At 69.1% G+C, this 57,142-nt stretch carries 45 protein-coding genes and 5 pseudogenes (1 of these 50 cut by a window edge); 31 read left to right on the top strand and 19 right to left on the bottom strand.

Translation table 11 applies throughout. The features are described from left to right. Both ACIBK0_RS39435 and ACIBK0_RS39430 read right to left on the bottom strand, forming a co-directional pair. A protein-coding gene (locus tag ACIBK0_RS39435; RefSeq protein ID WP_399091054.1) for a CoA transferase subunit B crosses the window boundary here: on the bottom strand, positions 1-558 show its 5' portion. It extends 87 nt beyond the left edge of the window; only the first 558 of its 645 coding nucleotides appear in the window; the start codon lies at positions 556-558; its stop codon lies off the left edge, out of view. Continuing rightward, the gene (locus tag ACIBK0_RS39430) at positions 558-1,340 is read right to left on the bottom strand and encodes a CoA transferase subunit A (protein WP_399091051.1); all 783 of its coding nucleotides are present in this window, start codon (positions 1,338-1,340) and stop codon (positions 558-560) included. The genes ACIBK0_RS39435 and ACIBK0_RS39430 overlap by 1 nt, the downstream gene beginning before the upstream one ends. A gap of 383 nt (positions 1,341-1,723) precedes the next feature. Here ACIBK0_RS39430 and ACIBK0_RS39425 point away from each other — a divergent pair, with 383 nt between their 5' ends. From ACIBK0_RS39425 to ACIBK0_RS39405, 5 genes are all read left to right on the top strand, one after another. Beyond that, positions 1,724-2,857 carry a maleylacetate reductase gene (locus tag ACIBK0_RS39425; RefSeq protein WP_399091048.1) on the top strand — a complete coding sequence of 378 codons (1,134 nt, stop codon included), beginning with the start codon at positions 1,724-1,726 and terminating at the stop codon, positions 2,855-2,857. Next, a complete protein-coding gene (locus tag ACIBK0_RS39420) occupies positions 2,850-3,719 on the top strand; it encodes a dioxygenase (RefSeq protein WP_399091045.1) in 870 nt (289 codons plus the stop codon). The genes ACIBK0_RS39425 and ACIBK0_RS39420 overlap by 8 nt, the downstream gene beginning before the upstream one ends. Before the next feature lie 137 nt (positions 3,720-3,856). After that, positions 3,857-6,781, top strand: a complete 2,925-nt coding sequence (locus ACIBK0_RS39415; protein ID WP_399091042.1) for a BTAD domain-containing putative transcriptional regulator — start codon at positions 3,857-3,859, stop codon at positions 6,779-6,781. A 127-nt stretch (positions 6,782-6,908) separates the two neighbouring features. Continuing rightward, positions 6,909-7,397 (top strand): flavin reductase family protein, encoded by a 489-nt coding sequence (locus ACIBK0_RS39410; protein WP_399091039.1) that lies wholly within the window; start codon positions 6,909-6,911, stop codon positions 7,395-7,397. 137 nt (positions 7,398-7,534) lie between these two features. Next, complete coding sequence (locus ACIBK0_RS39405; protein WP_399091037.1) at positions 7,535-9,754, top strand: LuxR C-terminal-related transcriptional regulator; 2,220 nt, start codon at positions 7,535-7,537, stop codon at positions 9,752-9,754. Positions 9,755-9,772: 18 nt separating this feature from the next. Here the strand turns inward: ACIBK0_RS39405 and ACIBK0_RS39400 are convergent, their stop codons facing one another. Further along, a complete protein-coding gene (locus ACIBK0_RS39400) occupies positions 9,773-11,308 on the bottom strand; it encodes a 4-hydroxyphenylacetate 3-hydroxylase family protein (RefSeq protein ID WP_399091034.1) in 1,536 nt (511 codons plus the stop codon). Between the two features lie 158 nt (positions 11,309-11,466). On the opposite strand from ACIBK0_RS39400, the gene ACIBK0_RS39395 reads away from it, so the two are divergent. From ACIBK0_RS39395 to ACIBK0_RS39375, 5 genes are all read left to right on the top strand, one after another. After that, positions 11,467-14,325, top strand: coding sequence for an AAA family ATPase (locus ACIBK0_RS39395; RefSeq protein ID WP_399091031.1), 2,859 nt, complete (start codon positions 11,467-11,469; stop codon positions 14,323-14,325). A 148-nt stretch (positions 14,326-14,473) separates the two neighbouring features. Continuing rightward, entirely contained in the window at positions 14,474-14,884 is a 411-nt protein-coding gene (locus tag ACIBK0_RS39390; RefSeq protein ID WP_399091200.1) for a zinc-binding dehydrogenase, read from the top strand. 493 nt (positions 14,885-15,377) lie between these two features. After that, entirely contained in the window at positions 15,378-15,968 is a 591-nt protein-coding gene (locus ACIBK0_RS39385; protein ID WP_399091197.1) for a malonic semialdehyde reductase, read from the top strand. 628 nt (positions 15,969-16,596) lie between these two features. Further along, entirely contained in the window at positions 16,597-17,220 is a 624-nt protein-coding gene (locus ACIBK0_RS39380) for a DUF6230 family protein (RefSeq protein WP_399091028.1), read from the top strand. 152 nt (positions 17,221-17,372) lie between these two features. Continuing rightward, complete coding sequence (locus ACIBK0_RS39375) at positions 17,373-17,855, top strand: DUF6114 domain-containing protein (RefSeq protein ID WP_399091025.1); 483 nt, start codon at positions 17,373-17,375, stop codon at positions 17,853-17,855. 159 nt (positions 17,856-18,014) lie between these two features. Here ACIBK0_RS39375 and ACIBK0_RS39370 read toward each other — a convergent pair whose 3' ends face one another. Further along, entirely contained in the window at positions 18,015-19,181 is a 1,167-nt protein-coding gene (locus ACIBK0_RS39370; protein WP_399091022.1) for an alanine--tRNA ligase-related protein, read from the bottom strand. Between the two features lie 393 nt (positions 19,182-19,574). Between ACIBK0_RS39370 and ACIBK0_RS39365 the strand changes: the two are divergent. Continuing rightward, positions 19,575-19,904: pseudogene (locus tag ACIBK0_RS39365) on the top strand (hypothetical protein); the annotation flags it as partial. A 214-nt stretch (positions 19,905-20,118) separates the two neighbouring features. Here ACIBK0_RS39365 and ACIBK0_RS39360 read toward each other — a convergent pair. Continuing rightward, entirely contained in the window at positions 20,119-20,598 is a 480-nt protein-coding gene (locus ACIBK0_RS39360; RefSeq protein WP_399091019.1) for a hypothetical protein, read from the bottom strand. A 100-nt stretch (positions 20,599-20,698) separates the two neighbouring features. On the opposite strand from ACIBK0_RS39360, the gene ACIBK0_RS39355 reads away from it, so the two are divergent. The 3 genes from ACIBK0_RS39355 (at position 20,699) to ACIBK0_RS39345 (ending at position 23,993) form a co-directional block, all read left to right on the top strand. After that, the gene (locus tag ACIBK0_RS39355; protein WP_399091016.1) at positions 20,699-21,049 is read left to right on the top strand and encodes a MerR family transcriptional regulator; all 351 of its coding nucleotides are present in this window, start codon (positions 20,699-20,701) and stop codon (positions 21,047-21,049) included. Positions 21,050-21,583: 534 nt separating this feature from the next. After that, positions 21,584-23,212, top strand: a complete 1,629-nt coding sequence (locus tag ACIBK0_RS39350; protein ID WP_399091013.1) for a sigma-70 family RNA polymerase sigma factor — start codon at positions 21,584-21,586, stop codon at positions 23,210-23,212. Positions 23,213-23,351: 139 nt separating this feature from the next. Then, the gene (locus tag ACIBK0_RS39345; protein WP_399091010.1) at positions 23,352-23,993 is read left to right on the top strand and encodes a recombinase family protein; all 642 of its coding nucleotides are present in this window, start codon (positions 23,352-23,354) and stop codon (positions 23,991-23,993) included. Positions 23,994-24,103: 110 nt separating this feature from the next. Here the strand turns inward: ACIBK0_RS39345 and ACIBK0_RS39340 are convergent, their stop codons facing one another. Beyond that, positions 24,104-24,256 carry a hypothetical protein gene (locus ACIBK0_RS39340; protein ID WP_399091007.1) on the bottom strand — a complete coding sequence of 51 codons (153 nt, stop codon included), beginning with the start codon at positions 24,254-24,256 and terminating at the stop codon, positions 24,104-24,106. A gap of 33 nt (positions 24,257-24,289) precedes the next feature. Here ACIBK0_RS39340 and ACIBK0_RS39335 point away from each other — a divergent pair, with 33 nt between their 5' ends. Further along, the gene (locus tag ACIBK0_RS39335; RefSeq protein ID WP_399091004.1) at positions 24,290-24,739 is read left to right on the top strand and encodes a nuclear transport factor 2 family protein; all 450 of its coding nucleotides are present in this window, start codon (positions 24,290-24,292) and stop codon (positions 24,737-24,739) included. 222 nt (positions 24,740-24,961) lie between these two features. On the opposite strand, the gene ACIBK0_RS39330 is transcribed toward ACIBK0_RS39335, so the two are convergent. Next, positions 24,962-25,627, bottom strand: coding sequence for a TetR/AcrR family transcriptional regulator (locus ACIBK0_RS39330; RefSeq protein WP_399091001.1), 666 nt, complete (start codon positions 25,625-25,627; stop codon positions 24,962-24,964). After that, on the bottom strand, positions 25,624-26,937 hold the full coding sequence (locus ACIBK0_RS39325) for a PucR family transcriptional regulator (protein ID WP_399090998.1): 1,314 nt from the start codon (positions 26,935-26,937) through the stop codon (positions 25,624-25,626). The genes ACIBK0_RS39330 and ACIBK0_RS39325 overlap by 4 nt, the downstream gene beginning before the upstream one ends. A 169-nt stretch (positions 26,938-27,106) precedes the next feature. Here ACIBK0_RS39325 and ACIBK0_RS39320 point away from each other — a divergent pair, with 169 nt between their 5' ends. Genes ACIBK0_RS39320 through ACIBK0_RS39300 form a run of 5 tightly spaced genes read left to right on the top strand, consistent with a single transcriptional unit; the run spans position 27,107 to position 31,974 of the window. Further along, positions 27,107-27,865 (top strand): ABC transporter ATP-binding protein, encoded by a 759-nt coding sequence (locus ACIBK0_RS39320; RefSeq protein ID WP_399090995.1) that lies wholly within the window; start codon positions 27,107-27,109, stop codon positions 27,863-27,865. Continuing rightward, positions 27,862-28,668: an ABC transporter ATP-binding protein gene (locus tag ACIBK0_RS39315; protein WP_399090992.1), complete on the top strand. Its 807-nt coding sequence runs from the start codon at positions 27,862-27,864 to the stop codon at positions 28,666-28,668. The genes ACIBK0_RS39320 and ACIBK0_RS39315 overlap by 4 nt, the downstream gene beginning before the upstream one ends. Positions 28,669-28,673: 5 nt before the next feature. After that, positions 28,674-29,555, top strand: a complete 882-nt coding sequence (locus tag ACIBK0_RS39310) for a branched-chain amino acid ABC transporter permease (protein ID WP_399091194.1) — start codon at positions 28,674-28,676, stop codon at positions 29,553-29,555. Further along, a complete protein-coding gene (locus ACIBK0_RS39305; RefSeq protein ID WP_399090989.1) occupies positions 29,552-30,691 on the top strand; it encodes a branched-chain amino acid ABC transporter permease in 1,140 nt (379 codons plus the stop codon). Before ACIBK0_RS39310 ends, ACIBK0_RS39305 begins: the two co-directional genes overlap by 4 nt. Before the next feature lie 5 nt (positions 30,692-30,696). Beyond that, on the top strand, positions 30,697-31,974 hold the full coding sequence (locus ACIBK0_RS39300) for an ABC transporter substrate-binding protein (protein WP_399090986.1): 1,278 nt from the start codon (positions 30,697-30,699) through the stop codon (positions 31,972-31,974). A gap of 515 nt (positions 31,975-32,489) precedes the next feature. Here the strand turns inward: ACIBK0_RS39300 and ACIBK0_RS39295 are convergent. The 3 genes and pseudogenes from ACIBK0_RS39295 to ACIBK0_RS39285 all read right to left on the bottom strand — a co-directional run bounded on the left by ACIBK0_RS39295 (position 32,490) and on the right by ACIBK0_RS39285 (position 34,671). After that, positions 32,490-32,657: a hypothetical protein gene (locus ACIBK0_RS39295; protein ID WP_399090983.1), complete on the bottom strand. Its 168-nt coding sequence runs from the start codon at positions 32,655-32,657 to the stop codon at positions 32,490-32,492. Positions 32,658-33,215: 558 nt separating this feature from the next. Further along, positions 33,216-34,244 (bottom strand): annotated as a pseudogene (locus ACIBK0_RS39290) (zinc-binding dehydrogenase). Next, a complete protein-coding gene (locus ACIBK0_RS39285) occupies positions 34,237-34,671 on the bottom strand; it encodes a 4-oxalocrotonate tautomerase family protein (protein WP_399090980.1) in 435 nt (144 codons plus the stop codon). Before ACIBK0_RS39285 ends, ACIBK0_RS39290 begins: the two are co-directional and overlap by 8 nt. An 80-nt stretch (positions 34,672-34,751) precedes the next feature. Here ACIBK0_RS39285 and ACIBK0_RS39280 point away from each other — a divergent pair, with 80 nt between their 5' ends. Next, entirely contained in the window at positions 34,752-35,336 is a 585-nt protein-coding gene (locus ACIBK0_RS39280) for a TetR/AcrR family transcriptional regulator (protein WP_399090977.1), read from the top strand. Positions 35,337-35,792: 456 nt separating this feature from the next. On the opposite strand, the gene ACIBK0_RS39275 is transcribed toward ACIBK0_RS39280, so the two are convergent. After that, the gene (locus ACIBK0_RS39275) at positions 35,793-36,050 is read right to left on the bottom strand and encodes a hypothetical protein (protein WP_399090974.1); all 258 of its coding nucleotides are present in this window, start codon (positions 36,048-36,050) and stop codon (positions 35,793-35,795) included. Positions 36,051-36,212: 162 nt separating this feature from the next. Here ACIBK0_RS39275 and ACIBK0_RS39270 point away from each other — a divergent pair, with 162 nt between their 5' ends. Further along, positions 36,213-37,517, top strand: a complete 1,305-nt coding sequence (locus tag ACIBK0_RS39270; protein WP_399090971.1) for an MFS transporter — start codon at positions 36,213-36,215, stop codon at positions 37,515-37,517. A gap of 208 nt (positions 37,518-37,725) precedes the next feature. After that, positions 37,726-39,135 carry an ISL3 family transposase gene (locus tag ACIBK0_RS39265; RefSeq protein ID WP_399090968.1) on the top strand — a complete coding sequence of 470 codons (1,410 nt, stop codon included), beginning with the start codon at positions 37,726-37,728 and terminating at the stop codon, positions 39,133-39,135. Positions 39,136-39,282: 147 nt separating this feature from the next. Here the strand turns inward: ACIBK0_RS39265 and ACIBK0_RS39260 are convergent. The 5 genes and pseudogenes from ACIBK0_RS39260 to ACIBK0_RS39240 all read right to left on the bottom strand — a co-directional run. Continuing rightward, positions 39,283-39,502, bottom strand: a pseudogene (locus ACIBK0_RS39260) (site-specific integrase); the annotation flags it as partial. A gap of 237 nt (positions 39,503-39,739) precedes the next feature. Continuing rightward, positions 39,740-41,236 (bottom strand): IMP dehydrogenase, encoded by a 1,497-nt coding sequence (locus ACIBK0_RS39255; RefSeq protein WP_399090965.1) that lies wholly within the window; start codon positions 41,234-41,236, stop codon positions 39,740-39,742. A 1,170-nt stretch (positions 41,237-42,406) separates the two neighbouring features. Continuing rightward, positions 42,407-43,336 (bottom strand): annotated as a pseudogene (locus tag ACIBK0_RS39250) (ADP-ribosylglycohydrolase family protein); the annotation flags it as partial. Positions 43,337-43,535: 199 nt separating this feature from the next. Beyond that, positions 43,536-44,357: a hypothetical protein gene (locus ACIBK0_RS39245; protein ID WP_399090962.1), complete on the bottom strand. Its 822-nt coding sequence runs from the start codon at positions 44,355-44,357 to the stop codon at positions 43,536-43,538. 4 nt (positions 44,358-44,361) lie between these two features. Continuing rightward, positions 44,362-45,234 (bottom strand): alpha/beta fold hydrolase, encoded by an 873-nt coding sequence (locus tag ACIBK0_RS39240; RefSeq protein ID WP_399091191.1) that lies wholly within the window; start codon positions 45,232-45,234, stop codon positions 44,362-44,364. 499 nt (positions 45,235-45,733) lie between these two features. Between ACIBK0_RS39240 and ACIBK0_RS39235 the strand changes: the two genes are divergently transcribed. The 8 genes from ACIBK0_RS39235 (at position 45,734) to ACIBK0_RS39200 (ending at position 55,997) form a co-directional block, all read left to right on the top strand. After that, positions 45,734-46,933 carry an acetyl-CoA C-acyltransferase gene (locus ACIBK0_RS39235; RefSeq protein WP_399090959.1) on the top strand — a complete coding sequence of 400 codons (1,200 nt, stop codon included), beginning with the start codon at positions 45,734-45,736 and terminating at the stop codon, positions 46,931-46,933. 201 nt (positions 46,934-47,134) lie between these two features. After that, positions 47,135-47,773 carry an HAD family hydrolase gene (locus ACIBK0_RS39230; protein WP_399090956.1) on the top strand — a complete coding sequence of 213 codons (639 nt, stop codon included), beginning with the start codon at positions 47,135-47,137 and terminating at the stop codon, positions 47,771-47,773. A 96-nt stretch (positions 47,774-47,869) separates the two neighbouring features. After that, a complete protein-coding gene (locus ACIBK0_RS39225; protein WP_399090953.1) occupies positions 47,870-48,562 on the top strand; it encodes a TetR/AcrR family transcriptional regulator in 693 nt (230 codons plus the stop codon). 609 nt (positions 48,563-49,171) lie between these two features. After that, the gene (locus ACIBK0_RS39220) at positions 49,172-49,990 is read left to right on the top strand and encodes an SDR family oxidoreductase (RefSeq protein WP_399090949.1); all 819 of its coding nucleotides are present in this window, start codon (positions 49,172-49,174) and stop codon (positions 49,988-49,990) included. Next, positions 49,987-50,799, top strand: a complete 813-nt coding sequence (locus ACIBK0_RS39215) for an enoyl-CoA hydratase-related protein (RefSeq protein WP_399090946.1) — start codon at positions 49,987-49,989, stop codon at positions 50,797-50,799. The genes ACIBK0_RS39220 and ACIBK0_RS39215 overlap by 4 nt, the downstream gene beginning before the upstream one ends. After that, positions 50,786-52,015 (top strand): acyl-CoA dehydrogenase family protein, encoded by a 1,230-nt coding sequence (locus tag ACIBK0_RS39210; protein WP_399090943.1) that lies wholly within the window; start codon positions 50,786-50,788, stop codon positions 52,013-52,015. Before ACIBK0_RS39215 ends, ACIBK0_RS39210 begins: the two co-directional genes overlap by 14 nt. 1 nt (position 52,016) lies before the next feature. After that, on the top strand, positions 52,017-52,799 hold the full coding sequence (locus ACIBK0_RS39205) for an SDR family oxidoreductase (RefSeq protein ID WP_399090940.1): 783 nt from the start codon (positions 52,017-52,019) through the stop codon (positions 52,797-52,799). A gap of 783 nt (positions 52,800-53,582) precedes the next feature. Next, complete coding sequence (locus tag ACIBK0_RS39200) at positions 53,583-55,997, top strand: SpoIIE family protein phosphatase (protein ID WP_399091188.1); 2,415 nt, start codon at positions 53,583-53,585, stop codon at positions 55,995-55,997. A 451-nt stretch (positions 55,998-56,448) separates the two neighbouring features. Here the strand turns inward: ACIBK0_RS39200 and ACIBK0_RS39195 are convergent, their stop codons facing one another. Both ACIBK0_RS39195 and ACIBK0_RS39190 read right to left on the bottom strand, forming a co-directional pair. Then, positions 56,449-56,739 carry a zinc-ribbon domain-containing protein gene (locus ACIBK0_RS39195; protein WP_399090937.1) on the bottom strand — a complete coding sequence of 97 codons (291 nt, stop codon included), beginning with the start codon at positions 56,737-56,739 and terminating at the stop codon, positions 56,449-56,451. A gap of 192 nt (positions 56,740-56,931) precedes the next feature. After that, positions 56,932-57,142: pseudogene (locus ACIBK0_RS39190) on the bottom strand (zinc ribbon domain-containing protein); the annotation flags it as partial.

Here is a 57,142-nt window from a genome sequence, read left to right as displayed (position 1 = left end):
CACCAGGCCCTCGTCGGTGATGTCGAGGACGCCGAGGTCGGTGATGATCCTGTTCACGCAACGCTTCCCGGTCAGCGGCAGCACGCACTCGGTGAGGATCTTCGGCGAGCCGTCCTTGGCGGTGTGTGTCATGACGACGATGACCGTGCGGGCGCCGTGCACCAGGTCCATCGCCCCGCCGATCCCCGTGATCATCTTCCCGGGGATCGCCCAGTTCGCCAGGTCCCCCTCCTCGGAGACCTGCATCGCACCGAGCACCGCCACGTCGATGTGGCCGCCGCGGATCATCGAGAACGACAGTGCCGAGTCGAAGAAGGAGGCGCCGGGCAGCACCGTGACGGTCTCCTTGCCCGCGTTGATCAGGTCGGGGTCGACCTGCTCCTCGGTGGGGTAGGGGCCGGTGCCCAGGATTCCGTTCTCCGACTCCAGGAGCACTTCCACGCCCTGGGGCAGGTAGTTGGCGATCAGCGTCGGCAGCCCTATGCCGAGATTGACGTACTGGCCGTCCTCCAGCTCATGGGAGGCCCGGGCGGCCATCTCCTCACGACTCCAGGCCATCAGCCGCTCACCGGCCCTCGTGCCGCAGGCACGGACACCGTGCGCTGCTCGATCTTCTTGTCCGCCGCCTGCTCCGCCGTGAGGGCCACCACCCGCTGTACGAAGATCCCCGGCAGATGCACCGCATCCGGATCGATCGCGCCCGGCTCCACCAGCTCCTCCACCTCCGCGACCGTCACCCTTCCGGCCATCGCGGCCAGCGGGTTGAAGTTGCGGGCCGACTTGCTGAAGACCAGGTTGCCGTGCCGGTCGCCCTTCGCCGCCCGTACCAGCGCGAAGTCGGTACGGATCCCGCGCTCCAGCACATACGCGACCTCGTCGAAGAGCCGCACCTCCTTGGCCGGCGAGGCCAGCGCCACCCCGCCCGAGCCGTCATACCGCCAGGGCAGCCCGCCCTCCGCGACCTGAGTGCCCACCCCGGCCGGGGTGTAGAAAGCGGGGATCCCCGCCCCGCCGGCCCGCAGCCGCTCGGCCAGCGTGCCCTGCGGGATCATCTCCACCTCCAGCTCCCCGGCCAGATACTGCCGCGCGAACTCCTTGTTCGCCCCGATATATGAGCCCGTCACCCGCCCGATCCGGCGCGCCGCCAGCAGCACCGCCAGGCCCGACTCCATCGCCCCGCAGTTGTTCGAGACTACCGACAGCCTGGACACCCCTCGCTCGAACAGCGCCTGGATCAACACGTTCGGCACACCACTCAACCCGAACCCGCCCACCGCCAACGATGCGCCCTCCGGCACATCCGCCACCGCCTCCAGGGCCGTGGCGACCACTTTGTCCATCTGCTCCGCCTCTCGCCCATGCGGACCCATCGGATGCTGTTTCCGTAAGGCAAGGTCAAGTATTCGGTCGGGTCTGTAGGTATTTGTGCAGGGTCTGTAGGTATTGCAGGGGCGGTTCCGCGCCGCCGCAGGCACGTCCCTTTAATTCGCATCTCGCCTGACTGAGACCTGCTTCCACGGTCCAGCGCCTTGGCATCCCTCGGTATCCCGCAGATGAGTGATATCGGTCGCGATCCCGAGGTCACGGTGTCGGTGCCTGTCGCGCGAACAAGGTATTTCCACACCGGTTCTCGTTATCACTCGCGGATTCCGTTGACGCATATCATCCGAGTGTCGACGCTTTATTTCATAAATAGAGGATCGGCGAGACCGAGGAAATTCTCATGAAGACATTTGTGCATCGGGGACAGATCACCAAGGTGGTCTTCGGCAGCGGTACGCGCAGCCGTATCCCCGAAGAGGCTGATGCTCTCGGACGCCGTCGGGTGCTCATCCTGTGCACACCTGGTCAAGTGGACCAGGCAGCGGAGACGCGCGACCTGCTGGGTGCGGCAGCCGTGGGAACTTTCACCGAAGCGGCCCCGCATACCCCTGTCGAGGTCACGGAGAAGGCGGTCGCGTACGCCAGAACCGTGGGAGCGGACTCGGTGCTCGCCATCGGCGGTGGATCGACCATCGGCCTCGGCAAGGCGATCGCCGTGCGGACCGGTTTTCCGCAGCTGGCGCTGCCCACCACTTATGCCGGCTCGGAGATGACGCCGATCCTCGGAGAGACCGAGGGCCGCAGGAAGACGACCCGGCGCCTGCCGGAGGTGCTGCTCAACACGGTGGTGTACGACGTCGACCTGACGCTCACGTTTCCCGCGGCGACATCGGTGGTCAGCGGCATCAACGCGATGGCGCACGCCGTGGAGGCCCTCTACGCACAGGACCAGGACCCGGTCGCCTTCCTGATGGCCGGTGAAGCGCTCGATTCCCTCACCCGATCCCTTCCCGTCATCGCGCGGCGCCCGGACGACGGCGAGGCGCGGGCGGATGCGTTGTACGGGGCGTGGCTGGCGGGCACCTGCCTCGGCACAGTGGGCATGGCACTGCATCACAAGGTGTGTCACGTGCTGGGCGGCACCTTCGGGCTTCCGCACGCCGAAACCCACGCGGTCGTCCTGCCGCACGTCGTCGCCTACAACGGGCCGTCGGCCCCCGAGGCCATGGCGCGCATCACGCAGGCGCTGCCGGGGGACGACGCCGCGGGCGGTCTCTTCGACTTCGCCGGCCGGCTCGGCGCCCCCAGGGCGCTGCGGGACCTCGGCATGCCGGAATCGGGGATCGAGCAGGCGGCCGAACTCATCGTGCGGGACGGCTACTGGAATCCACGACCAGTGGATCGGACCGCTGCCCGCGCCCTGCTGACCCGCGCCTGGGCCGGGGAGACGCCGCGGACGTCACCCGGCAGCGAACACCCCCAGTCCGACTCCGTCATCGAACACTCGACCACCACGGGAGTACGCCATGCGTGATCTGACCAGCGACACCATCACCGAGGCGGTGATCTCGACCATGCGGGACACCAAGGACTCCCGCCTCGCGGAGATCCTGGAATCTCTGGTGCGGCACCTCCACTCCTTCGTCAGCGATGTCGCACTGACGGAGGAGGAGTGGGCCCAGGGAGTGGACTTCCTGACTCGCACCGGGCAGCTGTGCACGCCGACGCGCCAGGAGTTCATCCTGCTGTCCGACGTGCTGGGCGTCACCATGCTGGTCGACGCCCTGAGCAATCGACGCCCCGCCGAAACCACGCAGAACAGTGTCCTGGGCCCCTACTTCAGGGAGGACAGGCCGCAGCACGACGACGCCGCCGACATCTCCGGAGGTCTGCCCGGCACTCCGCTGTTCTTCGAGGGACGGGTCGTGAACCGTGCGGGAGCGCCGGTGGCCGACGCGGCGGTGGACGTCTGGCACAGCGACGCGGATGGCCATTACGACATGGAGGTGCCCGGCCAGGTCGACCCAGCCATGCGCGCGCTGTTCCGCACCGACGAGACGGGACACTTCAGTTTCCGTTCCATTCGCCCGTCCAGCTACCCGATACCCGGCGACGGCCCGGTCGGCGAATTCATGAGCGCGACCGGCAGGTCGCTCATGCGTCCCGCCCATGTGCACCTGCTGATCGAGGCTCCGGGATTCCAGCGCGTGACCACCATGCTGTTCCCCTCGGACGACCAGTACTTGGACACTGATCCGGTGTTCGGGGTCAAGGAGTCGCTGGTCGAGTCCTATGACACGTACGCGGCCGACGCCGGGCCCTGCCGCGGGCTGACCGACGTGCCGTACACCCTGCTGCGCCACACCTTCATCCTCGAACCCCGCCCCGCGGACTGATCTCCACGGCCGGCGCACACACCGTCGAGAGGCGGTCATCCATGAGGAGCAGCGATCCCGGTGACACGGGTGGTGTCCTGCCCCGGTTGCCCAGCCATGTCATACCCCGACCGAGACTGGTCCGCAGAATCCATCAGTTGCTGGACCAATACCCGGTACTCGTCATGGCGGCTTCGGCGGGGTCGGGCAAGACGACCGCCGCGGTCCAGGCCGCTCACGCGCTGTCCAGCCCTGTCGCCTGGGTAGCGCTCGCCGGGATACCCGGCAACGTCGATCCCGGTGCCGGTGATCCCGGTACCGACGGGGCGGCGCTGACGCGCCTTCTCAAGGCGTCCGTCGAGCCCCATGTGCCCGCCGCGGCGACCGCACTGACCGGCGCGATGGCGCGAGGGCTTTCACCGTCGGAGACCGGCATCCTGTTCGCCAGGAAGCTCGCCGGCACGGAACTGGTGCTGGTGCTCGACCGCGTAGAGACGATCGGTGGGTGCGCTGGTGCGGAGGAGTTGCTCGACGCACTGGTCGGGAGTCTGCCGGACGGGCCGCGGCTGGTACTGATCTCCCGAGTGGATCTGCCCCAAGGCCTCGGAGGTCTCGGCGATATCCATCGCGTCGCCTTCCTCGAGGACGGGGACCTGGCCTTCGATGTGGCGGAAGCCGCCGAGGCCCTGCGGGGCATCGACCGAGGCGACGATCCGTCCCAACTGGTAGATGCGACGGGCGGTTGGGTCACCGGAGTCCTGTACGACTGGTGGGGAGCCGACCCCTCCGCCTCCGCCGCACAGCACGAGTGCCTCGCGGCCGAACTGCTGGCCCAGCTGACGCCCGCGGAGGTGTCACTGCTCGTCCGCGCGAGCCTGCTCGACGACGGCGTGACGGCTGAACAGGCGAATGCCCTAGGACTGGCATCACCGGACCGCACGATGGCCGCCCTCCGCGGCCGACGGCTGCCGCTCATCTGGTCCCCCGACGGCAGCCGGATGACCGCCCTGCCGCGGTTCCGCCACCATCTCCAACGTGAGATCGAATGCCTGGACGAGAACACTCTGCGTGTGTTGCGTCGGGGGTACGCCACGTTGCTCCAGGGCCGCGGGCGCCATGAGGATGCCGTGGCCGAGCTGCTCATGAGCGGCGACACCGACGCCGCCCGACACGCCGCGGAACGTGCCCTGCCCGACGTACTGGGCCGACTCGACCTGGCGACGGCCGAGAGCTGGCTCGACCGCATGCGGCCGGCGCCCACACCCAGCTTGGCCTCAGCGGCGCTCCGCGTCGCCTTCGGGCTCGAACAGTGCTGGCGGGGCGTGCAGTTGGCCGACCACCACGGTCGCGCGTGGTGGAGCGGTCTCGCCGAACAACCGGGCGGCGAGGAGGACTTGGCCCTGCTGGTGTGGTGCTTCTGGCACGTGGGGAGGATCGACGGGGCGCGCGAGATCCTGGCCGTCATGCCTCCCGGGCACCCTCGCGACATCGCGGCGTCTGTGCTGGCTCTGGCGGACAACAGCACACCCCAGCTTGCCCCGGACGTTCTCGACCGAGTCGCGGGACCCCTCGAGGCCGTGGTGATGCGCGTCGCCTACAGGTCTGGGCAACTGCGCGAAGTGCAGGACAGCCTGTCCGGCGCTTGGCGCAGAGTGGCGGGGACGCCATGGAGGGTCGCCGCACTGCGCGCCGAGGGACGTATCTCCCAGGCGGAGGAGGCGTACGCGGCGGTCGGAAACGGACCGGGGCCCGTCTGGCTGGCGGCGTTCGAGGCCGCGGAGCTGATGGCGGACGTCGGACGCCGTGACGAGGCGTGGGGCGCACTGCTCGCCGGGCGAAAGCGGATCGCATCGACCGGTTCCCGCGTGTACGAGATCCTCAGCCTGCTCCTTGAGGCAAAACTGGCCCTGCGCCTGGATCGTGACCTGCCGCGAGCGGCTCGGGCGCTCGCCGAGGCGGAACGCAGAGGGTGCGCGCGCTATGCGCTCACCGCGGAACTGGCGGGCATTTGGCGAGGTCTGGAGCTGCTGCTGGCCGGCCGGGACCACGACGCCGTGCCTCACCTCACCGCCGCGGTCTCCGCAATGCGGCAGGGCAATAGACGACTGGAACTTCCCACGGCGGCTGTCTACTTGAGCGAGGCGCTGTGGCGCACCGGTGATGAGGACGGTGCGGATGCCGTTGCCGACCTGGCTCTGGAGGTCGCAACGGACCAGGGCCCCCGCAATCTGCTGTTGCAGGCTCTGGAGGACGTGCCTTCGGTCGCCGTGCGCCGAGCCGACGCGGAACCCACGCACTCCTCACGCTGGCACGAGCTCGTGTCCGCTCTCTCGACCGCGAGACCGATGACCGGGTGCGCCGTACCCCGACTGACGCTGGAGGATTTCGGCCCGGTGCGGCTGGTCGTCGACGGGCGGGAGGTCCACCCGCGTCTGGCCAAGAGCGTCGAGTTGCTCGCCTACCTGCTGTCCCGGCCCGCCGCGAGCGCCAGGCGGCAGACCCTTTTGGAGGAGCTGTTCCCTGGGCGGAGCGACGCGACCGGGCGCAGCTACCTTCGGCAGGCCCTCTACCGGCTGCGCGAGGTGCTGCCCGACGGGCTGTCGCTCCTTCAGGACGGTGACGTGTACCGGCTGACCCCGGCATCTGCGGTCGTGAGCGCCTCAGGGACCCTCCGGCGACTGCTGGCGGAAGCCGCACGGCAGGACGGCGAACACCGGTGGGACACGCTCCAGCGCGCCCTGGCCATCGCCGAACGAGGCTCCTACTTCGACTCGCTCTCGACACAATGGCTCGACACCAGGCGCGCCGAACTCGACGCCGCGCTCATGCAGGCCCGTGTGGACGCGGCGACCGTCGCGCTGCACCTCGGCCGCGTCAGGGATGCCCGTCGGCTGGCGCGTGTCGTGCTGGACAGCGATCCGTACCGGGAACAGGCATGGCGGCTCGCCCTGTGCGCCGCGGAAGCGGTCGGCTCCGACGACGAACTGCTCGACTTGTACCGAGGCTACCTGCGCGCCATGAAGGACCTCGGAGTGCCGCCGTCCGCGGACCTGAGACGCCTGGTCGACCGACTGCGTCGATGAGCCGGCAGGCCGTGTGAATGCCGGGTGGTGCCCGGCGTAAGACGCGATTTCTCCGGCATTAACAGCCGGAGTCGCACAGTTCATTTCAGGCACCAGGGCCCAGCCCCACTTTCACGGAGGTCGTCCGATGATTGAGACCCTTGACATGACAGTCGATTTCCGAGCCACGATGAGCCGGCTCGCCACGGGTGTCAGCGTGATCACCACGCGCTCTGGAAGCACGCCCATCGGCATGACGGCGAGCGCCGTGTCCGCCCTGTCCCTGGACCCGCTCCAGCTGCTCGTATGCATCAGCAACCACCTGTACACGCGGGCCGCGATCGCGGAGCACGGCCGCTTCGCTGTCAATGTCCTCGGCGAGGACAGCGAGGCCCTGGCGCGGAACTTCGCCGTTTCCAAGCCGGACAAGTTCGCGGGAGTCGAGACCATCGACGATCACGGTGTGCCGGTGTTGAAGGACGCCATCGCGGCTGTCGTGTGCGACGTCGCCGAGGCGCTCCCCGGCGGCGATCACACCATCTTCGTGGGTGACGTCCGCTATTGCGCACACACGGTGGATTGCCGACCGCTGCTCCACTTCGCGGGAGGCTTCGGCGTGCTCAAGGCTCCGCACTAGCACGGGTGGCAGCGGTCCGAAAGAGGCCGCTGCGGGGCCCGTGACCGGCCCGCTGCCGCCCCCGATGTCCGGCTCTTGCGAGGCGAGCCATGGACGTCGGGGGCTCCGCTCGTCTCGACGACTCGACTGAAGGTGCCATGACCAGCTCCGTGCCGACCTTCAAACTGCATCCTCCGGCCCAGCCACCGCATCTGCTGACACGCCCGCGTCTGCTGCGTCGGCTTGACGCGGCGACCGAGCCGGTGGTGGTGGTCTCCGCCCCGGCCGGTGCCGGGAAGACGGTGCTCCTGACCGAGTGGTCGCGAGGCCCGGCGGCTCGCCAAGAGTGCGCCTGGCTCAGCCTGGACGCGTACGACAACGCCCCGGGCCGGCTCTGGGCCGGCATCCTGCGGGCGTTGCACCAGGTACGACCGAAGCTGCCCGCCCGCCTCGACAGCGACGAGTGGGCGCTCGACGCATGGCTCGAGGAGATCCTGCCAAGTCTGGTGACCGGCCTGAACGGAGAGGGACCGCTCACGCTGATCCTCGACGGACTGGAATGCATCTCGGACGCCGACGCGGTCCGTAGCCTGGCGGACTTTCTGACCAGGCTTCCCCAGGGCTTCCGCATCATTCTGTCGACCCGGCACATTCCCGGCAGGCCCCTTCCGACCCTGCGCGCCCAGGGTCTGATCGCCGAACTCGACCAGCACGACCTGGCTTTCACCCCCGAGGAAGCACAGGCACTACTCACCGGTCTGCTCGGCTCCGCTCCGACCGCGGACGCTTCGAGCACGGTGTACGAGGCCACCGAGGGATGGGCGGCGGGGCTGTGCATCATGGGGCGCTCCCTCGCCCGCTCGGCGAACGAGGCTGACACGGAAGGGAACCTGGCCCGCGGCAGGCAGGCGGTCACCGAGTATCTGGCCGCCGAGGTGCTCGACCGGCTCACCACCGAACAGCGCGAGTTCCTGCTGCGCACCAGTGTGCTCGACGAGCTGAGCGCCGGGCCGTGCCAGGCCCTCGCCGGGGACCGGGCGGGCATACTGCTGCGCGGGCTCGCACGGACCGTGCAACTGCTCGTGCCCGTCGCCGCTGATCCGTCGGCGTACCGGCATCACCGAGCACTGTCTCCGCTGCTGTCCGACGTCCTTGAGTCCGAAGGGCCGGCAACCGTTGTGTCCCTGCACGAGGCCGCGGCTCAGTGGTACTCCCGGCAGGGGGAGACGACGGCGGCCGTACGGCACTGGGTGCTGGGCGGCGATGAGTCCGCGGCCGTCGCGTCGGTCCTCGACGGCTGGGAGGAGGCGATCTCGGCAGGCCGTAGTGCGGAGGTCTCGCATTGGCTGGACCTCCTGCCGCCCCGCACGGTCGCCGCCGACGCGAGATTGTGCGTCGTGGCGGCGATGGCGGCTCTCTCGGGAGGCGCCCCGGAAACGGCCCGGCGCTGGCTGGACGTGGCCCAGCTCAGACAGACAGGACTGGAGATGGTCGGCGAGGGCAGCACGGTCTCCGACGCCGCAGCCGTTGCCGAGGCCGTCGCCTGCTATCTGAAGGGGGAGATCCTGACCGCCGACCGCCTTGGCGAATCCGCCGTTGCCGGCACCATGCCGTTGACTTCCTGGCGTGCCCTGGTCTGTACGGCCCGCGGTACCGCACTGCTGTGGACGCGCCGGTACGAGGAGGCTGAGGCGCTGCTCGGCGAGGCGACCCGTGATGCGCATGCCGCCGGGCACGGCCTGGTGCTCGTCCGCGCACTGGGTTTGCGGGCGGTGTGCGCGCTGCTGGCCGGACGGCACGAGCAGGCGCGCATACAGAGTGACGAGGCCCTCGGGGCGGCCGCGACGGCCGGCCTGGGTGGGCATTTCGTCGCCGTGTCCGCCTACATCGGCCGAGCCGGTGTACTCCTCGAAGAGGGCGAGATCGAGGAGGCCGCACAGGTTCTGGCCGGCGCGGAGGCAGCGTTGGTGGGCTCGCCCCAGACCGGAAGCGAACCCCATGTACGCGCCCTGTGCCACTTCACGCGGGCGCGACTTGAGAGTGCGCGGCACAACGCGGACGCGGCCCGCGAGGCCCGTGAGGCGGCGGAGCGGGCAGCCGCCCGGTGCGAGTCGCCAGGGGTACTGACGGACCTGCTCGGGCGCACCGGTGAGGGCACGGCCGTGACCCCTGCCATCCCCAGTTTCCAGGACCTGTCGCTGGGGGAGCGCCGAGTGCTCCGCGCCCTGTGCGGTCCGCTGACGCTGCGTGAGATCGCCTCTGAACTCTATGTGTCCCACAACACCGTCAAGACACAGGTACGCGCGATCTTCCGCAAACTCGACGCGCACGACAGGAGCGGAGCGGTCGCAAGGGCCCGGGAGTGCGGCGTGCTCTGACCGGGCCCTTGCATCCTGTTACGAGGCGTTCTGGCGTGAGGCGTCCTGGCGTCGGGCGTAGTCCGCCTGAGCCTTGTACGCGGTCTCCTTGTCCTCGTCGTCGCTCACGCTCTCGATGCCGCAGACCTTGCGCGCGAGGTCTGCCATGCTGCCGCTCGGGGACATCTCGGCGCGCTTCATGGTGAGGCTGCGGATGGCCAGCAGGGGCGTGCCGTTGAAGTTCTCGAAAGTGCTGATGCGGTCGCCCCAGTCGGACAGGAACATGTCGCGGATCACTCGGCTGATCTTCAGCCGGTCGTGCGGCCTTCCGACCGGACCCGTCTGCAGCGCCTCCAGCCACGGCCGCAGTTCCGGCTGCTGCCACTGCCCCTCGGTGGGGTAGATGAGCGCGGCGCGACCGGACAGGTCGATGAGCTCGTGGACCAGCTCGGTGATGTGCTCGATGTAGTACGCCCGCCCGAAGTCGAACATCAGGACGTTCGGCTTGTAGATGCCGCCGGGAGTGAAGAACCCTTCGTCCTCCGAAGCGATCACATGCGCCTTGAGTGTCTGGAGGAAGCCGGCGAACCGGGCGATCCGGGCCTGCACCGGCGGCAACTGGTAGGTGCCGATGTGCTCGGTGATCAGCAGGGCCAGACCGAGCATCAGCTCGGCCTTCACCATCGCACGCACCAGCGAGTGGTAGTGCAGCCAGTCGAAGACGCGCTGCGGGTACAGCGCTGCGTGCTGGGGGTTACCGATGTGGAACACCCGGTTCCAGGGGATGAGCACGTCCTCGAACACGATGATGCTGTCCAGCTCGTCACCCTGCGAGGCGAGCGGGTGCTCCACCTCCTCGCCGTCCCGGACGTTGCTCTCCCGGCAGATGATGGTGACCCCGGGGGTGTTGGCCTTCACCGCCCCGTAGATGATCTGTTCCGCAATAATGCCGGGGCGGTAGAAGACGCCGATGTGGATCACGTCGCCGAAGGCCGCGCCGGTGCTGATCGACTTCACACCCCGCACGGTGATGCCCTCGTCCGAGGTGCCGACCACCCGCAGGGCGGGGGACTCAGCCTGTGCGGAATCGCGCGAGCGGTCCGCCTGCGGGTCGACGAACGCCGGCGTCGCGTTGAGGTCACCGTCCCGCACCTCGTTCCAGAAGTCGCGGATCCCCTCGGTGAGGTCCCGCCCGTCGGTCCCGACGGACTGGCTGCTCCAGGGCTCCGGGTCGTCGACGTAGGTCAGCAGGACGTAGTTGTTGACATCCGGTGTGCGCGGGATCGCCCCGCCGCCGAGTTCCCGCTGCACTGTCTCCAGGTAGCGCCGCTTGCGCAGCAGGTCCTCCTTGGAGCGGTGCTGGAACCACGTCATGGACCGCCGGATGCCCTCCTCGTCCACGAACGTCATGACGTCCTGGAGGTCCGGGCGGTGGTGCAGGTCGTAGAAGTCCGCGAGGCTCCGGGCATACGCCCTGGTCTTGGGGTGCGTGGCCACGTTATCGACGAGTTCGTCACCCACCCATACCGTGCGGCCGTCGTTCAGCGCCGCCAAGTATTCCTTGCCTGTACGCACGTCGTGCTCCTCTCCGGGGGCAAGAGATCTGGACAGTTCGGAGCATGCGTCGCGGCGGGGTGACAGGACGGCGCGGAATCGACAATCACCCGGGTGAAAGCGTCGATCACAGGGGAACCGTCGTTGAGGGCGATGTGGCCGTGCGGCATGCTTGCCCCATGCGCAGCACAGACCCCGCCGGCGACCGGGCCCGCGGGCACGGGCGCGGGAACCAGGCCATGACCGGGCTGCGCCTCAGGGGACGAGACCGCGAGATCGTGGCCATCCGCGAGGCCCTGGAAGCGGTGCGTGGCGGACGGGGCGCCTGCGTCGTCGTGGAAGGCGCGCCCGGCGTCGGCAAGAGCCGCCTACTCGCCGAACTGGACGAGATGGCACGGCGGTTCGGGTTCGATGTGGTGTCCGTACGGGCCGACGAGCTCGACCAGTACGCCGCAGGAGCCGCCCTGCAGTCGGCCCTGCAGTCCTCCGATGGTTCCCACCGATCCGCCGCACCCACCGACGACCAGCGGCTCTGGCTGCTGGACAGCATCACGGACGCTCTGGAGGACCGGGCCCAGCGCGCCCCGGTGGCCGTGGTCGTGGACGACGCGCAGTGGGCGGACCCGGCCACGCTCTTCGCCCTCCGTACCCTGCCTGCACGCATGGCCGCCTCGCGGATCCTGTGGGTGCTGGCGGTACGGTCGGAGACCGAGCGGCCGACCGTGGCCAGGGTACGGGAGGACCTCGAACGCCTCGGAGCCCGATGGCTGACCCTCGGCCCCCTGCCGCAGCAGGAACTGCAGCACATCGCGGCCGATGTGCTCGGGGCGAGACCGTCACCCGGTCTGGCCAGGCTCCTGCGAGGCGTCGCGGGCAATCCGTTCCTGGCGATTGAACTGGTGCGCTCCCTTGCCGACACGGACGCCGTCAAAGTGGACGCGGGCGTGGCCGGCCTCCTGCACGACGGCATCCCTGTCGGTTTCCGGCTGAGTGTCGCCGCGCGTCTGGAACGGCTCCCGCAGGATGCCGTGCACCTGCTCCAGATCGGGTCCGTCCTCGGCCGCGAATTCGACCTCGGCACCGCCGCCCGAATGCTCGGCAGGCAGGTCGGCAGCCTCCTGTCGGGCATCGAGGCCGCCCTGAACGCCGGTCTGCTCTCGGCCGACGGCCCGCGACTCGCCTTCCGCCACGACCTCCTACGGCAGGCTGTCCACGAGAACCTGCCGCTGGCCGTACGGACCGCTCTGCACCGGGAGGCGGCCGACAGTCTGCGCGGCACCGGGGCACGATCGGCGGAGGTGGCCTGGCACGTCGTCATGTCGGGCGGCCCGGTCGACGACGACGCCGTGACCACACTGCACACCGCCGTACGGGAACTGTCGTCGACGGCACCCGACGCGGCCGCGGACTTCGCCCAGCGGGTCGCCGGGCTGCTGCCCCCACACGACCGGCGACGGATCACCCTGCTGACCGACGCCGCCGAGTACCTCGGCCGGACCCGCCGGGTCCACGAGGCGCTCGACCTGGTCGACGCCACCCTGTCGGACGCTCTGGAGCCGCCGCAGGAGGCAAGCCTGCGCCTGGTGGCCGCCGAGATCCACCAGGCCGCGGGCGACGACGCCGCCGCGATGACACATCTCCAACAGGCCCTGGACCTTCCCGCGCTGCCGCCCGACTTGCGCGTCCGGCTGCTCAAGACCAAAGCGACGGGCCACGTGTACCTCGGGGACATCACCGCTGCCGAGCAGACGGACACCGGACTGGTCGAGGCCTCCTACCGGAGCAACGATCCGGCCATCGTCGTCAGCGCCATGGTGTTCCAGTCGCAGACGTTCTTCTACCGCGGGCGCCTTGCCCGCGCCCTCGAGCTTGCCGAGCAGGCCACCCGACGCGCCGGCACGGAGTCCGTCGTGCTCTACCTGCGGCCCCCGCGGATTCCGGCGCTGTGGCTGGCCACGGTGCTGACCGCCACCGACCGGCTCGCGGACACCGAGCGGATTCTGCGGGAGGGACAGCGCGAAGCGGAGGCGCTGGGCCTCGGCTGGTCACTTCCCCACTGGCATGCGAGCCGCGCCTGCGCGCTCCTCGAACAGGGGGCGCTGGACGACGCGGCCGTGGAGGCCGAGGCCAGTCTGACGGTGGCGGACGAACTCGAGATCACTCAGCCGAATCCCCAGGCCCGCTCCGTGCTGGCATTGGTGGAGATCAGACGCGGTGACCTCGCCAAGGCCAATGGCCATCTCCGCGCCGCCGAAGCCGGTTCCGGCACGAACCCGCAACGGTACGGCCTGTGGGTGTCGCTCGCGCGCGCCAGTCTGGCGGACGCGGAGGGCCGGGACGCCACAGCGACAGCGGCACTGACGGGCAGCTTCGGAGACCGCGAGCCGACGCGGCTGCTTGCGGTACCTCCCTCCCACTGGCCCGCGATCGTGCGCATCGCGCTCCGCGGCGAGGACCCGTCGGTCGCGCAGGCCGTGTCCGGCGCACTGCGCAGCCTGACCGCACAGGACAACAGCCAGCAGATCATCGGGGCAGTCCGCGCCCACGTGGACGGCCTGCTCCACAGCGACCCCCATGCACTGGCGTCCGCCATCACCGGTTACCGGAGCGCCGGCAGGCCGCTCGCCCTGGCCGCGGCCTGCGAGGACCTCGGCGAGCTCTTGGCCGCATCGGCCGATACGGCGCCGGCGATCCCGTACTTCGAAGAAGCGGGCGAGCTGTCGTCGGCCTCCGGAGCCCTGCGCGATCACGAACGGATCAGGCGGCGCCTTCGACAGCTCGGCGTGCGCACCGGCGCCCTACGGCACCACCCGACCGGCCCCCCTGAGTGGGGGAACCTGACCGAATCCGAGCGGAAACTGATCCCGCTCGTTGTGGACGGCCTCACCAACCGGGCCATCGCCGACCGGCTCTTCGTGTCCGTGCACACCGTCAACACGCACATGAAGCACATCTTCACCAAGCTCGGTATCAACACGCGAGTCGAACTGACCCGGCTGGCGATCGAACGGGGTGGTGTCGCCGACGGGGCGGACTGAGCGGTGCCCCCGACCGGCAGGGCGCGGCGGCAAGGATCCCTTGAATGGGCGATGCCGGCTCCGGCCGTACCCCATGATGCTGGTCGCGACGGCGTGGCCACCGGCACGGCACCGCCTTTCATCAGGAAGTGACCGCCTCTTGAACACGATGCGCGCGGTACGCGGACACCGACGAGGAAGCCTCGACGCCCGGAAGGTCGTCGATTATGCGGGCAGCCGGTTCGAAGACCATGTGGCCGACGTGGACGTCGTATTCCACACGGTGGGCGGCGACACCCAGACCCGGCCCTGGACCCGTCTGCGCCCAGGCGATGTCGTTGTCAGGATCGTCACGCCTGCCGACGTCGGCACAGTCCGGCACCATGCCGCACGCGGAGTGTCCTTCGTCGTCGAGCCGGCCCGCGACTGGCTCGACTCCATCAGCGAGTTGATCACGAGCGGACGGCTGAGCCCGGAGATCCACCGGGGCGTTCCACTCGCGCAGACCCGCGCCGGGTTCGAGGCGCTCGAGAAGGAGTACCGGCGTGGCAAGTACTTCACCCATGTCTCGGACGGATAGTCAACCGCACCCCAGGGCGGTCGGCCCCGGTGCCCGCGCGGGCCCGGAACGCGGATACCGCGGCCAACTCCGCGCTGCCCTGGCCGCGAGCGCGGCCCCGCACGGATACACCCTGGCGCTGTGGACCGCCACCGCGTTGACGGCCTCCGATCGGGGCGCCCCAAAGGCAGCCGAAGTCCTGGCACTCCTCACTGGTGCGACGCTCACCTTCGTCGCGTTGGGCGCCGTCGCCTACGGCGGCGCCCGCATGACGCCGGACGGGTCCGTCCCGGCCGGCATCGGGATATGGGCCGCCTTCCATCTGCCCACGGCGGCTTTCGCCGCGCTGGTCAGCCTTTTGCTCGCACGGTGTCTTTCAGGCCCCCTCCTGTGGGGGCTCGTCGGGACGACCACGACCGCCGTGTACCTGCTGGGTGTCAGCGCCCAGTTCCTCTGCTTTGCAGTTCGCCCAGTCTCCGAGAAGCCACAGACGCTCACCCGTAAGAGGTTCACCATGCCCCTCGCGCTCGACCCCGCAGCCCAGGACCTTCTGTTCCGGCAGGCACGAACCGCCAACAGCTTCACCGACGAGCCGGTGACGGACGACCAGATCGAGGCCATCTACGACCTGGTCAAGTACGGTCCCACCTCCATGAACCAGCAGCCGCTGCGTATCGTGCTGGTCCGTTCCGCCGAGGCGCGCGAGCGCCTGATCGAGCACCTGTCCGACGGCAACCGCAAGAAGACCGCCGCCGCCCCACTCGTCGCCATCCTCGCCGCGGACAATGAATTCCACGAGGAGCTGCCCAGCCAGTTCCCGCACTTCCCACAGGCCAAGGATCTCTTCGCCGAGCGTGCGGTGCGCGAGCGGTCCGCGAAGCTCAATGCGCTCCTCCAGGTCGGCTACTTCATCGTCGGCGTCCGCGCCGCCGGCCTGGCCGCAGGACCGATGACCGGCTTCGACGCCGAGGGCATCGACAAGGAGTTCTTCAGCGACGGCGAGCACTCGGTTCTCGCCGTCGTCAACATCGGCCGGCCGGGCGAGAACGCCTGGTTCACGCGCTCCCCACGTCTGACGTACACCCAAGTGGTCAGTACCGTCTGATCGAGGGGCACGGCCGGCCCGGCGGCGTACCTGCGTCAGTCCCATGCATGACCGCGTCAGTGCGCCACCGGGTGAGCCACGCGGTCACCACGGCGCCCAGAGCGAACCCCGTCCACGTCACACCTGAACCTTGGCCCCGCCGATTGCCATCCCGAGCAGCGCGAGATGTCCAACGCTCTCCGTCTCGACGCAGTCGGTTCTTCCGCCGGGTCGGGGTCGTCGCGGGACTGGTGCTCACCGCGGGCACACGAACGAAGTGCGCCACTCGCCACTTTCGTACCGATGGAAGTAGTCCGAGTACTGCCCCACCCCGAACATAGGGTCTGGGGAATGAATTGTCCTCCGTATGCCAGCCCTTTGGCGCCTACGGCAAACAGGACGTACGCGGCGGGCGGCGGCGATGCGGTGAATCTGTTTCACCCGTCTGGGCGGGCTGGCGTGCCGACTGGTTTCCTTGTCCGCACTCTAGAGTCCATCCAAGGCGCAGGGCCGTGGTCCGCGCCGGACGGTCGGTACCTGCGAGGCTTGATTCGCGACCGGAATGCCGCCGTCCCGCTTGGCGGACGAGCCTGTCTGAAGGCACGGTGTGTTTGAGGGCGGCTTGCATTTCATACGAGAGAGGCACGGCATGTCGCACGGCTGCGGCAGGACGCGGTGGAAGCGTTTCGCTCTTTTTCTGCTTCCGAGCACGGTGGCCGCCGCGGCCTTGGGTATCGGTATGGCGCAAGGTGCACTGGCCGCGTCGTTCTTCATCTCCGGCAACCGATTCCAGGTCGCTGCAGATACATTTGCCATTCGCGGTCTGAGTATCTACGGCGTGGTGGACGTGACCAGGAAGGGCCGTCATGTGCCAGTCGTGGTCACAGGCGCGAGGCGAGCGACGATCAAGGGCCTGTGTCAGTCCGTGGCGACGGAAGTCCCGGTTCTGGGCCTGTACACCCTGCGACTCACCGGCGGCGACCGTGGTGAGCCGGTCGACGCGCGGGACATGTTCCTCGACATGACATCCTTGGCGGCCGGTGGGTCGACCTTCCATGACATCGACATCGGTGTCGCCGCCGGCTCGGTCACCAAGGGTCCGATCGATCCGGGTGACCGCGCGGGACTCTTCGATCCCAATGGCTTTGCCCAGCAAGCCGAATCGGCCACCCTCACCGACGTGCGCTCCACAGTGGTTGCGGTCTCGGCTGCCACTCTCAATGTTCCTGACCTCGACCTGAGTCTCAAGCAGGGCAGCCATAACTGCTTCTGACTCCGCGCTCGCCGCTGTGGCCCCGGACCCCGTGCCGGTGCCCGGTCGTGGACCGAGCCGGCCGTACCCGGTCGGCTAGGACCGGACACGCACAGACGCGACGTACCGGGCCGTCGCAGGCGACACCCACTCCTTCACCCTGGAAGCCGCACGTGATCAACGAGCCTTTCGGTACTCGCCCAGGACTACGCGACAGGTTCGACGGCAGACGACGCAGATTCAGGACCTGGCGCGGTGGGCGCCCGTTCTGGGCCGGCCTGTTCATGTTCTCGGCCGGGGCGCCCATCATCTACTTCCCTTACGTCCACATCACGCTGGAGGGCGTTCCTGTGGCACTGTCCACCACGGCCGGTGCCGCATCACTGATCATCGGGATCCTGCTCATGACCCTGGGCATCACGCTCTGGTTCCATCAGCAGGTACGCGTCTTCGCCGGGGTCGCGGGCCTGTTGCTCACCCTCGTCTCCTTCCCCCTCGCCAATTTCGCGGGCCTCTTTTTCGGACTGTTCTTCGGTCTTGTCGGCGGCTCCCTGGCTTGCGCCTGGGAGCCCTCCCCGTCGGGGGCCGAGGTGGAGCACACAGCGGCCTCGGCACCTGTGACCTCTCCTGGGAGCGAGGGCCCGCAGGCCGGTTGACAATCTGACCGGTCAAGCCTGGTGCGGCCCAGATGCCCAGCTCCGTCGTCCGGGCGAGAACTCGCTCAAGGCGCCTGTGATCACCGTCGGGAACCTCGCGGTGGTCAGTAGAGCCCGTTTTGGAAGGTGCTGTTTCTGACCCCGCTTTCACTCCCGCCATCACTCTTGCCGCAGGCTCATGACCAGATCGCGAGGCAGGCCGTGGGTGTCGTGGAGGTAGTGGAAGTCCTCATCCCTCAGCGGGCCTTGGAACCGGGATCGGGCAAGCACCTGTCGGCCACGCTCCAGGAGCCGACTGAACCGGCACTCCTCCTCCAGTAGCAGTCGGCGCACGTCGCTGGGATCCACTTCCTGCCGGAAGTGGTCCAGGGTGTGCGAGACCAACTCGTCCGGCAGGTCTCCGATGCCGCGCGACGGATCGTCCCGCCACAGAACGGTGAGCACCCTTCGTACCAGGCGGCGGAGCACATAGCCACGTCCGGTGTTGGCCGGACGCACCCCGTCGCCGAGTACCACGATGGCTGAGCGCAGGTGGTCATAGACCAGGCGCAGCGACGGTTCGTCCAGTGGCCACAAGGCCGGCACGAGACGGCGCCAGGGGTCGAAGACGTCGCACTCGAACACTGACGACCTGCCCTGCAGCAGAGAGGCCAGCCGCTCCACGCCGAGCCCGGTGTCGATGTTGGGTTGGGGCAGCGGTTCGAGGGAACCGTCCTCCAGTCGACGATGGCGCATCATCACGTGGTTCCACACCTCCACCCAGCGGTCGTCGCGGGTGGGCGTCGACTGGGGTGGGGTATCACCGCTCCACAGGAAGATCTCCGAGTCGGGGCCGCACGGGCCGACCGGTCCGTTGGACCACCAGTTGTCCTCCACGGTGAGCTCAACGGGAACGCCGTGGTCCTGCCACAACTGCAGGGAAGCGATGTCCGGCCCGGTCTGGTCGTCGCCGCCGAAGACGGTGGCATGCAGCAGACCCGGATCGACACCCAGTCCCTCTGTGAGCAGCCGGTACCCCCAGTCGAGACTCAGCGAGCCCTCGTAGTCGCCCAGCGACCAGGTGCCGAGCATCTGGAAGACAGTCAGATGGGTGGCATCGCCCACCTCCTCCAGGTCCGTGGTGCGCAGACAGCGCTGCACATTGACCAGCCGCCGACCCAGCGGATGGGGGCGTCCTTCCAGATACGGGGTGAGCGGATGCATGCCGGAGGTGGTGAACAGCACCGAGTCGCCAGGCGGTGGTAGCAGGGTCGAGCCGGTGATCCGCCGATGACCACGCTCCTCGAAGTACTCGACGAATGTACGGACAATCTGATCCGTGTTCATGAGGGTGGCTCCTTTGCATCACAGCAGGGGAGGCACCGGACAACGGACCGTGCAGTCATCACACCGGGGCAAGAAGCCAAGAACGCCACGGAAGCACCGACGGGCCGTTTCCGGTCGCCGGTGGGAAAGGGGGAAGGTCAGGCGGCGGCAACCGGCGAGCTGGTCGCTCGCGCGGTCGCGATGATGCTTCGGCCGGTGACGTTCATGCGGGCGACCATAACGCGCCCAGCCCTTCGAGGCACACGAATTTTCCGTCAGAACTGCCGGGCCCCGCGCGGGTCTCGCCAGGCAGGCGCGGCCGGGAACTCGACAGTGCCTGAAGCTGCTGATCGAGGCAGCCCCCCATCAGCGCCGCCTCCCCCTCCTCGACCTGCCCCCAGGCCAGGAGCAAGGGGTTGGATGCAGCCCACCCGGCACGCATGCGGTGCCTTGCTCCTGGAACGGGGGCGCGTCGCGGAGGCCGAGGCGGTCTACCGGGCCGATCTGGGGCTCGGCGACACGCTTCCGCGCGCGCTGCAGCATCCGGGCAACGTATGGGCCCTGCATGGGCTGCACGAGTGTCTGGGCCGGCTGGACAGAGCGGGAGAGGCGCAGCTCGTGGCTCAGCAGTTGAAGATCGCCGTCGCGATGGCGGACGTACCGATCGAGGCGTCGTGCTTCTGCCGTCTCGAAGCTGTGTCGGGCACGGCCGACGCGAGCGGTTGCTGCGCCACGGGAGACTGAGCCGTCAACTCTCACCCTGGGGCGGAAGGGGCGGGTGCCGTCCGGGTCCAGGCCGTGGCACCACAGGACCGTGGCGGTGCCAGCTGTTCCCGATTCGCCCGCATCCAGGTGAACGGCGCCCAGACCGAGGCGTGGCCGACGACGGGGGAGAGGCGTGCGAAGTGTTCGGCGCCCTCTTTGTGTTCGGCCACCTCTCACATCCATGGCAGGTGGGTCAGAGCCTCGGCGCCGCGGGCGTCGGCACATCGCCTGGGCCGGCCTGGCGGTCGATCAGGTTGGTGTGACGGTTCCGCCGCCAGGGCAAAAGCTGGACGACTCCGAAAGCTGCCTCGACGCCGAAGAACAGCCAGAGCAGCCGCGTGGCCCCGTGGGCCAGGGCGTATGCCTGCCACGCCGCGAACAGTGTGCGCGCGATGCCGTCGAGCAGTCCGTGCACGGGCAGTGGCCGGATGATGCGCAGGACGGCCCAGATGACGACCACTGAACCCATCAGATTCGCGTACAGGGTCTGCATCGGGTCGAGTTCGGGCAGGACGCCCAGGCCCAGAGATCTCCCCAACGATGACGGCGCGTCGTGTACGAGCTCGTACGTCCACGGCGTCGCGAATCCCGCCGTGACGACGAGGTCGTACCAGGCGCTCACGCGCACGACGCGTAGGTAGGTGGGGAGGGAGGGCGTGAAGAGACGGATCACTGTGAGTCTCCTGCTGGTCTCGTGACAGCGACGTCTCACGCTAAACAGTGGAGTACGGTCCAAGGTCAAGCTCATCGACCGGAGGGGGCGGCGCGGAGGCATGCGTATCGGAGAGCTGGCCGAGCGGACGGGCATGACCAGAGACACCATCCGGTTCTATGAGAAGGTCGGGCTCGTCGAGGGGGAGCGACTGGCCAATGGCTACCGGGACTTCGCGCCCGAGGCGGTGCCCTGGCTGGACTATGTCCGCACCGCGCAGACCCTGGGATTCTCACTCGCGGAGATCGCGCGGCATGGTGAAGAACTGCGTGACGCTCCGGACGTGGCGGAGGCGTTGTCGGAGCTGTTGGGGGAGAAGATCTCGATCGTGGACGCGCGCATGGCCGAACTCGCTGCCCTGCGCGCCGAACTGGATGTCCGTTGCGCGAAGCCGGCCAACCCGGCTGAGTAAGAGGGTGAGCGTGTCACGGGCCTGTCCGGTGCCTGCCCCTGGACGAGGCCGTCCGCGCCCCTTCCCGATAGGCCGGCGCTGATCGGTCGAGCAGACCCTACGGGGCAGCGCTTTCCTGATCGGCCGAGCAGATGTTTCCCGCGCTCAGCACTGCCTCGGCTACCTCGGTAGGCAGTTCCTGCCGGATGCAGGACACGGCCCGCACCAGTTGAGGGCCCCTCTGGTACGGGAAGTCTGTGGCGAGCATGCGCCGGTCGGCACCGAAGGATGCGGCCTCAGCGCGCAGCTTCGGGGTGTGACCCCGCGCCACGGTGTCGTAGTTGACGTCGTACCTGCAGGCTCAGTTCGCCGTCGGCAGCACCACCGTCACCGTGCTGTCCGTCCCCCGATGTGACGTCCTTCATTGCGATCGCCGGGCGCAGCGGTGAGTCTCTCCCGCAACGAGTCTTCGAAGAACTGTTATCCGAGGCTCGCCCAGCGGTCTCCCATATATCGGACAGCAACCGTTCGGCGTCGAGGACAGGGAAGCTTTTGATGAGCACATGGGACACGGTGGACGCGGCGGCACTGGTGACCGCTGCCCGAGGGGGCGACCCGGAGGCTCAGGACGCTCTGGTCAGTGCCTACCTCCCGCTGGTCTACAACGTCGTGGGGCGGGCTCTGAATGGCTCGGTCGATGTCGACGACGTGGTGCAGGAGACCATGCTCCGTGCCCTGGACGCGTTGGGAAGTCTGCGTACCCCCGAGACCTTCCGCTCCTGGCTCGTGGCGATCGCGATGAATCGGGTACGGGCGCACTGGCATGACCGGCAGTTCGTCCCGGGCTCCGTGGAGGACGCCAAGGACTTCGCCGATCCGGGCGCCGACTTCGTGGATCTGACGATGGTGCAGCTCCAGTTGTCCGGCCAGCGCGAGGAGACCGCGCGCGCGACACGCTGGCTGGAGCCGGACGACCGAGCACTGCTGTCGCTGTGGTGGCTGGAGTGCGCCGGCGAGCTGACCCGGACCGAGGTCGCTGCGGCCCTGGAGCTGTCGGCTCAGCACACGGCCGTCCGGGTGCAACGCATGAAGGCGCAACTGGAGGCGGCGCGCGTGGTGGTGCGGGCACTCGACGCGCAGCCGCCGTGCGAGGAACTGCGTGGCGTGCTGGCCTCCTGGGACGGTCGGCCCTCGGCGCTCTGGCGCAAGCGAATAGCCCGGCACGCCCGCGGCTGCGCGCGCTGCTCCGGCCTGTGGAGCGAGCTGATGCCCGCGGAGGGGCTGCTGGCCGGCCTGGCGCTGGTGGCGGCGTCGCCCGCGCTGCTGGAGCGAGTGCGTTCCGCCACCGGCGGGATGACCCCGGTGGGCTGGGCGTCCCCGCTCGACGCGTCTGCAGGCGCGGGAGCCCGCCACCGTGCCGCACACGGCCGGACGACGTCCCGCGGCGAGGCCCGTCGACGACGGCGTATCCGGCGCCGGGCCGTCGGCGGTGCCGTCGTGGTGGCCTGCCTGGCCGGCGGCGGCCTCTGGTACTTCGGCTCGGACTCCGGGACCGGGAACCGGACCGACGGGGGAACCGCCGCGCCGACCCCCGACGACCACGTCGTGGACCTCTCGGCTCCCAGCGCCGCCGAGACCCCGCCGGCGGCCTCCACCTCCGCGCCGCCGTCCGCGTCGGCATCGAAGAAGGCGACCCCTTCCAAGTCCCCGTCCCCCGTCAAGAAGAGCGTGCCGACGCCCCGGCAGTCCGCCCGGCCGACCCAGACTGCGACCAGTACGCCACAGGTGCAGTCGGCCCCGACAAGTACCGTCGCACAGGTGGTCGCGCTGGTGAACAAGGAACGGGCGGCGGCCGGCTGCGGTCCGCTCACCGAGGACGCGCAGCTGGAGAAGGCCGCGCAGGGCCACTCCGACGACATGGCCGCCCGTAACTTCTTCGATCACACCAACCCGGACGGTACCGACCCCGGCCAGCGCATCACCGCCGCGGGCTACCGCTGGTCCACGTACGGGGAAAACATCGCTCAGGGCCAGCAGACCCCGCAGGCGGTGATGGAGTCCTGGATGAACAGCGCCGGCCACCGCGCCAACATCCTCAACTGCTCGTTCAAGGACATCGGCGTGGGCGTCCACAAGGGGTCGGGCGGCCCGTGGTGGACGCAGGACTTCGGCGCCAAGCAGTGAGGTGACCGGCGTCTGTGCGGACCCCGTCCGGCTGTGTCACTCTCCGGGGATGTCGTTTCGAGGTGAGTTCGGGAGTCACTCACCTGTCGTGATCAATGTCGGTGAGAATTGATGTCACCGGGTCGCTGCGGCAGCACGATTGCGCGACCATATCCACGTCGAGGCCGCGAGCGGCGCGAAGGCCTCCCGCCCGAAGCTCGACCTCGTCTTCCCATTGCTGTGCGAGGGCGACAGGTTGAACGTCACCCGGCTCGCCCGCTCCGCCCTGCACCTGGTCACCCTCGGCGCCGACCTGCGCCACTGCGGAATCCCCCTGCACGTCATCGGGCAGGGCGTCGACACCGCAACCTTGGAGGGCCGGGCGATGTCCGGCATACTGTCCGTCCTCGCCGGACTCCAGCGCGAGCTGACCGGGGCGGACACAAAAGGCGGGCTTGCCGCCGCACGCACCGCGGCCGCGTCGGCGGGGGGGGGGGCGCGGCGCCCCCCCCCCCCCCCCGCGCCCCCCCCCCCCCCCCCCCACCCCCCCCCCCCCACCCCCCACCCACTCCACCCGGGCGGCCCCCCCCCCCCCCCCCGGGGGGCGGGGGGGGGGGGCGCCCCCCCCCCCCCCCCCCCGACCAGGCTGCCCTCGCCCAACCGCCCTACGACGCCAGCGAGAAGACCGTCCAACAGATCCCCGCTCTCTTCGGCGTGCCCCAGGTCGACGGTGTACGGGCACCTCGACAAGGCCACGACCATCCTCCGCCGGCCCAAGAAGACCACGGTGAAGAAGCCCTGATGCTCCCGCTAGTGTCCGTTCCGATCCACCCCATGGCCCGAAAACCGCTGTACCGATGTTCCACCCGAGACCATGAATCGCCGAGACCGACTTGGCCACAGGCCGGCGAGTCAGCCCATCATCCAGGTCCGGAGCTTGTCCGGGTTGCGTACCTCCCAGATGTGCTTGATCCGGTCGTCTGCGACCTCGAATGCGTACACCGCCGTGGTGAAGCCAACATTACGGCGGCGTGTGTCGTCGTACTGCTCGAAGGAGCACACCATCCAGGAATCTCAAGCGAGACACGAGGGAGACCGATGAGCGACCTTGAGACCACTGCCGACCGGATTGAGATCGAGACGCTGCGCGGTGAGTTCACCGATGCCGTGATGATGCGCGATTACGACCGTCTTGCGTCTCTGTTCGCCAACGACGGCGTGTGGCGAATCCCCGAAGCCGATGCGGAGTTCACCGGTCCGCAGGAGATTCGTGCCGGGATCGAGCGGCTGCAGAATGCGTGGGAGTACTTCGTGCAGACCGCGCACCCTGGCGCGATCCAGCTGGAGGGCGACACGGCGTCGGGCCGTGCCTACATCCAAGAGCTCGGGCGCATGCGTGACGGCAGGTCCGGGCTGAACTATTCCCTCTGCCGCGACCGCTACCGGCGCACCCAGGATGGCTGGAAGTTCGCGGAGCGCGTCTATGAGGTCCGCTATCTCGACACCACACCGCTGGCAGGGGCAGGTTCGTCGCCGGAGGCGGCTTGACCGTCGATGCCGCGGTCCGCGCCGGGGCCCTTGCCACCGGCGCGGACCGCATCCCACCAAGCCCGACTTCCCCAGGGTGACCGGAAGATCGGCATCGCCCCGCTTTGCAGGCAGCGGGCGCAATGTGTCGCCGCGCCCGATCGGAGCCCAGGGTCCCGGGGATGGCGCAGATGCTGTTGCCGTCCGAAGGGTGAGATGGGGGAGCGCGCCTGCGCCGACCGGTCAGCCGGGCGGCGTCGACAGGTGGGTGAGAATGCCGCACACCTCGTCCACGATCTCCCGGGCCTCCGTCTCGTCCACGCAGTCGCCCAGTTCGCGAGCGGCTCCTCCGATGACCGTGGTCAGTACGGTCACCCGGACCCGGCCTGCGCGTTGCTGCTCGTCGACTTTCAGGAGCCGGGCGTTGCGCCGCACCCACGCGCGGTCCCACTGGCGGCGTACCGCGTCGAAGCCCGCCGGGCCGTCGTCGTCCGCGAAGAGTCTGACGAGTGGCCTGTTGTTCCAGGCACCCTCGAGATATGCCCTCGCTCCGGCCATGAAGACGGCGACGGGGTCGTCCACGCCGCGGCTGCGCTCGGCCGCCACCGCAGCCGCGGTCCGGCGTTCCTGTTCCTCCCGGAACTCCTCCCAGAGCGCGAAGTACAGTCCTCGCTTGCCGCCGTAGTGCTGAAAGGGGCTGCCCACGGGGATTCCGGCGTGCGCCGAGATCTCGGCGAGGCCGGCACAGGCGTAGCCGCGCTCGGTGAACACCTCCAAGGCCGCGCCGAGGAGCGCGTGTCGGACCGAACGGTCCTGCCCGGTGGGCGCCTCCGGCAGGCCGGTGTTCCCGGTCCTGTCCGGCCGATGACGTGCTGCGTCGGTCTCGGCAGGCTCCACGATGCTGCTCACCGGCAATTCCCACCTTCCTCGGACCCCTCGCGGATGGCGAGGGCGACCAGCAGTTCCAGGAGATCGGCGATCCGGCGCGGGTTGCGTCCGGTGCGCTCTTCGATCCTGCGCAGTCGGTAGTGCGCCGTGTTGTGGTGCACTTGCAGGCGGTCGGCGGCCAGCCGCAGGTTGAGGTCTGCCTCCGCGAACGCCCGTATGGTGGCCGCCAGTGTGTCGCCCCGTCTGCGGTCCTCCTCCAGCAGCGCACGTACGCGGGGGTCGACCAGCCGGCGGCCGAGGTCGTCGGCCCGCAGTGCCAGGTAGTCGAACGGGGACAGCCGTGGCAGCGCTGCCACCCCGCCCCGGCTCGGTACCAGGTCGAGGGCGGCCCGCGCCTCCCGGTAGGCGCGCGGCAGTTCGGACGCGCCCCGTGCGACCGTGCTGATGCCCATGGACAGGACGGTTCCCTGGCGGCCGAGCCGCTGCTGCACGGCCTCGAAGTGGGCGCATATGTCCTCTTCGTCCATGCCGGTGCGTACCACGGGCACGGCCACCACCTCGTCCTGGCGCACGACGACCAGGGTCCTGCTGGCCCACACCCCGGCGACGCTGATTGCCGCGCCGGTGGCGTAGCCGGTCTCGGCCGAGGTGATGTCTCCGGTGCGGTTGTCCTCGGCGCAGACCGCCGCCACTACCATCATGGGCGAGTTCGGTCCGATGCCGTACGCCTGTGCCGCCGTCAGCAGCGGACCGCGTGTCGGTGCTACGCCCTCCAGGAGCTGCTCGAGGACGTCCCGGCGCTCCCGGTCTGCGTCCGCCACAACGTGCTGCTGGTACTCCACATAGGCCTGCGCGGCATGCGTGCTGGCGTAGTCCACGTACCGCATCAGCGGTGTGACCAGGGACAACGCGGCCTGCTGCGCCACGTCCGAGGTGTTCACGCTCTCCAGCAACGCGTTCCAGAAGACCTGCCGGCCGACCCGGAAAGCGCTCATCCAGTCCTCGAGGGCGAACCCTGCTCGCGCTCGGCGCATGGCTGCCGCGCGGCTGAAGCCCAGGTCCTCCGGGGCGATCTCCCGGTCGCCGGCGAGCGCCGCCACCTTGATGCGGTAATGCGTGAGCACCTGGTCGCGTACGTCGTCGAAGAACCGTGCGTCCCCCAGCGCGTACGACGGGATCTCCGCACGCATCACCGCAACGGCGGTCTCTGCCACCTCCTCGATGCGCTCCTCGAGGGCGCGCAGGATCCGCCGCCGCTCCTGGAACAGCGGCTCGGACAGACCTGGGGCGCCCAGGGCGAGACCGCGCGGCATGGCGCCGATCGTCGTCATTTCCTCGTGTCCCGTCAACAGGCTGGGCGAAGAAGTTGCGCGGGGGCTTGTGCGCGGCGCACAGGTCATCGGACGTGAAGTTGGGTGCTTGCACCCAATGTGCGGCCAGAAGGCCCCCACCTACTGTGACGCTCGCCCACCCCCCAGCACGTCGGAAAGGGCGTCACTCATGCTCACGGTCGACGGTATTACCGTGCGTTTCGGCGGGATCACGGCACTTGACGGTGTGGCGTTCACCGTCGAGCCGGGCACCGCCGTAGGGCTCATCGGGCCGAACGGCGCCGGCAAGACCACCTTGTTCAACTGCCTCACCAGGCGCTGCAGCCCCGACGCGGGCGCGGTGCGGTTCGACGGTGAGGACCTGCTCGGCCTGGCGCCGCACGCCGTGGCCGGGCGTGGGATCGCCCGTACCTTTCAGAACCTGGGCCTGTTCCCGCGGCTCACGGTCCGGGAGAACGTCATGATCGGCACCCACGGCCAGGGGCGCACCGGACACTTCGCCGCGGCGCTCCGGCTGCCCCGCGTGCGACGAGAGGAACGGAAACTGCGTGACCAGGCGGACGACTTGCTGCGGAGACTCGGCCTGGCGGATGTCGCCGACCACCCCGCCTCCGGGCTGCCGTTCGGCACCCTCAAGCGCGTCGAACTGGCCCGTGCCCTTGCGGTACGGCCGCGGCTGCTGCTGCTCGACGAACCCGTCAACGGCCTCAGTCACGGCGAGGTCGACCAATTCGCGGATCTGGTCCGGGCGGTGCGCCAGGACTTCGACCTCACGCTCGTCGTGGTCGAACACCACATGGGATTCGTGATGGGCCTGTGCGACAAGGTGGTGTGCCTCGACTTCGGACGCAAGATCGCCGAGGGCCCGCCGGAGGAGATCCAGCGTGACCCGGCCGTCATCGAGGCGTACCTGGGGGTGGCTGCGTGAACGCGCCCACCACCGACCGCGCCGAGGCCGGGGCGAGCTCAGAGCCGGACTTCCTGAAGATCTGCGACCTGCACGCCGGATACGGCCAGGCGCGCGTGCTGCAGGGCCTGGACTTCTCCGTCGGGCGCGGCGAGGTGTGTGCCGTCCTCGGACCCAACGGAGCGGGCAAGACAACAACCCTGCGGGCCCTGTGCGGCATGGTCCGCGGCCGCGGGTCGGTGACCTTGAACGGTACGGAGCTGCTGGGCCGTTCCCCCGAGCAGGCCGCCCGCCTCGGAGTGGCGCACGTGCCCGAGGGCCGGGGCACCTTCAACGACCTGACCGTCGAGGAGAACCTGCGCATCGGCGCGCACCTGCGCACCGGTCACGGGCGGCGGGCCCGTGCCGAGCGCGTGGCCGTGGCGGCCGACCTGGACCGGATCTATGAGTACTTCCCCAAGCTGCGCCAACGGTCCGGGCAGGCCGCGGGCAGTCTCAGCGGCGGCGAGCAGCAGATGCTCGCCATCGGCAGGGCGCTGATGCTGCGGCCCGCGCTGCTGCTCCTGGACGAGCCGTCTCTGGGGCTTGCGCCGCTGGTCACACGGGAGTTGTTCGAGATCGTCAAAACCGTGAACGAGGAGGAACGCACCACTGTGATCGTCGTCGAGCAGAACGCCCGGCTCGCACTGGACATCGCGCACCAGGCCCACGTGCTGGAAGCCGGACGCCTGGTGCTGTCCGGACCGGCCGCGCAGATCCGCGAGGACGGACAGGTCGCCGAGGTCTATCTCGGGGTCTCGGTCCGCTCGGGAAAGGGTGGGTGAGCACCATGACCGAACTGCTCCAGCAAGTGGTGGAAGGAATCGGCTCCGGAGCGGTGTACGCCAGCCTGGCGCTGGCCCTGGTGCTGATCCACCGGTTCACGGGGATCGTCAACTTCGCGCAGGGCGAGCTCGCCATGCTCTCCACGTACGTGGCCTGGCAACTGGTGGCATCCGGAATGCCGTTCTGGCTGGCACTGCCGGTCACCCTGATGGTGTCCTTCGCCGGCGGCATGCTGGTCGAGCGGCTCGTCATCCGTCCCGTGCAGGCGGCGCCCGAGCTGACCGTGGTCATCGTCACGGTGGGCCTGTTCATCTTCGTCAACGCGGCGGCCGGTCTGATCTGGTCGTACACCGTCAAGGACTTCCCACAGCCCTTCCCCGACGGAGGGGTCGACCTGGCTGGTGTCCAACTGGACTGGTCCACCCTCGGGATCATCGGAGTGGTGGCCGCCGTGATGGGGCTGCTGTATCTGCTGTTCCAGCACACCTCGACCGGCCTGATGATGCGGGCGGTCGCCTGCAATCCCGCATCCGCCCGGCTGTCGGGCATCCGCGTCGGCCGGGTGCTGATGCTCGGATGGGGACTGGCCGCGACGGTCGGCGCGGTCTCGGGCGTGCTCGTCGCCCCGCTGCTGTTCCTTGAGCCCAACATGATGGGCGGAGTGCTCATCTACGCGTTCGCCGCGGCCACCCTGGGGGGCTTCGACAGCCCGGTGGGCGCTGTCGTCGGCGGCCTGCTCGTCGGTGTCGCCGAGACGCTGGCCGGGGCATACGTGGACGTCATCGGCGCCGATCTGAAAGTGGGTGTACCGCTGGCGATCATCCTTGCGGTGTTGCTGGTACGGCCCCAGGGCCTCTTCGGACGAGCGGCGGTGGAGCGGGCATGAGCACGATGACCGCAGTTCCCCACCGCACCCGGTACCTGCGGGTCACCCTGACCGCGCTGCTCGTGGCGGCGGTCGCCGTGGCCGCACCGTTCTACTTCGCTCCCTTCCAGGTCTTCCAGCTGACCATGGTGCTGCTGTACGCCGTGGCGCTGGCAGGACTGAACCTGCTGGTCGGATTCGGCGGTCAGATCTCGCTCGGACACGGCGCGTTCTTCGCGGCCGGGGCCTACACAGCGGCAGTCATGCTCGACCGGTTCGACACCGGCCACCTGGCCACCCTGCCGGTCGCGGCCGCCGCATGCTTCCTGCTGGGACTCGGATTCGGAGTGCCCGCACTGCGACTGCGCGGGCTGTACCTGGCGCTGGTCACCCTCTCCTTCGCGGTGTTCCTGCCGCCGCTGCTCAAGCGGCTGGAATGGGTGACAGGCGGCTCCATGGGCCTGACCGTGGACAAGCTGGAGCCGCCTGCCTGGAGCGGGCTGGCCGAGGACCAGTGGACGTACTTCGTCGTCCTCACCGTCACGGCGGCGGCGCTGCTGCTCGCCCGCAACCTGCTGCGGTCCCGGGTCGGTCGTGCGCTGCTCGCGGTGCGCGACAACGAGAGCGCGGCGGAGGTCATGGGCGTGCGGCTGTCGCTGCACAAAACCCTCGCCTTCGCATGGAGCGCCATGTTCGCGGGCGTCGCCGGCTGCCTGTACACCTGGGTGATCGGCTTCGTCTCGCCCGACTCGTTCAGCTTCGTCCTGTCCATCACGCTGCTGGCCGGCCTGGTGGTCGGAGGGCTCGCCTCGCTGTACGGCCCGCTGCTGGGCGCCGCGTTCGTGATGTACGTGCCGAGCGTTGCTCAGGACATCAGCGAGGCCGCACCGGGTGTGGTGTTCGGTCTGCTGATCATCGCGGTGATGTTCGTGGCCCCGACAGGACTCGCCGGCCTGGCGAGCCGTGTCCCCAGCGTCGCAGCCCGTCTCCACGCCCGCCCCTCCGCACTCGACCGGACATCCGCACCCGACCGGACGTCCGCACCCGAGTCCCGGTCGGAGCCCGCCTCCCAACCCTCCGCCATCCCCACCCCCGCGGATCCCGCACCTGTCGACGCCGAACCCGTGGGCGCCCCGCCCCGCACGGAAAAGGAATGATTCACATGCGAAAGACAACCGCTCTGCGGGCGGCCGCGGCCGCGACCGCAGCCCTGCTCACCGCCACTGCCTGTGCCACCCAGCGAGGGCAGGAGGACAAGGGCAGCACCGCCGGCGGCGCGTGCAAGGGCCAGCACACCACCGGCATCACCGACAAGACCATCAAGCTGGGCGGGATCTACCCGCTGTCGGGGCCCGCCTCCGCGTACGGCACGATCAGCAAGGGCGTGGACGCCTACTTCAAGTACGTCAACGAAAAGGGCGGAATCGACGGCCGCAAGGTCGAGTTCATCGTCCGCGACGACGGCTACCAGCCGCCCAAGGCGGTGGAGGAGGCCCGGAGACTGGTCGAGCGGGAGAAGGTCTTCGCCGTCTTCCAGACCCTTGGCACCCCGTCCACGGCAGCCGTGTGGGACTACCTGAACAAGCAGAAGGTGCCGCAGCCCTTCGTCGCCACAGGCGCCTCCATCTGGGGCACGGACGACAAGCACCCCTGGACCACGGGCTGGCAGCCCAACTACGTGGCAGAGGCACGGGTGTACGCCAAGTACCTCAAGAACAACAAGCCGAAGGCGAAGGTCGCGGTCCTCTATCAGAACGACGACTTCGGCAAGGACCTGCTGGGCGGGTTCAAGCAGGCTGTCGCCGGGAGCGGCGTCAAGGTGGTCGCCGCGGAGAGCTACGAAGTCACCGACCCGTCCGTCTCCGCGCAGATGGCAAGCCTCGCCCGCTCCAGGGCGGATGTCCTGCTGAACATCTCCACGCCCAAGTTCGGCAGCCAGGCCCTCGCCGCCGATGCCAAGAACACCAAGTGGAATCCGCTGCACATCGTGAACAATGTGTCCTCGTCCGCCGCCGTACTCAAGCCCGTCGGGTTCAAGAACGTCCAAGGCGTCATATCGGCCACGTACTTCAAGGACCCCGCCGACCAGAAGTGGGCGAAGGACCCGGAGATGAAGGCCTACCAGGAAGCGATGCACAAGTACGCACCGGACGCCGACCCGGCCAACCAGTTCAACGCCTACGGCTGGGCCGTCGCCGCGAGCCTGCACAAGGCCCTGGGTGCCATGAAGTGCCCCACCAGGGAAGGACTGCGGGACGCGGTGCGCAGCATGAAGGACGTCAAGGTAGGCATGCTGCTGCCCGGGGTCACGCTGTCCACCGGGCCTGATGATGCCTTCCCGATCGAGACCATGCAGCTCATGCGGTTCAAGGGCGAACGCTGGCAGCTCTTCGGCAAGCCGGTGGACACCCGCAAGGAGTTCGGCCCGCTCACCAAGTGAGCCACCGGTAGAGCCCGGGGGCGTATCCCATGCCCCCGGGCATCACAAACCGACCAGTTGGTATCTCTCCTGGGCGCCTTGACGCCCGCCGGCACGCAGGACACAGTCCTGCGTGCCGGCGGCGTGTTCCCCCTCCATGGCACGAAGAGGGCGGCATCGGTACTCCCTCGAGAAAGCTGATGGTCGCCCAACGGGTTCAGCGGCGCTGCGAGTTGCCATCACGACGCATGAGCACGATGCCCGCACCGTCACGATCCATGACCAGGACGAACCGGACAGCGGGGGCGGCTCCTGATGCAGCATTGCAGAGAGCGGCAGGCCCGGAGCGGCGCCGAGGAGACCGACGGCCCGGGTGGCCAGGGCGACGAAGTGGTCGCCGCCTCGGGCGATGTAGGTTCTCACCGGCCGCGTTACTTGACGCGCTCCTGACCAGTGGTTTTGTTGCCCGACATCGGCGGGCCGCTGAGGTTCCTCCTCAGTCTCGGAGCCGTGTCAATTCCTCACCGGACGGTGGCTCACTTCGTGTTGTCCTGGGCCGGAAAGAGGGCGCGGACGACTTCTGGGTCTGGTGCAACGAAGATTCCGTCGGCCTCCACCAAGATGGTGGAGAGGGCCTCTTCTGTCGTGATCGAGCCTTTCACGCAGATCTTGCGGTCGTCGGTTCCCGTGACATGGGCACTCACCCGCAGGGGGTCTCCAGGGGGGAACTGGTCCCTGGTAGCGCATCCGGAGTGAGATGGTCATGCCCGGTTTTCCGGCGGCAATGCATGCCCATCCCGTCAGTTCGTCGAGGAGCATGGTGCTGATGCCGCCGTGGCCGTAGCCGGGTGGTCCCTCATGGGCGATGCCGAGGAGGCACCGTCCCATGACGCCGCCGTCGACGGGGGTCACCCGCATCGGCGGCGCAATCGGGCTGCCGGCGCCGGTGACGGGGCTGTACATCCGTACCCCGCCCGGGAATTCGTCCACCGTGGGGATGTCTGCCGGTGAGCGGCGGCGGCCGATGAGCTGTCCGGTCAGTGCGCGGACGCCGTCTGCCAGGCGGTGCAGGGTCTCCGGGGAGGCCGCGGTGCGGACGATCGCATCGACCAGCAAGCGCAACTCGTGGCCGAGGGCGGCGATCGCTTCTCGTTGGTGCTCCAGGTCCTCGACTGCCTGACCTTGCGGGGTGGTGGCTGTCGCGGTGAGGGGCGAGTTCGTCTGGTGTCTCTGTGTACGTGGCCGCGAGCCGTGTGCGGTCGTCAGCGTGCGGCCTGGGACGGGGTGGTGTCGCGGACGAAGACGGGCTTGAGGTGCTTCTCGGGCAGGGCGTCGGGGAGTTGGTCCCAGGCGAGGACGTGGGACACGACGCGTGCGGGGTTGACGGCGCCGGAGGCGGCGAGGTCGAGGGCTTCGGGGAGATGCGCGCGGACGTTGTCGCGGGCGATGCGGAGGGTAATGCCGGTGAGGTACATGTCGAGCAGGGGCAGCTCGCCGGGCCGGAAGTGGTTGCCGGCCGACTCGCAGATGCTTTCTGGGGCGAGGGACTTGACGGCGAGGGCGAGCTGGTCGACGCGGCCGGTGGCCTCGACGGCCAGGTCGAAGCCGTGTCGGACGGGCTCGATCGCCTCGGCCGTGCGTGCGCCGTAGCCCTCGGCGAGCTTGCGGTGCTCCGGGTCGGGATCGACGTACAGCACGTCGGAGGCGCCCAGCGCGCGGGCGATGTCGCACACGTACAGGCCGATACTGCCCCGGGCGACGACCAGCACACGGGCTCCGGGGCTGGCCCTGAGGTGTGGGGCGACCAGCCGCCACGACAGGGACCAGTTGTCGCTCGCCGACGCCATGGCGACCGGGTCCAGGCCGTCGGGCAGCGGGACCAGCATGGCGTCCGCGCACGGGACTCGCACCAGGTCGGAGAAGAGCCCGCCTCAACTGCCGCCGATCGGCGCGCCGTACATGGCCATGTGCGCGACCGCGGTGCAGTGCGCCGTGAGCCCGGCGCGGCAGTGGTCGCAGGTGCCGCAGTTGATGGACCAGGGCACGACGACGAGGTCGCCGGGAGCCACGGTGGTCACGGCGTCGCCGACGTCCACCACGCGGGCGACGCATTCATGCCCGAGGGCGAACGGCGGATCGATGAAGCCGTGTCCGGCCAGGATCGCGGAGTCCACGTCGCAGGAGGTCGCGGCGACCGGTGCGACGATCGCCTCCTGGTCGGACCGGAGCTCGGGGTCGGGGGCCTCGCGCCACTCGACCGTGCGGCGGGCGACGTACGTCAGCTCACGCATCGGCCTGCTCCTTGTGCTGAGCCAGGGCGACCAGGTCGGCGTAGCGGATGACGGAGCCGCCCGCGCCCCAGGTGCCGTTCGGCTGTTCGTGCACCAGTACCCACACCCGCAGCGCGTCGCCCGGAGTGAGGCCGGCGGCGGACAGGACCGTCTTCGTCGCTTCCTCGACCAGGCCGGCCTTGCGCCGCTCGGACAGGGCCCCCTCCGGCACCGTCACCTCCACGAGAAAGCGGGGAGCGTCGTCCTCGGCGGTGGCGTGGGCGCCTTCGGGCAGTTCGACGAGGTAGCTCCATGCCTGGGCGCGGAAGAAGGCGGTGTCGGGCGCGCCCTCCCAGCGCAGCAGGACGGCCGCGAGGTCGCGCTGAATGGTGGTGCGGCCCTCTTCGGTGAGGGCGCCCCTCGGGGTGGTCAATCGGATCATGGGCATGGCAGCTCCTATGACGAGCGTTATAGACGCGGACCACGGTAGGCTATGACGGACGTTATAACCAGAGGGGAAGTGTGCAGGTGCCCAAGAGCAGCACACCGTCGCGCGAGCGGATCGTGGCTGGCGCCGCCGACATGATCAGCCGACGCGGACTGAGCGCCACGAGCATCCGGGAGATGGCCAAGCACGCCGAGGCGCCGCTCGGCTCGACCTACCACTACTTCCCCGAGGGCAAGCAGCAACTGGCCACCGAAGCCGTCCGCTACACAGGCGAGTGGGTCGCCCGCAGCCTGCGCAAGGAACTCGAGGCGGGACCGGCCGAAGGTCTGCGGGCGTTTCTCGCTCTGTGGCGCAAGATCGTCGTCGAGAGCGACTTCCACGCCGGCTGCCCCGTCCTGGCCGTGGCCATCGAGGAACCCCCGGCCGACGAGATCCCGCCCGCCCTGGCAGCCGCGGCAGAGGTCTTCGGCGAGTGGGAGAGCCTGCTGGCCGCCTCCCTGCGGGCGCACGGCGCCGAAACCGAGGAGGCCACACAGCTCGCGACACTCATCGTGGCCGCCGTCGAGGGCACGGTCGCCATGTGCCGCGCCAAGCGCAGTATGCAGCCGCTCGACCACACCGCCGAGCAGCTACAGGCCCTCATCACCGCCGCCATCAAGAACTGAACAGGACGCGGGTCGGCACTCCCGTGCGTTCAGTACCCTCAAGGCCGTTGCCTCAGTGGGCCTTTCGGATGGGGAGCACGATGGCGGACGGGTGGGCGGGGTCGTGGAGCGGAAGGTAGATCTCGGCGCTGACCTCGCCGGTGACCTCCACAGCCCTACCGCCTCCTCGTTCTGCGCACCGACCCGGGCCAGGCTCCCTGGGACAAGTAGGCCAAGGAACGCAACGCGCTCGTCGAGTGCGTCGCCCTGGACGACAACGCCGGCGCGGAAAAGCTGATGCGCGAGCACATCGACACCAGCCCCGGGGCGACGGTCATCTGGCGGCTCGGCCAATCCGACCACGCTGGCGACGCCTGACTCACTGAGGTGGACTGCCGGTCAGACGGCGCCGCGCGATAACCAACGGGGTCAACCGCGACGGGCCCGCAGGCACCGCCGCGTCTGCGGGAAACCCGCTCACGCGCCGAGGCGGGCGCGGATGGCCTTGGCCTTCTCCTCGGTGAACACGCCGCTGTCGAGGAGGGAGAGAACGGACAGCACGCCGCCGCTCGAGCCCCAGCTTCCCTCGTCGATGACGCGGAAGGTCACCCGCCAGGTCGGCGACGCTCTTGCCAGGCCGCAGGCGTGGGCCATCGCCGCCAGGACGCGCTCGATGAGCTCGGTCCTGACCTCCTGCCGCCAGTCTCCGTCCATCACCGTCACGTCGATCACCATCGGCGCTGGGCGCCTGAGGACACCGCTGAACTCTCAGTGAGTTCTGGCATCCGTTCTCGATCGAGAGCCGGGAGATGTCGGCGAGAACCGAGAGCACCGTGTCGGCGTGTTGGTGATCAGCGGCATAGTCCGGGCAGTGGGTCTGAGGGCGGAGATGGTGCTGTGACGGAAGTGACGAAGGATCTGCAGGATGTCGGGTCGGAGACCGATGGTCCGAGCCTGTGGCGTCAGCGGGATTTCATGCTGCTGTGGAGCGGTCAGACGGTCAGCGAGATGGGCTCGGCGGTCACCCAGATCGCATTGCCGCTGGTTGCGGTCGTCGCGCTCAAGGCGAGCACGTTCCAGGTCGGGCTGCTGACCGCCGCCACCACGGCAGCGTTCGCGCTGATCGCGCTGCCCGCGGGCGCGCTCGTGGACCGCGGCTCCAAACGTTCCATCATGATCGTGTGCAACATCCTCCGCCTGCTGATCATCGGCTCGGTACCGCTGGCGGCCTCGCTCGGCGCCGTGACGATGGCGCAGCTCTACGTCGTCGCTGTCGCAGCCGGCGTGTGCACGGTGTTCTTCGACGTCTCGTACCAGAGTTATGTGCCGTCGCTGATCCGCGCCGATCTCCGGATGGACGCCAACGGCAAGCTGGGGACCACCCAGGCGTTCGCGCAGCTCGGGGGACCCAGTCTGGGCGGGGGACTGGTCGCGGCGTTCGGCGCCGCGGGGGCGATGACGGCCGACGCGATCTCCTACGCGGTCTCGGTCTTCGCGATGTCCGGAATCGGGGCGCGCGAGGAGCCGCCGCCCGCGCGGCGCGAGGGCGAGACGTTGCGGAGCCAGATCGCTGAGGGATTGAGATTCGTCGTCGGGCACAAGGTGTTGCGGAGGGTCGTGGCTTGCACGGGCACCGCGAACCTGTTCAGCGGCATGAGTTCGGCGCTGGCGATGATTTTCCTCGTCCGGGTGCTGCACGTGCGTCCTGGGCTGATCGGGCTGGTCGTGGCGGGCTCGGCTGTCGGCGGGATCGCCGGGGGAGTGTTCGCCGGCCGGCTCGCCAGGAGGATCGGCTCGGCGCGGATCATCTGGGTGTCGATGCTGGTGTTCAGCGCGCCGCAGGTCGTTGCGGCGGCCGCTTGGCGAGGCTGGGGGGTGCTGCTGTTCCCGCTGGGCTGGGGCATCGCGTACTTCGCCGGGATGGTGTACAACGTCGCGCAGCTCAGCTACCGGCAGTCGGTGACACCGCCGGAGCTGATGGGCCGGATGAACGCGGCCGTGCGCTGGGTGGTGTGGGGCACGCTGCCGCTCGGCGGCATCCTCGGCGGGGTACTTGGCGCGCTGATCGGGGTGCGGCCCGTACTCTGGCTGGCGTTCGTCGGTTCCTGGGCGGCCGGCTGGTTCGTGTTTTTCTCCCCGCTGCGCCACATGCGCGATGTTCCCCGACCCGCGCCCGCGTCTGCCCCCGTTGTTACGGGTTGATGGTGGGCGCAGAGTTGTCGCTGAGGGCCTACGCATACCGCATGGGCGAGGTGTTTTCAGCAGGGTGAAGTGGTTCAGGCACGGATTCCGTGAAGTTGATCGTGCTGCCGTGCGCCGGTGACGCTCCGTCACCTCACGTCGGATGCTGGCCGCGTGTGAAGAGATCTATCTTCTGCTGCCGCACCTGTCGGGGATGCGGGTTGAGTGCATGGAAGTGCGGGACGGTCGCCTGGTGATCGAGGCGTCGACGCCGGAGGGCGTGTACCTGCTGTGTCCGGGCTGCCGGACCCCGTCTGGTCGGGTGCACAGCCGGTACGGGGAACGCCTGGCCGACGTCCCCTGCGGCGGGCGAGGCGTGGTGATCGAGCTGTCGGTACGCCGGCTGTTCTGCGACAACGGGAACTGCCCACGGGCGACCTTCGCCGAGCAGATCGAGGGGCTGACCTGTCGCTATGGCCGCCGGACGCCTGTCCTGCAGCGGACGCTCAGCGCGCTCGGTGTCGTTCTGGCCGCTCGTGCCGTGGCCCGCCTGGCCCTGCTGCTCGGCATAGTGGTGAGCCGGATGACCGTCCTGCGCCTGGTCATTGCGATGCCGGACCCGGTCTGGACGGTCCCGCGCGTGCTCGGCATCGACGAGTTCGCCACCAGGAAGGGCCGCCGCTACGGCACCTTCCTGGTCGACTGCGAGACCCACCAGCCCCTCGACCTGCTGCCCGACCGCGACGCGGACAGCGTCACCGCCTGGCTGCGCGAGCACCCTGGCGTCGAGATCGTCTGCCGCGACCGCGCGCAGGTCTTCGCCGAAGGCGCCCGTGCCGGTGCCCCGAACGCCCAGCACTGCGCGGACAAATGGCACGTCTGGCACAACCTCGCCGAAGCCGTCGAACGCCTCGTCGCCGGCCACCGCACTCTGCTGCGCGACCTGGTGGAACCCGCCCCTGAACCCGAACCGCCCAAGCCGGAACCTGCACCCGCCCAGACGGTCATGGCCGCGGTGGAGCCGCCCGAGCCCTACCCTCAGGGGAAGTTCCTCGAGCGGCTCCGCGCCACCCACGCCGCCGTCCGTGCCCAGGTCGAGCAGGGCCTGAGCCTGCGCGCGATCGCCAGACACCTCGGTCTTGGACGCAACACCGTCCGCAAGTACGCCCGCGCGGCCAGCCCGGAGGCGATGCTGCACGGCCAGTGGCAGAACCGCACCAGCAAACTCGACCGGTTCAAGCCCTACCTCGAACAGCGCGTCGCCGAGGGCTGCACGAACCTGTCCCAACTCCACCGTGAGCTGCAAGAACGCGGGGTCCGCTGCAGCTACAGCACGCTGCGCGACTACGTCCGCCCTGTGCGTCCCGACCGCCGGACAACCGGCGGCCCGCCACCGATCGCCCGGCCGCCCTCGCCCCGACAGGCTACCGGCTGTATCATGCGCCACCCCGACCACCTGCGCGAGGACGACCAGCAGCAGCTCAAAACCCTGCTGGCCCGCTCACTCGAACTCACGGCCGCCGCCGGTCACGTCCGTACCTTCGCCACGATCATGACCAACCGCACCCGGCCAAGCACGATTCCGGCCGACCATAGACCGCAACTACCTCGGCAAGCCCTTCACGGAATCCGTGCCTGAACCACTTCACCCTGCCGAAGACAGGCGAGGAAAGCTGGCCGACGATCCCGGCGAGCTGCGCAAGTTGAATGCAGCCGTGTCGCCCTGGGCGCGCCAGATTCCGGCGCGGATCCGGCCCGGCAGACTCCAGGGGCTTTCGTACCCATCTCAGCGGCTGCGGTCGCCGGGCGCGAGCAGGCCGGTCACCTCGGCGATCACCTCCGCGGACGGCTTGAAGTAGCGGCGGACGTTCTCCGGCCTCTTGTGCCGGGACTTGGCCATCAGCATCTGCAGGCTCGCCCCGGCCGCGCCCGAGGTGCGTCAGCCCGGAATGACGGTACTCGTGCACGGCCCAGCCCATGCCCGGCCCGCGCAGAACAGCGTCATGGTGGCGGGCGGGTCATGGTGGCGGGGTCTTCAACTGCTGGCCCTCCAAGTCGCCGGCGAGTTTGCGGCCCTTGAGGACTTTGCCGCGCAACTTGTATCGCGGCCGGCCGTCCGTCGGGGCCGGGCTCGGTGAATGCGCAGCCGGGGGGCGAGTTCGCGACTACTGGCGGGAGCGGGTTATTCCGGCCGTGCGCTATTCCCCTCCGGCCAGTAGTCCTCGATGGGCCTCGGCGGCTTGTCAGGAGACGGTCGCCGGGGTGTCTCGCAGGGTGATGTTGGCGTGACTCTCCTGGAAGCTCTGGTCTGAAACGAGGGCCAGCCGGGCCGTGGACTGGAACTCCCGCAGGGTGGCGGAACCACAGGAGACCATCGTGGTCTTGAGCTTGGCGACGGTCAGGGCGAGCCCTTCGTTGAGGTCGCCCGCGTAGGGGACGTAGCCGTCCACGCCTTCCTCGAAGACCAGCCCCTGACCGCCCTGACCGTAGCGCTGCCAGTTACGGGCACGGTTCGAGCCCTCACCCCAGTACTCCTTCACGAAGCCGTCGCGGGTGGGCAGTTTCCCGCCGGCCGCCTGGTCGAAGCGCGCGAAGTAGCGCCCCATCATGACGAAGTCCGCCCCCATCGCCAGCGCCAGGGCCACGTGGTAGTCGTGCACCAGCCCGCCGTCGGAGCAGATCGGCACATACTCGCCGGTGCGCTCACGAAATGCATCCCGGGCCGCCGCGACGTCCAGCACAGCGCTGGCCTGGCCGCGGCCGATGCCCTTCTGGTCGCGAGTGATGCAGATGGAACCGCCGCCCACGCCGACCTTGACGAAGTCCGCCCCCGCCTCGGCGAGGAAGGCGAACGCCTCGCCGTCGACCACGTTGCCACCGCCGACCGGGATCTCGGGATAGTGCTTCTTCACCCAGGTCAGGGCCTGCGCCTGCCAGTCGCTGTAGCCGTCGGACGAGTCGAAGCACAGCGCGTCCGCGCCCGCCTCCACCAGGGCCGGGATGCGCTCTTGGTAGTCATGGGTGTTGACGCCCGCCCCCACGCGCAGGCGCTTGGCGGCGTCCACGACCTGGTTCGGGAATCGCTTGGTGTCCGTGTAGTCGGATCGGAACACCAGATGCTGCAGGTTGCCCTCGCCGTCCAGCACTGGGAGGCAGTCCAGCCGTTCGTCCCACAGCCGGGCGTTGGCCTCGGAAAGCGTGGTGTCAGGCCCTGCATGGGGCAAGTCGGCGATGGCGGTCATCCGCCCGCTGACCGGCTCGGCCAGGTCGTGGCGTTGCGGGTGGAAGTCGCGGGAGGTCACCATGCCGAGCAGGCGTCCGGTGGCGGTCCCGTCGTGGGTGACCGCGGCGGTGCTGTGACCTGTGCAGCGCATGATGTCGACCAGAAGACCCAGGCTGTCGTCAGGCCGGACGTTCGTATCGCTGGTGACGAATCCGGCCTTGAAGTTCTTCACTTGGCAGACCGCTGAGACCTGGTCCTGGATCGACTGGTTGTGGTGCAGGAAGCTCAGACCGCCGTTGCGCGCGAGCGCGATCGCGAGTTCCGGTGTGCTGACGGCCTGCATGATCGCGGACGTGAACGGCGAGTGCAACTCGATCGCCGACGGCTCGCCCACGATGTGCCGCACCAGGGGCGTGCGCAGGTCGACCGTCGCAGGCGAGCAGTCGGTCCGGGTCCGGTTCGGCAAGAGCAGAAACTCGTTGAACGTCCGTGAGACCTCGGCGATGATCTGTGCCACTCGTTCCTCCTGACCCGTCGGCCGGGGCCCGACTGCCCCGCCGTGAAGATCGCCCCCGTGTCCCAGGGCCCGGGCAGGCAGGGGTCGGCGAGGCAGCCGTGGAGGTGCCACAAACTGCGGCAGAGCCCTGACCGGCCCGTGCATCGAACGGGTGCGGTCGTGACCTGGCACCTTACCGATTGGCCCGCCCGCAGCACGAATCGTGCCCCGCATCGGCAATGGCCACCAGACGGTTCTTCCAGGTCCTCGGCCCGGGCAGCGAGGTACTCGGCCCAGTCGCGTCGGGCGTAGGCGACCCAGCGGAGCGCGGTGTGGCGGTGCATCCCGGTCACGTCGGCGAGGATCGGGTTGGGGAGATCAGCGGCGAGGGCGGCCGGCGCCGCATTGCGGGCGGTGCGGACCAGGATGCCGTGGCGGTCGAGCTGCTGGGTGCCGAGCGCGGCCTGCCGGCCCACGGTGGGCCGCATAAAGGAACTCGTGCGCGCGGATGAACGGGGCGATCAGCGACGCCGGTTGGGGGGTGTTCCTCGCAATCTTCAATCCCAAGGCAGAGTGCGCAAGACGGGAAGTGATGGCCGTGGACCCCCGACACCTCCCGCCGACGCCCCGCGTGCGGCCACACCGCCAAGGAGAACCGGCGCACACAGGAGCAGTTCCACTGCGCCGCATGCGGCCACCGAGCGCGCGCCGACAGGGCTACGCCCGCTCCGGTCGGGTGGCCCCCTCCGCCGGCCGCTGCTCCCTCATCGCCTCGGCGCGGCGCAACTCCTGGTAGCGCTGCCACAGTTCAGGCCGGACATCGTCCATGTACCAGGCGCGCAGGAAGAGTTCCAGAAAGGCGCTCTCGGCCTCGTCGCCACTGCGGCGGTACAGCTCCGGATCCGACTCGACCACTGCGGCCACCGGCCGCCGGCCGACCGGATCCTCGGCCACGGTCACCCGGAAGATCCCGCGACCGGACCAACTGCGGTGCAGCATCAGCTGGTCGTCATCCAGGTATGCGTCCCACTTCTCGTCCATGCTCAGCGATCGCACGCCGTGCCGGACGCGCTGCCACTGCCCCGGGGTCCACACCAGCTCCGGCACCGGAATCGGCTCGGGACGGCGCAGCGGCGTCACTTCGCAGCCCAGCCCGGCACGGCTGAGGTCCTCACCCAGCTCGCCCTCCGTCACCCACTCCGGCAGCGCCTCGCACACAGCCCGCCACGTGGCAGGTATCCCCGCCGTACCCACCCGCGCAGCGACAATCCCGCCTACGATCGCGCAGGTGGTGTCCACGTCCCCGCCCACCGACGCGCACGCCCACATCGCCTCTGCGAAGTCCTCCAGATGCCGGGCCGCGCACCACAGAGCGAACGGCACCGTGTCCGCCGCGCTCACCCGCCGCCCGTTGCCCAAGCGGTGCGCCGCGTACTCGGCGTGCGGCTGGGCCAGCAACTCCCGCGCCTCGGCCACCCCTGACCGGACCCGTCCCTGCGGTGTCAGCTCCTCGACCGCCGCCAGCAACTGGGCTCCGGTCACCGGCCGAACGCGCCCGCGGGCCGCGCACGCGGCTCCCACCGCCACTGCGACCGCCCCGGCCACCGCCTCCGGATGAGTGTGCGTCACCCGCGCCGACCGTCCAGCCTGCGCGGCTGCCTCGGCCAGGTCCACGGCGAACCACGCGCCCAAAGGCGCCACCCGCATCGCGGCACCATTGCCCCACGACCCCTGGCCGTCGAACAGTTCCGGGGCAAGCTCCTGCCACCTTCCCCCCTCGCGGACCAAGCGCAGCAGCCGGTTCATCGCCGGACCGTAGCCGCGGTCGAAGTCGTGCCTGCGGGCGAAGCCCTGCGCCAGTTCGTGCTGATCCACGCTGCCGCGCCGGCGCAGCACATCGAAGACCGAGCATGCCATCTCCGTGTCGTCCGTCCACGGCCACTCCGCAGCAGGCAACCGCCGCTCCCGCAGCGCGGGAAGATTGTCCGGTACGAAGAACTGGGCGCCGAAGGCGTCACCCACCCCCAAGCCGCGTAAGGCATCGCGGGCGGCGGAGCGGTGGTCGAAGGAACGGATGGCGGCGGGGTCGAGGAGGGGGAATTCTGCGGGCATCGCCGACATCCTGCCAAGCCCGCCTGCCGCAGCGCCACAGCAATTGCCGGCGCTGCGTCTCGGAATCCGCACTGGGCCTACCGACCCGGCGCGATCAGAAGGTGAGCCGGGCCGCGTCCGCTGTCGGTGGCCCACGGCCCTCTCCCTGGCCATGGTCACCGAGTTCGAGCAGATGCAACTCAAAGCGGGGAGAGGGTGGAAGGCCCCGTCAGCCGAGCTTGAGGAGGCCGGCTTCGACGACGGCGCGGCCGAAGGCGCTCGCGAGTTCGGCGAGACGTACGCAGTCGGCGTCCCCCAGGGCAGCGTAGGCGGGAAGGGCCAAGCGGTCGGTGCGGTCCTCTATGTGCCGGCGCAGGCGTACGCCTTCCGGGCTGAGGCAGTCGCCGTCGAGGAGGCCTCGCGTGCGCAGACGCTCCTCGGTGTCGGCCCATTCATCTTCGGGCCACGCGCGGCTTGACTTGAGGAAGTCGACGGGAACCTCACCGGTGGCAGCGTGCAGAATCAGGGCCTCCAAGCCCCCGACTCCCTCGCTCAGCAAGCACGCGACATGGCCGTCGCCACGGAACTCCCGGAGCAGCGTCTGGGCATGCCACAGCTGAAGTACCGGTTCCTCTGGCCAGGGCAGTGCGGCATGCGCGCCGAACAGCGGGCGCCCTTGCGGGTAGTCGCAGGCCGCCTCGGCGGCCCTGCGGGTCAGCGCCAGAACCTCGTCCAGAGCGGGGAGTTCATGGATCCCGGCCCGTCGCAGGGCCTCGCTCGCGGCGGCGTGCCGTGCATCCAGCACCTGCTGCGGCGCCGCCGTGTCCCAGACCCCGTCGACCGCCTTGCGTACGAAAACGGGGTTGAAGTTGTAGAAGCTCGAGATGATCAGCTCAGCGGATGCTCGTCCGAAGGCGGCGCTCCGGGAGGCGAAGTAGCCGGCGCGCCCGCTCAGTCCGAGATCCGCGTACCGTCGCCTTCCCTCGGGGGCGAAATAGATCATGCCGTGTACGGGCTCGAGCCCGCGCCAGGCCGCTCGCGCTGCCTGCATAGGGTCACCTCTTCTGAGAATCGGCAGACGGCGTATTCGTTGTGGTTCCGTACTCGCCGTGCGCTCGCAGATGTTCGAGCAGCAGGCGGCTCAGCGCCTCGGGCGCCTCCTCGGGGACCCAGTGGCTTACGCCTTGGAGAGTCTCGAACCGGTACGGGCCGTTGACCCACTGCCCGGTCTCCCGCGCGGCCGCCGGGCCGAACGCGATGTCCTCGGTGCTCCAGACGTAGAGCGTGGGCACGTCGATGACGCCGATCGCGCCGTCAGGGCGGCCGGCCCGGTACCAGTTCAGCGCCGCGGTGAGAGCGCCCGGCTGGGACAGGTGCCGCACGTAGGCCTCGGCACTGGCCGGCGGGACCTTTCCGGCGTAGGTCGCGCGAAGCTTCTCGGCATCGCCTGCGAGCATGCGCTCTTCGGTCGCGGGCGTTTCGCGCCAGTTGATCATGTAGCGCGATCGTTCGCGCTGGTCCTGATCGGTGCGCAGAGCGGTGGCCAGAGCGCCGGGGTGCGGGGTCGAGACAGCCGTCAGGGTACGGACGCGGCCGGGGTGGGCATCGGCGGTCCACCACGCCACCGCGCCTCCCCAGTCGTGGCCGACCAGGTCGAACGATGCCCAGCCCAGTTCCTCGGTGATCGCGATCACATCGTCGACCAGGACGTTGATGCGGTAGTCCTCGGGTCGTTCGGGGCGGACCCCTGGGGAGTACCCGCGCTGGTCGGGTGCCACCACCCGGTATCCGTGCTCGGCCAGCGCCGCGATCTGCTGTTGCCACACCAGCCCCGTCTGGGGGAAGCCGTGCAGCAACAGCACCGGGCGGCCCTCGGCCGGACCCGCCACGATCGCGTCGAACACACCCGCAGCAGTGGTGATGCGCAGCCGAGTCACGACCCACCCTCTCATACCGACTGGTCGGTCAGCCTTCAGTCGTCCACGTGGATTGTCAAGGTCCGAGGCGTATGCATTCCCGCAATGGCGGCCGCGCGCCGCCCATTTGGCCAGGCTTCGCGCCCGGCGTGGCGGGTTCCGGCCCTCCGGGGCGGGCCTGTGTGGGCCGCGACCGAAGCAAGGGCCTCAGGGGCCGGGGCAATCGGGGCACCCTCGTCGCCGGGCCGTGAACCCACGCTTCGCTGAGCGCCCGGAAGAGCATGATTGAACATGACGCCGGATTCAACTATAAAGGTCCGGAGGTCGGCTCCCGTCGCCCCTGCGGCCGTGGCGCACGTGATCGGTACAGCAGGAGACGGACACCGACTGCTCTCGGCCTACCGGTTGGCGTGCAACACCGCCTGCCGGCGTCGGGCCCGGCTCACGGAGCCCGGGATTCCAGCCACGAAGCTCCCGGACGAACCGGACCGACAGGAAGCAGTGAGGCGACATGAGGGAAGCAGTCATCGTTTCGACGGCACGGACGCCGATCGGCAAGGCCTATCGCGGCGCGTTCAACGACACGCAGGCGCAGGAACTTGCCGCCCATGCCCTCACGCACGCCGTGCAGCGCGCCGGGCTCGAGGGAGGCGAGGTCGAGGACGTGATCTTCGGCTGCGCCGCGCAGCAGGGGTCTGCCGGTTTCAACGTCGCGCGCCAGGCCGCTCTGCGTGCCGGACTTCCCGACAGCGTGTCGGGGATGACGATCGACCGGCAGTGCTCGTCGGGCCTGATGGCCATTTCGACGGCCGCCAAGCAGATCGTCGCGGACGGCATGCAGGTCGCGGTCGGCGGCGGTGTCGAGTCGATCTCCCTGGTGCAGAACGACCACATGAACACCCACCGCGCGGCGGATCCCTGGCTGGTCGAGCACAAGCCGAGCATCTACATGCCGATGTTGCAGACGGCGGAGATCGTCGCCGAACGCTACGGCGTGAGCCGCGAACGCCAGGACGAGTTCGCCCTGCTGTCACAGCAGCGCACCGCGGCGGCACAGGAGGCCGGCCGGTTCGACCGCGAGATCGTCGCGCTCGACAGCGTCAAGAAGGTGCTGGACAAGCAGTCCGGGGAGGTGCGGGACGAGGAGGTCACCCTGACCCGGGACGAGGGCAACCGCGCGTCGACGACGCTCGAGGGCCTGACCGGGCTGGCGCCGGTGCTGCCCGACGGTCAGGTGAGCGCGCTTTCCAGCGTGACGGCGGGCAACTCCTCGCAGCTGTCGGACGGGGCTTCGGCGTCGGTGTTGATGGAGTCGAAGGAAGCCGAGCGCCGTGGACTGGAGCCGCTGGGCGTATACCGGGGTATGGCCGTTGCCGGTTGCGGGCCGGACGAGATGGGCATCGGTCCGGTGTTCGCCATTCCGAAACTGCTGAAGCAGCACAACCTCAGCATCGATGACATCGGTCTGTGGGAACTCAACGAGGCGTTCGCTTCCCAGGCGCTGTACTGCCGTGACGAGTTGAACATCGACCCGGAGCGGTTCAACGTCAACGGCGGCGCGATCTCGGTCGGCCATCCCTACGGCATGACCGGCGCCCGCCTGGTGGGCCACGCCCTGATCGAGGGTAAGCGCCGTGGCATCCGGTATGTGGTGATCTCGATGTGTGTCGGTGGCGGAATGGGCGCGGCCGGGCTGTTCGAAGTCGCCTGAAATCCGCATCCTGCTGGACCGCGGCGACGAGAGCCGGCCGGTCGCCGCGGCACTGGGTTCACCCTCGAGGACGCGATCCTCCAAGGCAACGATGACATTGCGCGTCAGTTCACTTATGGGTCTCAAGCAAGCCAGCGGAACCACGGTCCCGTCCCACCAGCCTGGTGGGCAGCCGGCCGCGAGAGAAAGGGTGTGGATGCTGTGTCGAGCGTGGTGGAAAAGGCCCGAACCGCGGTCCTGGTGGACTTCGGCGGGGTCATCACCTCCAGCGTGTTGCAGGCTTTCACCGACTTCGGCGCCGCGCTCGGCGGCGACCCGCGTCTGCCGCTGGACCTCCTCAGCCGGGACCAGTGCTCACGCACCCTCCTGGCCGACCACGAGTGCGGCCGCATCGACGCCGAAGCCTTCGAGCGGGGATTTGCCGAGCGTCTGCGTGCCCACGGCGCCGACGTACCGGCTGAGGGGCTCACGGCCCGGATGCAAGCGGGAATGTCGATCGACCAGGACGTGCTCGCGCTGCTCGGTGAGCTTCGCGCTGCCGGGTATCCCGTTGCGCTGGTGTCCAATTCGTTCGGCACCGGAACCTACGACGGCGTCGACCTCGCCGCTGTGGCCGACGCCGTCGTCATCTCCGCCGAGGTCGGGATCCGCAAGCCGTCCCGGCGGATTTACGCGATCGCATGTGAACGCCTCGGCATCTCTCCCGAGGAGGCAGTCATGATCGACGATCTGCAGCAGAACCTCGACGGAGCGGCGCGGATCGGGATCGGGGGTGTGCTGCACACCGGTGCCGCAGACACCCGCCGCCAACTCGCCGAACGCTTCGGGATCACCGCCTGACCGCTTACGGGGCGACCGTCTCGGGAAGCGGGTCATACCTCGTGCGCACCTGGCCAATTTATGACTCTGGCGTCGGATTCAAGTATCGTTTCGAGGATGGATACCACGGCGCCCGAGGAGTATTACAGCGAGACGGCACCGCCGATGGCGCCCTTCTCGACACTTCGCGAGCCGCCGACGACAAAGCGCGGAGCGCGGACACGCGCGGCTTTGGTGAAGGCCGCGCGGAAGGTGTTCGAGCGGGACGGCTACCTCGACGCCCGCCTGGTCGACATCACCAAAGAGGCCCAATGCGCGGCGGGATCCTTCTACACCTACTTCACCAACAAGGAAGAGGTGCTTGCCGCCGTCCTTCTGGAGGCGCAGGAGGACATGCTGCACCCCGGCATGGGGCGAGTGGAGGACACGGACGACCCGTATGCGGTACTCGAGGCGAGCAATCGCGCGTATCTCGAGGCGTACAAACGGAACGCAAAGCTGATGGGACTGCTTGAGCAGGTCGCACAAGTGGAGCCGGAGTTCCGCGAGTTCCGCAGCCGGCGCTCGGACACGTTCATCCGCCGCAACGCGCGTGGCATCGCCGAACTGCAGGCGCGGGGTGTCGCAGACCGTGGGGTCGACCCGATGATGGCCTCCCGCGCGCTGTCGGGCATGGTCAGTGTCATGGCCTACAACGCCTTCACGCTCGGCGAAGGGCAAGAGGACGGCACGCCGGTGGACTTCGAGGAACTCGTGTCCGCGGTCACCCGGCTCTGGGCGAACGCCCTGCGCTTCCCCGGCCGCCGCTGATCCGGCAGTAGTGCAGGCGGGGGTGGGGCCTGCCGTCGGCGACCGTTCGACGATCCTGGATCCTGGCGTCCGCATCGGCGACGAGGACCAGCTTGCGCGAGCCTTCACGCTCGCCCCCTGACTATTCGTTTGCACCTGGTACCCGCCGGGCGCCTTGTCTACGTCTCCCGTCCCTCGCGGATGTGACGATCGCGCGCAGGCGGATGGGTTGAGTCGACCGGTCAGGGGCGGGGGAGTGCCTTGCCGTAGCGGCCATCGAGGCTCAGGGCGAAGCCGGCGAACTTCAGGAGGGGCTCTCGTGGCCGATTGGCGGCCGTGTCTCGCGCCGGCGATGGCGTTGACCCGCTTCTGGTCTCCGTAGGACCGAGCTCGTTGCCGACTCGTTGGGTGAGCCGCCCGGGCCTCCGGAGGAGGACGCAAGGGCGGCGGACAACCGTGAATTCCCTGCGCGCAGTTCAGCGACGCGAGGCGGCCTTCTTCGCCGGAATGCACGCTCGACTGTTGAACTTGACGTCGGATTCAATTATACAGATGGGGGGCCACCACGGCGACCTCGTCCGTGGGGTCCGTGCCCCGCCACCGCACGCCCCGCCACGGAGAGGGTTCGCTGTGAACATTGCAGGAAGGGTCGCCATCGTCACCGGTGGCGGTGGAGGCATCGGCGGCGCGCTGGTCGCACGGCTCGCTCGCGAAGGTGCCCGGGTCGTCGTTGCAGACCTCGATGCGGACACCGCGCGGGCGGTTTCGGAGAGAGTCAACGCCGACCATCCGGGAAGCACCGTCAGCGCCGGCGCGGACGCGTCGGACACCACCCAGATCCAGCAGCTGATCGCCCTGGCGGAGAGCGAGTTCGGTCCGGTCGACCTCTACTTCGCGAACGCCGGCATCGCCGGGGAGCCCGGCCTCGACGCGGGCGAGAAGGACTGGGACCTCTCGATCGACGTGAACCTGCGAGCCCACATCCGTGCGGCAACGCTGTTGGTGCCGCAGTGGCTCGAGCGCGGCGAGGGCTACTTCGTCAGCACCGCCTCGGCGGCCGGGCTGCTCACCCAGATCGGCTCCGCCACGTACGCCGTCACCAAGCATGCGGCCGTCGGCTTCGCCGAATGGCTGAGCGTCACCTATGGCGATCGTGGGGTCCGTGTCAGCTGTCTGTGCCCGATGGGGGTGAACACCAGGATGCTGTCCTCCGGGAAGGACTCCCGGGACCTCCTGGGAAGAGCGGCCACGCAGGCCGTCACGTCCGCAGGTGACGTCCTCGAGCCGGCCGAGGTCGCCGACGCCGTCCTCGCCGCGATCGACGACGAGCGCTTCCTGATCCTGCCGCACGAAGAGGTTCTGGCCATGTACCGGCAGAAGGGCTCGGACTACGACCGGTGGCTGCGCGGGATGCGCCGCTACCAGAGCTCCCTGCTGGCGCAGGCATGACCGGCGCCCCGGGTGAACTCGTCCTCGCCGAACATCGCGGGCCCGTGCTGGTGCTCACGTTCAACCGGCCCGCCAAGCTGAACGCCTGGACCGACGAACTCGAAGACCGCTACTTCACGCTGCTCGACACCGCCGAAGACGACCCGGACGTACGTGCCGTCGTGGTCACGGGCGCGGGACGCGGATTCTGCGCCGGCGCCGACCTCCAGCGGCTGCAGGCGGTCGGCGACGTCCTTGAGGCGGACAGGGCGCGGCGCCGGCCGCGCGACATGCCGCTGGCCTTGCGCAAACCGCTGATCGGCGCGGTCAACGGGGTGTCCGCCGGCCTGGGCATGGTGGAGGCGCTCTACTGCGACGTTCGCTTCGGCTCGCCCTCGGCCCGGTTCACCACGGCCTTCGCGCAGCGCGGGCTGATCGCCGAGTACGGGATCTCGTGGCTGTTGCCCCGACTGGTGGGACACAGCCGGGCCACGGACCTGTTGCTGTCGAGTCGCATGGTGGACGCCGGGGAAGCACTCCGCATCGGACTCCTCGACCACCTGGTCCCCACCGGCAGTGTGGTCGATGCCGCTGTCGCCTACGCCGCCGATCTGGCGACGCGCTGCTCCCCGGCCTCCATGGCCACCATCAAGAGCCAACTGCGCAACGACGCGGACGGCACCTACGCCGATTCCGTGACCCGGGCGGAAAGCGCCATGCTCCAGGCCTTCCGCGGGGCCGATTTCGTCGAAGGCGTGGCCAGTCACCTCGACAAGCGCCCACCGAATTTCCCCTCCGTCCCTGTCAGGAGTTCAGATGTCCCTGTTTGAGATGTCGGACCGCGCCACGAAGTACCAGGCGGATCTGCTCGAGTTCATGGATTCGCACATCTACCCCGCTGAAGCGGTGTACCACGAGCAGATGCGCGCCTCGGGTGACCCGCACTTCCATCCGCCGATCATCGAGGAACTCAAGGCGGAGGCACGGGAGCGCGGACTGTGGAACCTCTTCCACCCGCACCCCGAGTGGGGCCCGGGACTGACGAATCTCGAGTACGCCCCGCTGGCGGAGATCATGGGGCGCAGCCACATCGCCTCCGAGGCGTGCAACTGCAACGCTCCCGACACCGGCAACATGGAGGTGCTCACGCTGTTCGGCAGCGACGAGCACAAGGAGAAGTACCTCAAGCCCCTGCTCGACGGCACGATGGCCTCGGCCTTCGCGATGACCGAGCCGCGGGTCGCCAGCTCCGACGCCACCAATATCGAGTTGCGGATGGAGCGGGACGGCGACGAGTACGTACTCAACGGCCGCAAGTGGTTCGCATCCAACGCCCTGCACCGCAATTGCAAGGTGCTCATCGTGATGGGGAAGACGGATCCGACCGCTGCCCCGCACCGGCAGCAGTCGATGATGGTCGTCCGGATCGACGCCCCCGGCATCACGGTGATGCGCGGGCTGCCGGTGTTCGGCTACCAGGACCGTGAGGGACACGCCGAAATCGACTTCACCGACGTACGGGTGCCGGCCAAGGATGTGCTCAAGGGCGAGGGTGAGGGTTTCGCGATCAGCCAGGCCCGGCTCGGGCCCGGCCGTATCCACCACTGCATGCGGGCGATCGGCGCGGCAGAGCGGGCGCTGGAGCTGATGTGCCGGCGCGCGCAGTCACGGGTGACGTTCGGTGCTCCGGTTGCCGACCGGTCCAACATCCAGGACTGGATCGCGGAAGCGCGTATCGACATCGAGATGATCCGCCTGCTCACGCTCAAGGCCGCTTACCTGATGGACACGGTCGGGAACAAGGAAGCGCGCACCGAGATCGCGGCCATCAAGGTGGCCGCCCCCAACATCGCGTTGAAGATCATCGACCGTGCGATCCAGGTGCACGGGGCAGCAGGAGTGACCGACGACTTCCCGTTGGCGATGATGTACGCGTATCTGCGGACGCTGCGGATAGCGGACGGTCCTGACGAGGTCCACAAGCGGGCCATCGCCCGTCAGGAACTGCGGCAGTACCGCGACGCGGCCACGGCAGCGGTGAGTTGAGATGGCAGGACTCGATCTCACCGGTCGCACCGCGGTCGTCACCGGCGCCTCGCGCGGTATCGGGCTGGCGATCGCCCAAGCCATCGCAGCGTCCGGCGCAAACGTCGTCCTCACCTCCCGGTCCCAGGAGGCGGCGGACGCCGCCGCGGCCCAGGTCAAGGGAACAGCGGTCGGCGTCGGTGCGCATGCGGTCGACGAGGAGGCGGCCCGGCGCTGTGTGGATCTGACGCTCGAGCGCTTCGGAAGCCTGGACATCCTCGTCAACAATGCGGGGACCAACCCGGCCTTCGGGCCGGTCATCGACCAGGACCACGGCCGGTTCGCCAAGACCTTCGACGTGAATCTGTGGGCTCCCGTCCTGTGGACGGGGCTAGCCACGCGCGCCTGGATGGGCGAGCACGGCGGGGCGGTCGTCAACACCGCGTCGGTCGGCGGTATGGCCTTCGAGGCCAACATCGGGTTGTACAACGCCTCGAAGGCCGCACTGATCCACCTCACGAAACAACTGGCCCTGGAACTCTCGCCGAAGGTTCGCGTCAACGCGGTGGCACCGGGCGTGGTGCGTACGAAGCTGGCCGAGGCTCTGTGGAAGGAGCACGAGCAGACCGTGTCCGCGTCGATGGCGCTCGGGCGCATAGGGGAGCCTGCCGACATCGCCTCGGCCGTCGCCTTTCTCGTCTCGGACGCCGCGAGTTGGATCACCGGCGAGACCATGGTGGTCGACGGCGGACAGCTGCTCGGTGACGCCCTCCCGTTCCGGCAAGAAGACCGCATCGTCGTCTAGCGCGGACGCCGACGGAGTCGACGCCGGGGCGGTGAGCCGCTGGTTCCAGACCCCCGGTGTCGACTTCGCCGGGCCGTCGGCCGACGGCCTTCGACCGGACCGGGCTCGACCGGTCGAAGGACACCACGGCCCACAGCAGGCCTGCAAGCCCCGGATGCGGCGCGGACCAGTGGGCGGGTTCGGATCGGGCACGCCCTCGGGAGGCCAGGGCGACAATGTCCGAGGCCGACACACTGTGTCCGTCGAGGAACACGAAATCGGCCCCGGCAGGCAGCGTGTCCTCGGCGACGATTCGCTCGCTGCCCGACCGTACGGTCGGTGGGCGTCGTTCTCACAGTTCTCCGGCGAGTGAAGGAGATCGCGGCGGCCAGGCCGGGTCAGTAGCGGGTGAATGCTGCGCGGTTGTTCTGCCGTCCAGGACCGCAGGCGGCTTTTCGAACGCGGCCGCCCGTCACGGGTCGGTGTCCCAGAGGCCGGGAGCGTCGCCGGACATGTCGTCCGTCGCCGGCGGGATCGCGGGCCTGTACCCAGGCGGGGCGTGAGTCCCCGAGACAAGGCGGATCGATCGGCCGGGCGTCGTCCGGAGTTCGGCGTCGGCCGCGGCGGGCGGTGCTAGGCCATCGTGCTGGCCATCCGCACTTCACGGCGGTGCCACACCTGCGGATACGGCCGGATTCCCTAGGCTCACACAGCGTCAGCACGTCCTCGACGGGCGTGGACGAAGACCCCGCGCGGTGTGGGCAAGCGTGTACGAGGTGATGTCCAGCAGTGGAGAAGCCGGTGATGCAGCTCAGCGAGGGCGATGACGATCCGCTCGGCCTGCACCTTGCCGCCTTGGCGGTGCTCGATGACCGGGGGACCGTGGTCGGATGGAGCCGGCGGGCACAGGACCTGGTCGGCTATCCGGGCCCTGACGTGATCGGACGTGCCGCATTCGATGTTCTGGTCGCTGCCGGCGATCTGGCCGCCGTCAAGGATGCCGCGGGGCGATGCAGGAGAACCGGTGGCTGGTTCGGGGTACTTGCGCTGCGCCACCGCAGCGGGCATCGGGTGGAGTTGGGGCTGAGGGTCTCTGCGATTTCACGTGACCAGGTCCGCGAGTGGTTTCTTGTCGGGGCACCTGCGGCTGGTGTCCTGGAGTGGCAGAGGGACCGCGCGGTTCTCGAGGGGTTGTACCGCCGGTGCCCGATCGGCATGGTCGTTCACAGCCCCGACATGAAGATTCTGCGGGTCAACCGTGCGATCGAACGGTTCACCGGCGTTCCGGCCGCGGACTTTTGCGGCATGCCCACCGGAGTTCTGCTAGTCCCCGACGACGCACGAAAAGCCACGGACCGTGTGCGCCAGGTCATCCGGACCGGGAAATCGTTGGTCTACTCGGAGCAGTTCGTGCGCCTGGAACAGGACCCGGCGCGAGAGCGTGTCGCATCGGTGTCGTCGTTCGCCATGAAGGATCCCGCCGGCCGGATCCTGGGAGTGGCCGAGATGATCGAAGACATCACCGAACGCCACCGAGCCCAGCAACGGCTCGCGCTCCTCGCCGAAGCCAACTCCCGTGTCGGAACGGCCCTGGACGTGTGGCAGACCGCCCAGGAACTCGCCGACGTGGTCGTCCCCCACCTCGCCGACAGCGCATCGGTGGACCTGATGCAACGGGTCACCCGTGGTGAGGAGCTGACGCCTGCCCTGGCGGCGCCCGTGGTACGCGCCGCCGCCACCAGCATCGCTGCACAGCAACCCGCCCCGGGCGAGCCGCGGGGCGAGCCGATCGAGCACGAGCCGGGCACACCCCAGGGCAGATGCCTGGCCGACGGCCTTCCCGTCCTGGAACCCGTTCTGCGGTCCGACCGGGTGTCCCTCGAGCCGGGCCCAGGCGGGTCCGCCCCGGAACTGGGCGCACATTCGCTGATCGTGGTGCCGCTGGCGGCGAGGGGCCTGGTACTGGGCGTGATGAGCCTGTGGCGCTCGCGGCGCCCCGATCCGTTCGAAGCCGATGATCTCACCCTGGCGCACGAACTCGCCTCGCGTGCCGCCCTCGCCATCGACAACGCCCGGCGTTTCATCCAGCAGCAGCAGACCGCGTTCACCTTGCAGAGCAGCCTGCTGCCCAGCGCGGTGCCGCAGCAGTCGGCCGTCGAGGTGGCCCACCGCTATCTGCCCGCCGGCGCGGGCTCGGGCCTGGGCGGTGACTGGTTCGATGTCATTGCCCTGTCCGGAGCGCGGGTCGCCCTCGTCATCGGCGACGTGGTCGGCCGCAGCCTGCACGCCGCCGCCATGATGGGGCGACTGCGTACTGCCGTCCACACCCTGGCCAGCCTCGACCTGGAACCGGACGAAGTGCTCTCCCGCCTGGACGACCTGGTCAACCTGCTGGCGGCCGAGCAGGAGGCCGCCGGCGAACGGCCGGTGGTGCAGCAAGTCGTCAGCGCCACCTGTCTGTACGCCGTCTACGACCCCATCTCCCGCCGATGCTCCGCGGCACGCGCCGGCCATCCACCCCCGGTGGTGACCACCCCGGACGGGCAGGCGAGCCTGCTCGACCTGCCCGCCAGCCCACCGCTGGGCCTGGGCGGTCTGCCGTTCGAGGCCCGGGAATTCGAACTCGCCGAGGGAAGCCTGCTGACGCTTTACACCAACGGACTGATCGGCGAACGCACCATCGACGTCGACGAGGGCGTGGCACGGCTGTGCGCGGCACTGACTCGCCCAGCGAACCCCCTACAGGAAACGTGCGAGGCAGTGGTGAGCGCCCTGGTGCCCACTCGTCCGGCCGACGACGTCGCTCTGGTCATCGCCCGTACCCGCGTGCTGCCGGAGCAGGATGTCGCCTCCTGGCAGCTGCCTCGGGAGGCCGCCACAGCTTCCCGAGCCAGGGCATTCGTCACGGACAAGCTGACCGAATGGGGGCTGGAGCACCTCGCGTTCACCACCGAGTTGATCGCCAGTGAACTGGTCACCAATGCCTACCGTTACGCCGGCGATCCGATGATCCTGCGGCTGATCCGGGAACGCTCTCTGGTCTGCGAGGTCAGCGACGGCAGCCACACCTCACCGCACCTGCGCCGGGCCCGCACCACCGACGAAGGAGGACGCGGCCTGTTCCTGGTGGCTCAGATGGCCGAGCGATGGGGTACCCGCTACAGCCGCGAAGGCAAGACGGTCTGGACCGAACAGCCACTGCACGGGGACCCAGGGTAACGGTCGTCCGGTCGCTGGGCGTCCGGTCCGACTACCTGCCGCACGGCATGCCGGGTTCCTCGGATGCGCTGCGGCGAGCAGTGAACGCCGGCGGGAAAGAACCGAGCCGATGGACCGCAAAAACCATCTCCCAGCGCACTGTTCGTGTGTGACAGGGCCCTGCCCCACCACCCGCACGGGCACCAGGCGGCCCCACCGCAGCCGACGACGCTCGCGAGCGCACCGCCCGCCCTCTGTGGGAGCACAATCTCGGCCGGCTGCAGGCCCTGCGTGTCCGGGTCGCGGCAGGACGGGCCTGAAGAGCGGACGAACAGCGGCACTTGGTACACGGTTTCGGCCGGCCGTGCCCCTGTACCAGGGGCTGATCGGGACCGTCCCCGCATACTCTGGGAGTGGGATTCCGCGGTGCCGGAGCTAGTGGGCGCGGGGACGGCCAGGACATCGGTCCCGCTCAGGGCTGATAGCGCTGTTGCTGTGGCTGCCCGTACGTCTGACCGCTGTGACCGCTCGAGGCCTGTGTCTGGAGTTGCTCCGCCTGCTCCTTGGTCACTTTCTGCTCCACGCCGCAGAAGGTGCACTGCGTCGTGTACTTCGTCGAGAACGGAAACAGCGGCACGAAGAACAGCGTGAACTTGGTGACGCGCTTCCTGAGCGTGTGCGCGGAGGGATTGCCGCAGTTGCCGCACACCAGCGTCAGTATGGCGAGCTGGTACAGGTATCCCTTGGTGCCAAAGATGATCATGCCGTTGGTTCCTCCTGGGTCAGTGCCTTCCGACACAGTGCCATCAAGTGGCAAGTGCGGTCACAGAGCACAGTTTCGTGCACGTTGATGCGCACGCCAGACGGCGGGGTGCGGTGCCGCACTTCCTCGTGACTCCTCCCCCCCCGGATAAATCCGGGGGGCTTCTCCTGTCGGTGGCTTGGCCACGTTGGGAAGGACCAGCCCGTCCCTGATGGCGATGTTGAGTGCGCCGACCTGATCGGCGTTGGCGGTGTGTCCGCACCGGGTGCACTCGAACCTCTCTTGTGTGGTGCGGTTCTCGCCGGACACGTGCCCGCATTCGGGGCAGGTGCGGGAGGTGTTGCGGGGGTCCACCGGGATCAGTACACGACCGGCGCTTTCAGCCTTGTGCGCGAGGATGCCC

Origin of the sequence: Streptomyces sp. NPDC050564 (assembly GCF_044457265.1) — a bacterium.
GTDB lineage: Bacteria > Actinomycetota > Actinomycetes > Streptomycetales > Streptomycetaceae > Streptomyces.
Note: the sequence above shows the minus strand (reverse complement) of the source record. Positions and strands in the feature narration are given on the sequence as shown.

What these genes read in the sequence shown, in the direction of transcription:
- ACIBK0_RS39325 (WP_399090998.1), bottom strand. Translation starts at nt 26,937, where the DNA reads ATGACGACGATCGGCGCCATGCCGCGCGGTCTCGCCCTGGGCGCCCCA.
- ACIBK0_RS39265 (WP_399090968.1), top strand. Translation starts at nt 37,726, where the DNA reads ATGGAAGTGCGGGACGGTCGCCTGGTGATCGAGGCGTCGACGCCGGAG.
- ACIBK0_RS39275 (WP_399090974.1), bottom strand. Translation starts at nt 36,050, where the DNA reads ATGGTGATCGACGTGACGGTGATGGACGGAGACTGGCGGCAGGAGGTC.
- ACIBK0_RS39215 (WP_399090946.1), top strand. Translation starts at nt 49,987, where the DNA reads ATGACCGGCGCCCCGGGTGAACTCGTCCTCGCCGAACATCGCGGGCCC.
- ACIBK0_RS39285 (WP_399090980.1), bottom strand. Translation starts at nt 34,671, where the DNA reads ATGCCCATGATCCGATTGACCACCCCGAGGGGCGCCCTCACCGAAGAG.
- ACIBK0_RS39420 (WP_399091045.1), top strand. Translation starts at nt 2,850, where the DNA reads ATGCGTGATCTGACCAGCGACACCATCACCGAGGCGGTGATCTCGACC.
- ACIBK0_RS39200 (WP_399091188.1), top strand. Translation starts at nt 53,583, where the DNA reads ATGCAGCTCAGCGAGGGCGATGACGATCCGCTCGGCCTGCACCTTGCC.
- ACIBK0_RS39370 (WP_399091022.1), bottom strand. Translation starts at nt 19,181, where the DNA reads ATGAACACGGATCAGATTGTCCGTACATTCGTCGAGTACTTCGAGGAG.
- ACIBK0_RS39245 (WP_399090962.1), bottom strand. Translation starts at nt 44,357, where the DNA reads ATGCAGGCAGCGCGAGCGGCCTGGCGCGGGCTCGAGCCCGTACACGGC.
- ACIBK0_RS39380 (WP_399091028.1), top strand. Translation starts at nt 16,597, where the DNA reads ATGTCGCACGGCTGCGGCAGGACGCGGTGGAAGCGTTTCGCTCTTTTT.
- ACIBK0_RS39335 (WP_399091004.1), top strand. Translation starts at nt 24,290, where the DNA reads ATGAGCGACCTTGAGACCACTGCCGACCGGATTGAGATCGAGACGCTG.
- ACIBK0_RS39395 (WP_399091031.1), top strand. Translation starts at nt 11,467, where the DNA reads ATGCGCAGCACAGACCCCGCCGGCGACCGGGCCCGCGGGCACGGGCGC.
- ACIBK0_RS39355 (WP_399091016.1), top strand. Translation starts at nt 20,699, where the DNA reads ATGCGTATCGGAGAGCTGGCCGAGCGGACGGGCATGACCAGAGACACC.
- ACIBK0_RS39390 (WP_399091200.1), top strand. Translation starts at nt 14,474, where the DNA reads ATGCGCGCGGTACGCGGACACCGACGAGGAAGCCTCGACGCCCGGAAG.
- ACIBK0_RS39195 (WP_399090937.1), bottom strand. Translation starts at nt 56,739, where the DNA reads ATGATCATCTTTGGCACCAAGGGATACCTGTACCAGCTCGCCATACTG.
- ACIBK0_RS39385 (WP_399091197.1), top strand. Translation starts at nt 15,378, where the DNA reads ATGCCCCTCGCGCTCGACCCCGCAGCCCAGGACCTTCTGTTCCGGCAG.
- ACIBK0_RS39430 (WP_399091051.1), bottom strand. Translation starts at nt 1,340, where the DNA reads ATGGACAAAGTGGTCGCCACGGCCCTGGAGGCGGTGGCGGATGTGCCG.
- ACIBK0_RS39310 (WP_399091194.1), top strand. Translation starts at nt 28,674, where the DNA reads ATGACCGAACTGCTCCAGCAAGTGGTGGAAGGAATCGGCTCCGGAGCG.
- ACIBK0_RS39410 (WP_399091039.1), top strand. Translation starts at nt 6,909, where the DNA reads ATGATTGAGACCCTTGACATGACAGTCGATTTCCGAGCCACGATGAGC.
- ACIBK0_RS39300 (WP_399090986.1), top strand. Translation starts at nt 30,697, where the DNA reads ATGCGAAAGACAACCGCTCTGCGGGCGGCCGCGGCCGCGACCGCAGCC.
- ACIBK0_RS39340 (WP_399091007.1), bottom strand. Translation starts at nt 24,256, where the DNA reads ATGGTGTGCTCCTTCGAGCAGTACGACGACACACGCCGCCGTAATGTT.
- ACIBK0_RS39205 (WP_399090940.1), top strand. Translation starts at nt 52,017, where the DNA reads ATGGCAGGACTCGATCTCACCGGTCGCACCGCGGTCGTCACCGGCGCC.
- ACIBK0_RS39350 (WP_399091013.1), top strand. Translation starts at nt 21,584, where the DNA reads ATGAGCACATGGGACACGGTGGACGCGGCGGCACTGGTGACCGCTGCC.
- ACIBK0_RS39210 (WP_399090943.1), top strand. Translation starts at nt 50,786, where the DNA reads ATGTCCCTGTTTGAGATGTCGGACCGCGCCACGAAGTACCAGGCGGAT.
- ACIBK0_RS39305 (WP_399090989.1), top strand. Translation starts at nt 29,552, where the DNA reads ATGAGCACGATGACCGCAGTTCCCCACCGCACCCGGTACCTGCGGGTC.
- ACIBK0_RS39320 (WP_399090995.1), top strand. Translation starts at nt 27,107, where the DNA reads ATGCTCACGGTCGACGGTATTACCGTGCGTTTCGGCGGGATCACGGCA.
- ACIBK0_RS39225 (WP_399090953.1), top strand. Translation starts at nt 47,870, where the DNA reads ATGGATACCACGGCGCCCGAGGAGTATTACAGCGAGACGGCACCGCCG.
- ACIBK0_RS39405 (WP_399091037.1), top strand. Translation starts at nt 7,535, where the DNA reads ATGACCAGCTCCGTGCCGACCTTCAAACTGCATCCTCCGGCCCAGCCA.
- ACIBK0_RS39235 (WP_399090959.1), top strand. Translation starts at nt 45,734, where the DNA reads ATGAGGGAAGCAGTCATCGTTTCGACGGCACGGACGCCGATCGGCAAG.
- ACIBK0_RS39425 (WP_399091048.1), top strand. Translation starts at nt 1,724, where the DNA reads ATGAAGACATTTGTGCATCGGGGACAGATCACCAAGGTGGTCTTCGGC.